This is a genomic window from Azospira sp. MPR-E4, from assembly GCF_058809645.1.
In genome coordinates, this window is the sequence record NZ_JBXAST010000026.1 from 1 (window position 1) to 47,275 (window position 47,275).

A 47,275-nucleotide genomic window follows, 5' to 3' on the forward strand; every position below is an offset into this window, starting at 1 on the left:
CACCCCGACACCCTGACCCTGCGCGACATGCTGGAACAGCAGAACCGGGCCGAATGCACGCTCTGAGGACGGGACAAAAAGGGGAAGGTGAAAAAGAAAAAGGCCCTCGATCAACGAGGGCCTTTTTGCAGTCATCCGTGACGGATGAGCGGAATTCAAACCAGCAGGGCACTATGGTCTAAACAAAAACGCCCTGTGTTTATGGGCACTGGAATCACAATCCAGTGCCCATCACGAAACTTAAGTGAAACCGCAGCCGAGTTGAGCCACGCCAGCCATATGGCATAGAATCAGACCAAAATGCCATGTGCAAAAAATCGATCGATGTCGCAATCTAGCCGTTAGACAACAGTGGCCATCTTCCTACCCGCTCTAAACTCAAGAAACCTCAAACTGACACCTGGGGAAAGACGCTTTGGTAACTGCCTCATGCGTAAGCTGGAGGACGATTACCACGTCTGGATAAACGTTCCCATCGGCCCCAAGCAATTCCGCCCTGACTTTGTTGTTCTCCATCCGGGCCGCGGCATCCTGGTTCTGGAAGTCAAAGACTGGAAGCTCTCCACCATTCGGCAGATTGATCCTCAAACTGTTGAGCTTCTTACGGACCGTGGGTTGGTAAATACCGTAAATCCGATCGTACAGGCACGTTCCTACGCAACTGCGATAAACGCACTCCTGGAAAAAGACCCGCTACTGATCCAGCAAGAAGAAGGGCGCTATAAAGGACATCTGCTGTTTCCCTGGGGTTATGGCGTCGTTCTGACGAACATTACCCGCAAACAATTTGAAGAATGCGGGATGGCCGAAGCAATCCCGGCTGATCGAGTCATCTGCCAGGACGAAATGACCGAAGCGGTCGAGGCTGAAGAAATCCAGCAACGGCTTTGGAACATGTTTTCCTACTGCTTCGGCGGTGTCCTCACTATGGCCCGCATTGATCGGGTGAGGTGGCACCTCTTCCCCGAAATTCGTATCCATCAAGGAAATCTATTCGAGCACAAGGCCGATCCCAACCAGTCCGTGATGAAGACCCTGCCAGATGTAGTCAAGATCATGGACCTCACCCAAGAAAAGATTGCCCGCAATCTCGGTGAGGGTCACCGTATCGTTCATGGCGTTGCAGGCTCGGGGAAAACACTGCTGCTGGCCTATCGTTGTCTGCATCTCAGCAAACAACCATTGAAAAAGCCCATCCTGGTTCTTTGCTTCAACCGCACCTTGGCCAGCAAGCTACGGGAAATGCTATTTGAAAAAGGTGCAGGAGATAGCATCCATGTCCGCCATTTTCATGGCTGGTGCAAAGACATGTGCGATCTCTATCAACTCGATCTCGCTAAAGATGAACGCCCTGCCTATGAAAAACATGTCGAGGCCGTCATCAAAGGAGCCGACCAGGGCAGAGTGCCCCGCGCACAATACGCCGCACTCCTCATCGACGAAGGCCATGACTTTGAGCCTGAATGGTTCAAACTCCTGGTACAGATGATCGACCCGGAAACGAATTCCCTTCTCCTGCTCTACGACGACGCCCAGAACATCTACGGCAAGCACAAACGCCGTGCCACATCCTGGGCCAGCCTTGGCATCGAAGCACAGGGCCGGCGTACGACCATTCTCAAGGTCAACTATCGCAATACCGTTGAAGCCCTGGATTTTTCCTACCGTTTCCTGTCTGCCTATGTGGACGAAACCAAGGGCACCGAAGAGTTTCCCATGGTCCACCCCGAATTTGGCGGCCGCACAGGACCAACTCCAGAAGTCATGCGGCTCGCCAATCTCGGCATTGAAATGGACCACATCGCAACCTGGCTCAAAAGAAGAGCCACTGATGGGATTCCCTATCGCGATATGGCCATTCTCTGCCGCTTCAATAAGCAGATAGAGCAATACGGCCTGGAACTGGCGAAACGAGACATTCCCGTGGAACAGGTATCAAAACCAGGCCAACAGCAGGATGCGATTCGTTTCCTCACCATCCATTCCAGCAAAGGTTTGGAATTCCACTGCGTGGTCATCCCAGATTTGGGAGCCATGCCTTATCAACGGGCAGGGCAGGACGAAGAAGCACGGCTGCTCTACGTCGGCATGACGCGATCAACACATCATTTACTACTAACCCACCATACTGACAGCATCTTCACCAGACACTGCAGTAAGCTTCAGGCTGCGGCTAGGCCAGCCATTCCCAGCTAAACAACTCGCTTTGAATTTTCAATCAAAGACGACAAAAAGAAAAAGGCCCTCGATCAACGAGTGTCGCGGAAATCAAAACCCTGCCAAGGGTCAGTACCATATCCTAGCCATTTTATGCCGCACTACCCCCTTGGGGGAGATAAGGAGATGGTCGTATTTGACCCATAACTCTGCCCCAGCCTTCAATCGGAAGGATAATACTGCCAGGCAACAAAAGGGCTTGTAATGGAATGGCGAAAACTAAACCAATTACAATCGATGTAAGTCGGCGCTGTGAGTATTGAATCAACGTGACTTGAAGATCAAGTTCGCCAGATATGCAAATCCACAACCCATCAGGCGGCGATAGGAGCCGTTTTTGCCAACCCCTCAGGGGCTTGCAGCCGCGGAGAAAGCACCATTAGCTCATTAGCCCGTCGCTTGACCTGAGCATAGTAAACGAGACTTTTTCTATAGATTGGGAGTCCGGCGTACAGCTCTTCAATCTGCGGTACATCGTCGTAAGTTAACATCCACGGACACTGCAACTGACGAATAGCATTCGCGAGACTGGCATGGTCTTCTGGAGAGTAGAAGTTGATATACAACTCCTGACCTTTGACGAAATATGGTGGGTCAATATTCATCAGGGACCTAGGAGGAAGCTCCCTCGACCATTGCGCGATGCACTCTGCGGCATCGAGCTGAGTCAACCGAACCACATCGCGGTGACGAGCAATCCGCTGAATTTTCCGGACTAACTCATTCCGATTAAACCGGCAATTTAGCTTGTACGTTCCTTCTTGAGACTTCCCACCAATCATCCCACCAAGCAGAATGCCCGAGCGATTAGTTCTGTTCATGAAAAGCGTAGCAAAAGCACGATCCAGCGCAGGAGCATGGCCATCCAAGAGTATGCCACGCTGGTAATGCCACTCGTCTATCGTAATCGGAGTTTCGACTATCCGTTCACACAGTTGTTCTGTTTGGTTAAGTACTGCATCCCAAAGAGCATATATGCACGGATCAATATCGTTAAGCCATACCTCTCCAACATGACCAGATAATAGCAATCGCCAAGCAAGTCCGGCGCCGCCGGCAAAAGGCTCAGCGTACACCCCCTTCTTAAGATTGTTTACATGCAGCAAATCACAAACAAACGGCGAGAGCTGTGTCTTGCCACCAGGATATCTCAATGGGGATTCAGTTGTAGGCATGACGGTAAGATAACGAAAACCGTCATGTTTGGCCAGCGCTTTCTAGATCCGTCCAAGCATTAATTTGAGCGAATCTTCCCAATTATCCCATGCAGCAATAAGACTCTTTCGAGTAGGTACATGGCCCGTATGAACGGCTGCTCCAAGGGTATGCAGGCTATATGCGGCATGTTCATTAGACATTGCAACGCGCATCGACTTTAAGCTGCTAGCAGGCACTCCCTCTTTACCAAGTTCTTCGACACAAACTTGCATCAGTTTCTGGTCTGACATTTGGGGCTGATGAACCTTGCGTTGTTTGGCATATAGCACCATGACTCGCTCTACAAAGGCACGCAACAAATAGTTCACCGCAAACTCGTGGTCATCAATAGGTGTACAACGGAACTCCTGCCTCAGACGAATGAGAGACTTATCCCCATGATTGAAGACAAAGTCTGTCGGCACAAGATATTTACGGTTGTCAGGATGCTGCTTTCCACGCGGTTTTTTTGCCTGAGGAGTTTTACTAGGCTTTGGAGGTTTAGTTGGCGATGGCAACAGTGTACGTGGCGCAACCCCCCGAACACTCAGTTCTCTAGCATAGCTTTCTCTATCTAACTTATTGGAACGAGAATGGACCAGCGGTGTGCTGCCATCAGCAAGAGGGAACGCGTCTTCTAGAAACTGGCGCAGTGCTGCATCTACTTCGGATGCGTCATGTGTGTATTGCAACTCCCGATTATTGCCGAGTCCTAGGGCCGCACGTACGAGAGGATTAGATAGATATCTGGTAAGTGTCGTGATTGCCAGCTGTTGCCGCTGTCCAGCATCTATCCAGCCTGATTCCTCTGCTCGATCTAGCACAGCCAGTGCTAACTGATTAGGAGACTCCACCTCAGCATAACGAGATTTCTGAGGAGAATCCCATGAACGCGTTCCTGCGCCATCTTGGGCACCAAGATGGCGTAGTCCAATCCAAGGACGAGCCGCATGACGATCTGAAAACAAAACAACGGAGAGCGTAGCAGGCACCTCGAAACGCTTTGCCAATGCTTCAAATGCCGTACGAGCCTCAACATTCGGTGCCTTATGAGGATCGTGCAACAATTTCAGCGCACATGCTCGGCGGTTGCCCTCCACCACAATGTAGTGTCCAGGATTGCCATTCATCTCAATGACCCCCGTACGGTCAAGCGGACTCAACGAACCTTTGGTAACGATATCTTTGGCGAGGTTATAGACTTGCTCATCCTTGTAAAGCTGCGCAATGATCTCATCCTCATCCTCAAGTGGATCATGCCTGGGATTTTGCGAATCAAGGTGCAGCCTGTTTAGAGAAACGCCGTCCAAGTTCCTAAATGTTGTGTGCGAATTCGCCATACTGAACCCCAGTAATTACTCAAACATCATCTTTTCATTCTATCTCACCTGATATCCAAAAACAGCTACTCGATTGATGGAGTCTCAGATTTCTGGGTCTTATTGATATCCGAGACCTATCCCCATACAACTCAAACGTCGCCTATTGGCCGGAAGCCGAGGAAGCCCTACCTCAGATAGCTTCGGAGGAATAAGGTGGCAGCCTAGTGCGCCACTAGGTGGCAACTTTGCGATGTCACTGGGTAGCCGTTTTGATGAGAATACTCAATATCATTAGAAATCCAGATTTATCACCGCTGGAAAAAAGTGTTCGGGGGCGGCCTTCTACCAAAGAGAAATCCAACATCCGATATGCCGAGAGATATCGCTTCTTTTGCCCGCTCGACTATACGTTTACGTCGCTCGTATTCTTGCAACAGTTTTTTCGGTATGTCTTGACTATCTGGATTAGGGCCATACTCAATATCCAAGCCAAACATCACTGCCCAGTTTCCTCTGGTAGAAGAAAGACGTCGCATACAGCGGACACGTGTTTCCCACGAAAGAGACTTACCCTTGTGAGCTGGATGATAGAACGGCGATAGATTCAAGAAGCAAGAGGCCCCTACATAGTCTGTTCTCTCAGGAAAGAAGCATTGCTCATCCCATGCAAGCATCGGAAAGATGCGGTCACAGTAGAGCTTGATGAGTTCCTTCCCAACTCCGTTTCGCTGAAATTCAATCCCCAAGAAAAGCAGCATCCAGTGAATTTCTCGACCCAAGAGAAATGCATCGTGGAAGCGCTCTAGCTCTACCGCCTCACGAAATAGAATTGTTAGGCAGGCTAGAGCATCCATGCTGGCCCGATCCGAGAGCTTACCGAGTAGACGTAGTCCTATCTTCTCCCGTTTATAGATTACGTCGAATTCCCTGTGCTCGATGTGGAACACGACCATTTGTATGTCGGGATTAAGCTCTCTGAGCCAAACTTCAACATGTGGACAAACAGGTTGCTCTAGTCTCAATGCCTCCCACAGCACATGGTTTAGTTTTCTAGCAGAGCCTTTGCATTCCTTTTCAACGTTGACGACCAGAGATGGGATTGGGACACGCTCTCCATGTGAGTATTTCTGCCATCTATGGGGATAGATCAATTTCCCATCTGCATTGCGTTTGAACGAGCCCTTCTCATCAAACCTTTTCTCTAAGGCATAGCTGGATTTTTCGCCCAGTTGGTGCCGAACTGTGTGGTACCAAAACACAGCACGCAACCCGTCCGCCACATCCTTTCTGGAACGTTTTTTGAACGGCTTCAGGTTTAGCGGGGTCCTGCTAAAGTCGTCTGCAATTTTTTGAATGTCTTTTAAATCAGTCACTTGGCCATACCTCCCACACCAACATAGAGTACAAAATTTAATAGTACTGTCTGGGATGGCTGAAATATAGGTGCATTTGTAGAGTATCGAATATGACTGGTTGTGACGGGAGCTGTGATGGCAGAGCTAGAAGATGCGAATTCCCTGGCTAGAGAGTTGGAAGATGACTTGACCGCTCGCTATGGGCCTGTGGTTTCCAACGAAACGCTACGGATTGCGCTTGGGTATCCATCTATGGAGGCACTTCGACAGGCCTTAGTTAGGAAGACCGTGCCAATCCCAATCTTCACGATGCCAAATCGAAGAGGGAAATATGCGCTAGTGAAGGATCTAGCTGCGTGGCTTGCAGCCAGTAGAGACGCCGCTGTTCGGGCAGGGGAAGGAAAAAGAGAAACCTAGGACTACTAGGGCAGGTAGCCGGCACTGTTCTCCATGACTTGCATGGGTATGCCTCTTCTACTCTGCAGGAAAAACCAGAAGGAGGTGTATTGATGATCAGCCAATAACCAAGTAGATGGTGAGGCCTTAAAAGCGCAAAAGGCTTGGGGCGGCAACCCCAAGCCTTTCACAGAACCCATCAGACTTTGAGACCTGATGGGCAAATTCTCCGCGCCACCTGGGCAGTTGTCAAGGTATTGACGACCGCCAGGCCTCCTTACGTCGTTCAGGCAGCTAGCACCCCAAAAATGCTTGATGGGGAAGTGCTTTCTCCTTGGGTGGCATCACCTCTTGTACAGCTTCCCGCTGATGAAGAGTGTGACTCCTTCCTAAGTGACGTCCGGAATCTAAAGATCTATCGGATAAGCACCCCCGAGATTGATTCAGGAGATTTGTCATGTTGTCAGAGGAACAGTTGCAGGAGCGCTTTATCCTGCAAAACATCCCATTGAATGGTCGAAAGATTGTTCAAGCAATCCGGCGCGGTGATCCTTCTCGCCGTGTTGGAGGCGGTAAGTTCAACGTCGCCTGTCGCTATTCCAGCCAGAAAATGGGTTGCGTCATCCAGGCGGAGAGTCATAAAAATGAACTCCCCTATCTCTATATCTGGGACCACGATGTAGAGACGGAGGAATTCTACGACCAGCCATCCCAGATCAAATTGCGGTACAAGGGTGCGGGTGGAAGACACTGCAGCCACCTAAGTACCCCGGACTATTTTCTGATCCAAAAGGGATGGATGGGATGGGTTGAATGTAAAACAGAAGAAGAGCTCCTAAAGCGCGAGGCGTCGGGTAGTGAGCTATTTCTCCGGAGCCCCGATGGCAAATGGCGTTGCCCTGCTGGAGAAAACTTCGCCAACCAGTATGGGCTTGGATTCCAGGTACTCTCATCCAAGGAAATCGACTGGATTCTCGTCCGCAATATTGGCTTCCTGTCTGACTATCTTGATACGGCCTGCCCAGCACCTGATCCACTTCAAGTTACATTGATCAAAAATCGGCTCAGGGGTGTCCATTGGATTCTGTTGGAGGCTCTCCTGAGCCAGGCTGACATTGGGGCAGACACCGTTTATAAAATGGTGGCGGATGGAATTCTCCATGTCGATCTAACGCAAGAGCTCTTGACTGAGCCCCAATACACGACAGTTTGTACCGATGTCATGAGTTTGGCTGCTTACCAAGGCCAGAGGAGGCTACAGACAGCGATAACCATGCCGGACATTGGAGCCATCGAATTGAAAGCTGGTGAAAGCTTTCTGTGGGATGGACAGCCTTGGAAAATCCTGAATGTTGGCGTTACTGAGATTTTTGTCGTCGACGAGCAGAAGACATGCTCCACTTTGTCACGAGAAGTCTTCGACGGCTTGGTCACCCAAGGAATCATCACCGGCATAGAGCGATCCATCGCCGATTGTCACCAGCGTGCAGCAGAACAGGTCCGCCATGCGGCGCCTATCGATCTGGAGGAAGCCAATCGTCGATATCAAGTTCTTGAGCATCCCGAATCATCCGTAATCCCAGCTCGGACCCTTCGGTCATGGCGTGCCAAGCAACGCGAAGGAGAGTTGGTCTACGGGAACGGGTATGTCGGACTACTTCCACGCATTAGCGCCCGAGGCAACCGAAATCGGAAAATTCCGGCATTGGTTATTGAGCTGATGCACGAAGTTATCAATGAGCTGGTGTTGAGCTCGGAGAGGATTTCAATCTCCATCGCTTACGGCGAACTCGTCAATCGTTGCGAGGACAAGGGTGTCCAGGCGCCTTCAGAAAAGACCTTTTCTCGCGAGATCAAGCGGCTCTCGGAAGAAGTAGTCAAGCGAGCCCGTGAAGGTGACAAGGCTGCGTACTCCATTTCAGAGTTCCACTGGGTAATTGACCAATCGACCCCACGACATGGTGAGCGACCTTTTGAGATCGGCCACATCGACCATACCGAACTGGACGAGCAACTGGTTGATAGTAGGACCGGGGAAAACCTGGGTAAGGCTTGGCTTACGATTCTAATCGATGCATATACTCGGATGATTCTTGGGTTTTTCCTAACCTTTGATCCTCCCAGCTATCGTAGTTGCATGGCCGTAATCCGGCATGCCCTGAAACAACATGGCCGTATTCCCAAGACCATTGTGGTGGATCAGGGAAAGGACTTCGAATCTGCCTATTTTGAATCCCTCTTAGCCCGTCTCGAGTGTCACAAGAAGTCCCGGCCAGCCTCGAAATCCCGCTTCGGCTCTGTCATTGAGCGCTTCTTCGGAGTGGCAAATCAGCGATTGATCCATAACCTAGTTGGCAACAACCAAGCGCTGCAGAAACCACGAAGCATGTCCCCGAGTCACGATCCGCGGAAACTGGCGGTCTGGACACTCCCTGAATTTACGAACCTATTTGAGCGATTCATTGACGACGCTTACGCCAATCTTATTCATCCCACGCTCGGAATTTCTCCGCGGGAAATGATGGCTCGTGGTCTCGCCCTATATGGCAATCGTCCTCACCTATTGATTCCTTACACCCCAGATCTCATTCTTCAGTGCCTGCCGTCGACACGGAGTGGCAACGCCATGGTTCGCCAGGGACGGGGTATCAAGATTCGCGGGATTCTCTATTGGCACGCGGCCTTACGCGATTCAGAAATTACCGGCACTCAGGTTCCAGTCCGCTACGACCCCTTCGACATTTCCAGGGCATACGCCTATGTCAAAGGTGAGTGGCATCTCTGCCGCTCGGAACACGCGTCTGTATTTGAGCGTCGGACCGAAGCTGAAATACAGGTCATTACTCAGGAAATACGAGCCCATCACGCTAACTATGGCATTCGTCGCCAAATCAACGGTGCGGACATGGCTGCTTTCGTGATCAAAGAGAAGAAAAACGAGGCCCTCTTGCGGCAGCAGCGCCGCGATGCAGAGCGCCGTGAGGAGGAATCTGATGTAGCACCTCCCCTTCCCGAACTGCTGGCACCATCAGACCCCCACTCACCACTTACGTTTGAGGACCAGTGGGCCAGCGTGGAGTTCTCCTTTGAAAACTTCGGAGAACTCAAATGAACATGAACGACCTGCAGCAAGATCCGATTACTTCTGCTATCGCCGGGTTCAGCGGACATATCTTTGCTCATCCCCATGCAGCAGCGACCTTCCGGGATTTGATGGATGCCATTTCCGCAGACTCTCTGCCCCAAATCGTCATCATTACCGGCCCTACCGGAGTTGGGAAAACCACGCTGATCCAGGCACTTGTCGACAAGATGGTAGAACGCTACCTACCCCGGATTGCCGCTGAGACAGACTTTGTACCGATCGTTTCGGTAGATGCCATCCCACCGTGCGCTACCAACTTCAGCTGGAAAGACTTCTATATCCGCCTTTTGACCGGGCAGAACGAGCCATTAGTCAATCGCAAGCTCCTAATCAGTCGGCAACTCACGCTCTTTCCAGAGCATCCTGCTGCCAACCCTCTGGAACAGTCAGTCACGGATGCCCTACGCCGGTCAGCTGAGGAATACCTCAAACGTCGTCGTACCAAGCTACTTATCATTGACGAGGCCCATCACCTCTTGTTGGTCACGAATCGTCAGCGCTTAGAGAACCAATTTGAGTCTCTGAAGATTTTGGCCATGAAGACCGGAACTACCATCGTTCTGGTCGGCACCTATCGACTCCTAGATATCCTTGACCAGAGCGGCCAACTCTCTCGTCGTAGCCAGATCATAAACTTTCCGCGTTACGACACGCGAAAGAAGTCGGATCAGGGAGAGTTCAGGAAAGCGCTCGCCTTCTTCGAATTGCTACTCTCAAAGCATATTCCTACGTCCCTCAATCAGGAGGCGGCCTACTTCTACATGAAGTCGGCAGGTTGCATCGGAATCCTGAAGGACTGGCTGACTCGCTGTCTTGAGCATGCATTGCGCGAGGAGGCTCAGAGGATTGATGCTGCGTTCGCTGAGCGGTATGCCCTCAAGAACCGGGCGCTGGTCACTATCGTCGAGGAGGCTTGCTGGGGTGAACAGAAGCTCTCGGATGTCGACGACCTTAAGCTCAGGGACCTCCTGGAAAATGGAGTGCTATTAAGCTCCAAAGAACCTTTCGGCCAGGGAACGCCTCGTCGAATTGGTAAACGCAAGCCGGTTCGCGACCCAGTGGGAGGAATTCGGCCATGACTCTGAATACGTTCGACAATGAACTGGTGACCGGCTACCGTTCTGATCGCCCTATTCCTGAACGTAGCCGGCTGTTTTCCCTAGCTCCGGTAGAGTTTCCGGTAGAGCAGCGGGAAAGCCTAATTTCTCTGCTAGTCAGAACTTGTGCTGCCCATTCGCTCAATCCTCGCCGAGTAGTCGCCGAAGTACTAGGGAAAGCAAAACCTGAATTAGAGCCCCTTGCCTACCCGAAATTCTTCAATCGGATGGCAGGCACTATAAACGGCCATGGCAAGTACGCTTCCTTATTTGTATCAGTCCTTGAAGCATCAACCGGACAACGGGGTTTATCCCGGCTGACGTTACTTCCCTGGCAGGACTTCTTTCCCCACAAGGGACAAGGAATGCTGTCTCCGACCCCTCGATGGTGTTCGGCCTGTCTCTTGGAGCAGCGTCGAAGTCGAGACGATGTTTACTTTCCGCTGCTGTGGTCACTGCAAGCCTACCGGGAATGCACAGTACATAACCGCCCATTGCAGGATCACTGCCCCCATTGTGGGAAGCTACAACCCTTCTTATCTCGGTATCCGGACCAGGCCATTTGCCACCATTGTTTGCGTTCGCTAATCCACCCCGACTACGCGATTTGCAATGAAGAACCTACTGCAACTCAGTTTGAGATTTGGGTCGCAAAGGCATTAGGTGACATGGTTGTAAGGCAAAGTACCTCTGATTTTGAGCCGTCGGTAGAAAAATTCCACGAAGTCATGAAGTCCATCGTCGAAACCACGAGCGATGGGAATCGAGCAGCGTTCTGCCAGGCCATCGGCTTCAACCGATATGCACTTAAGAATTGGCTGACCAAGGGAGAACGACCGTCCCTGCCCCAATTCTTGGCTTTCGGATATGCAGTTCAGGCATTGCCCATTGATCTAGCACGGGGGAATAGCGGCTTCCAGCCCTCACTTTCGGCACCAATGGTGCCCGGAAAATTGAAGGTCAGAGAACGTGGCCAGGATACTGATGAAACTAACCGAGCTGAACTCAGAAGACGGATTCAGAAGGATATACAGACCGAGCCACCACAGCCGGTATCGGCGATCGGAAAGCGCTACGGAGTTACTGCATCGTATCTTCGATACTGGTTTCCAGACATCTGCCTGAATATCAGTACCCGTTACAAAGAATTCCTCAGACTGCGTGGAAAAAAACGCTTGAACGACCAAATCCAACGTGTCCAAGACATCGTTCAGGCATTCCATGACCAGAAAAGCTATCCGTCACGACGCAAAGTAGATTTGATTCTTCGGAAGGAGAAGGCTTCGCTTAGGGAACGCGCGGTCCGTGATGCCTATCGGGCAGTACTAGTCGTTAGAATCGACCCAGCTTAAAAAAATACCGCTTTTCGACCTAACCGGCAGGTGCCCAATGTGGAAGTGCATCCGCAAGGTGCCAGTTACTTTCCGTTCAACCGCCATGCAACGGTGAACAACAGTTTCTCCATCCTGCGAACTGTAACTCCCGCCCCCAATTAGCCTTTGCGCTAATTTCCCTCCTGAAGACGTCGGCCCCCCTTCCGTGAGCGCCTTAAGCAGACCCACAATAGGGGCGCTCAGATTCCCTGCGGCAGCGTCGCGTCGACGAAAAGTACGAGATTCTCGCCAGCAAGATCCTTCAGTTCCTGCTTGTATATGAATATCTCTTGCTCAGAGCGACAGCCTACATACACCTTCCGGCCCTCCTCAACGAGCGGGCGCAAAGCTGCTGCAAGCTCGAAATGGCGGGAGGTCATCCGTATCCTAGTGCCATCGAGGTAAACGGTCCTACACCGAGAGTCGAAGGAAAACACCTCCGGCCGGCCATACAGCATCCCAATGCTCGATTCCCTTACACGCAGCAAGCACTTTTCGCGGGCTTCTCGCAGAGCGCTGGACGCCTTCACGAGATTGAAGGTGTACTTGTTTCCCTTGAGCCGCTTGCTCTTTCCTACAGTTAGCTCCATCGCCCCGGTTTCTTCCCCCAGTTTGAGTAGGGCCTGCACAGCCATGGCCCCTCCGCGCCCATCGGTCAAGCACCTGATGTCATAGAGTTGTCCGTCGTCCTCAATCACGACTTTGGTCGCGTAGAAGCTCACGAACGACCTGTTCGCCTTTCCGTGTCGCACTGCATTCTGGACGACCTCCAGGATCGCGGCAAGAAGGTGCCGCACAAAGTCGGCGCTGCATTCCCGGTCGGACACATACTGGCGAAGCTTGTACTCGGCGCGCAGGCCGATGCCGAATTCGAGATGATCCGTAAGGGCTTCCTTGCCAATCTCGCGGACGTCGAACTCGATCGTGTCGCCCGATAGTAGATCGTACAGGTGTGCTGTCTCGATCGAGGCACGCGGATGGTCGACGACCTCATGCCTCTGCAGGGTAACCAAGAGCGGCTCGATGACCACTGACGCCCTCCGCGCCGCCTCACCCTGCTTCTCGCGCGAAAAGTCATCCCCGCCGGCATCAGACACCGCCTTGACGACGAGCCAACGGGAGCCACTCTCGAGGAACCCAAAGGCTTCCATTTCCCCTCCTAGCAGCTCGGGGTACCGCTCAACTAGCCGCTCGCGCAAGCGGTCGCTCTTGTAGAGGGTCTCCAGGCTGGCCAGGGAACCAATCCGCACCCTTAGGTGGTCCTCAAGTTCTCGGACAACTGGCTCCTCGAGGGTCACAATGCTCACCAGCCTCTGGGCTTGGGGTACTTCTGCATCTCCCTCTGCATGTCGGATATTTAAGGCGACGACCTCTGTGGCGACAATACAGACCTCGGCACCGACATTCTTAGGATTGCCCCAGCAGAAGCCTGCTAGAACAGTCAGGACTGGCTTGGGGAAGTTGTTGTTTTTAAGCAGCGCGCTTGCTATGCGAGCAACAGACAGAGCCTTAGACACCCCACTCTCACCTGTCACGTGGAGCACAAATCGCCCACCCAGAGTACCCAACGAACACCCTGTGGTCTCGATCCCAATATCAGCCGTGCGCCGATCTCGCAGGACTGCGTTTATGGCTTTTTTTCCTCGCTGTTGGAAGTGAGGAGGAGGACGTAGTTCTCATCAAGTGCTGGTGTCTGATGAGCAATTTTAATGACGTTGTCCATTTCTCGATGGCTTGTCATAGAAGTGAATCGCCCCTCATGATCGCCCTGCTGCCATAACCACTCGCTCGACTGAACTGATTTTTCCCCGTCGTCAAGCTCAGAGCACCGACACACTGGCCACTAGCGAGGTGCTATGGACTCTGCAAAAGTAGTACGGGAGAACAACGCTCCCTCGGCTTCCCAGCTGCTGTACCAAAGCTGACGCGCTGTCCGACCTGCGGTTTGACTCCAATGCTGAAGAATTCGCTGAGATGAAAGAAGACGGGGTCGCCACCATCAACAGATATGAAACCGGCATTTGCCTTCCGGCCGCTTGTATACGTGTGGGGGTAGGTCGTTATCACCCCCACCTTTCTGGGTGTTGCCGAATAGCAGAGAGCCTCACATCGTTGTACGACCTCATCTGCTGTTGGACGAAGCTTGGGATCAATCTGCAAACAACCGTGTACGAGAGCCCACAATTCCTGCTCAAGTTTCGCGGTTTCCAGATGCTGTCCAAACCATTCAGGGGGAGGCAACTCGACCTTTCCAGCCACTTCCGCCTGCGCCATTTTCATGATGGCGCCTTTGCCCACACCAAATGGCGGCTTTCCGAGTAACAAATGGCATGTAATTGCCCCGAAAGCCCAAATATCGGCTGGTTGCTCGGCACTAGCCCAGTCGTTCCAGCATTCCGGTGCCAAATATGGGACCGCCCCTAGAAGGGTACTCGATGAAGTTAAGGTGTTCTCATCTAGCTCAAATTTCTCAATCTCGGCTTCCAATTCCTTCTCGGCGAGCTTAGCAATTCCAAAATCAGTCAATTTAACGACGTCCATACGACCATCGGCAGACGTCATTATGTTGCTAGGCTTGAGATCGCGGTGACAGATACCAACCCTGTGCGCTGCCTGAAGCCCCTTCGCGATGTTATGAACCACCCAAGCGGTGAGTGACGGATCAAGAAAGATGAAGTCGCTCGCGAGTCGTCTTCCCAGGTCCACCCCTTCAATGAACTCCTCCACCAAACAACGGTTGGAACCTTCCTCGACGTAGTCAAGCGTGGCTGCTACATTCGGATGAACTACGCGGGCACCCATCTGTGCGCCCCTGCTAAAGCGCTTGTCGACAATTCCTTCACGTGGTGTTTTAAGTGCCACTACTCGCCCTAGAGCAAGATCGAAGCATCGATAGACCTCTTGCATACCGCCTTCAAGGTGGAAAGATTCAATTCTGTATCGCCCTGCGACAACGTTGTCAGCCTTAAACTTCATAGGACAACCTCCGGGTGCGATGAGAAGAATGTCACCCACTCTCTAGCCGGTCCAAGGTCGGGCGCACCAAATCCAATGACACACGCCTCGTGGAGGACGTGGCCCGGTTCGGTTGGTATGTTATTAATGCTGACCGAACCCTCTACCTCAGTGATCAAGAATCGAAGACCGTCGTAGTTCACTCTCAATCGGCCCAATGCGCCGATCTTCAACGTAACCGTTGGCTCTTTCACGGACAGCTCAAAAACTTCTTCAACGCCTTGCACAAAAAGACCGCGGTGCTTGTTTCGGCTGAGGTGCTTAGCTAGTACGGAACTGACCTCGTCCGCCGAGGGCCGGTTCTTTGGACACGGGTCAATACACGCATCGAGAATGTCGACAACTTCCTTGTGAAGACCGTCCGGCTGTTTGTCGGCAGTTGGCATCACGGTACCAACGGATGGGGCTCGCGCAGATTTTTGCGGGGGCTTTTCCATTAACTCTGGAGGAAAAATGGGATAGGCAAGTGCCCACGCACATATTCCTAAAGCGTATATATCCATCTCAGGGGTAATCGTAGCCCCTGCTACATACAGCTCTGGTGCGGCGTAAGTTAGAGTGCCCTTGTTCTGCTTTGTCTGGTACCCACCATCCGGTGACGATATGCCGAAGTCGAACAGTTTGATGACTCCAGCAGCAGATTCTTTAAAGTTATCGAGTTTAAGGTCGCGGTGAATAATTCCCACAGCATGAAGATCGCGAAGAGCGCATGCGAGCTGATAGAGTATCTTGAGATAACCCAGCGGATTGATCGCTGCCTCTTTATGAAACGCTGAAAAGTCCCGCCCACGGAGACGCTCTATAATAACGCCCGCAATTTCACCCTTTTCATTTGTAATGACGTCATATACCTCGACGACATGGCGAGACCGCGCTTTGCAAAGGCCTTTAATTTCGTTCTGAAGCTGAACGTTGTTTGCGGTGTCCTGCATAACCTTCATCAGAACGACTCGTCGGAGAAACGTATCCTCAAGTGGGATAACGGTTCCGAATCCCCCAGCCAGTACGCTCTTCGTCAGAGTCTTGTATCGCTGCGGCAGCGCCACCCCTTGGTCCCCTTCCTCTATTTCTTGGCTTACTCGCTTTTATTACGATCTTCGCTGGTCGTCACTTCGATTTTTGGCCTCCCCATTTTTGGATCGGCCGGCTCCAATCTTAGCTGTAATTCGTCTTGAGTCTTCCGGGATTCCTTCTTTACTACTTTCCTTTTTGGCTTTTCTGCCTTCCCACGCGCCTCAAGCGGCTTGGCTTCGCCTATCCAGGCGCTCGTCAAGAGCTTGATCTTGGCTAACGACGACCACAAGGTAATTTCCGGTTGTTGTCTACCGGTTGACGCCTGTATCGGTCCGCCATACAGCCTCTCTATATTGCCAATCGCAATCAGCGAAGCGTTGTCTACGCCACCTACCCAATTTGCAAGAGCAATGGCCCGCCGAATAGCATCGTTCGGAGTGGCAGAATTCGCGACTGTAGCCTCGAAGTCCCTTGCTGCACGCCACAAGCCATCTGAGCCCAGCACGGCACCGAGACGGAAGCGCTCACTGGTATATGTTTGGACGCGCAAGTCGTCGGCCGTTCTTCCGCCCTCGCCAATTGCTTGTGAAAGTCGGCCTTGCAGTCCGCGCGCCCGGATTAGAGCTGCAGGGTTGCCCGGTAAATCCTTCAGCTCATTCTCGATCGTGTCGTCGACCGTAACCTGATCAAGCTTGCTCGAATTCGTATCCCAGCTGTACGCGCGGCTATCGCCTACGTTGGCGCAGATGAGCTGCCCGCTGGTAGTGGCGAGGAGCATTACGAGAGTAGTCGCTCCCCGACCCTGAAGCTCTTTTCGGACTAGATCGTCGGCTCGCCTAACAAGAGCAACGGCAAGTTCCTTCAAGGAAGGGCGCACCCGCTGCTGGGCAAGGTCCGCAATGATGCTGGAAATGGTAAGAGCCGCTGCTTGGTCACCGGACTCAGAGCCACCGACGCCATCGCAAACCAAAGCAACTGTGTACGTTTCTGCGCAGGGGGTCGTGATTCTTGCGACTGCGATACGGTCTTCATTCCGGTCTCGCCTTAAACCGGGGTGTGTCGCCATTGCGATACCCAGTTCCTCTATGACCAATTGCGCGGCATGCGACCCGGCGATCTCATCCAGGATCGCGGTGTGGAGTGACGAAGCTCCGGCTGGGCATTTGTTCGAGGCTTGGATCATCATGCCCATATGTTACCTTGAATAGTTGGCTCCACATAAGGCCTTCGGGTAGCCGATGCTACGGGCAGGTCAATTGCGGTCGGAGACGTTACTCCAATGTGTGCCTATACCAATCAAGCGGTGTTCAAAGCAGTCGGAGAAGAGTTCACAGCAAGCAGATAGCTGTTGTTTGGCCGCGTTGTATCAAACGATTGCATTGGCCGATAAGAATACAAAAAGGCCACTCACAAGGAGTGGCCTTTTCATTTCTTTGGGCCCAAATGAAAAAAGCCAGATCATTTCTGATCTGGCTTCAATTCCCCTTTGCCAGGAAGCATATCTTTGCCACCAGGTTTCTGAAGCATAACCCTGCCTTCCGGCAAACTTATGGGCCAAGCGACAACGAGGGCCTTTTTGCAGTAATCCGTGGCGGAGAGGGGGGGATTCGAACCCCCGTCAGGGTATTACCCTGAACACGCTTTCCAGGCGTGCGACTTAAACCACTCATCCACCTCTCCGCGGAAGCCGCGCATTATAGCGAAGCTTTTGAATAACGCAAAACATTTTCGCCGGATCGCTCAATTTGCTTCCAGGGCGATGAGCTGGCGCAAATAGGCGAGGATGATCCACAGCCAGAAGAGGACGAAAAAAGTCAGCAGGGGCAGGTGCCGGTCCAGAATCACCCGGGGTGCCAGACGGCGCATCAGCAGCAGGGCGGGACGGGTAACGATGCGGAACATCTGGTAGATGGGATTGCCCTCCCGGCGGCTGCCGGCGAGGAGTGCCAGCACGCCCTGGCCGAGCAGGCACAGCCCGGCCACTTCGATCAGGGCGCGCAGGACGCTGACAAGCAGGAGAGCGGCGGATACCATGGGTCCTCACACTGAAGGGGCCACGGCGCCATGCCGTGGGCTGACGGAATTTTATGCCAGGCGCGCCCGCAGCGCTGCACCGGGCACGGGAGATGAAAACGATGCCGCTTGGCCCCTGGTCCTATCGCCTGCACGGCTGGCTGCTGCACTTCCTCGGCCGGGATGGGGCGGCCTACGCCGCCTACCAGGAGGCTTTCCGCCACACCCCCGGGGCTGCCACGGCGGCCTGCCTGGGGTATCTTGCCGCCCGTCTGGAACGCCTTGAGGACGCCGAGACCTGGTACGCCAGCGCCGCCTCCCTGGCGCCGGAGCGTGGTGAGCACCACTTCAATCTGGGTTACGTGCGGGACCGGCTGGGCCGGCCCCGACAGGCCATCGCCGCCTTCGACGTCGCTCTGGACCTCAATCCCCAACTGGACCGGGCCTGGTACGGCAAGGGGCTGGCCCATGCCGCCCTGGGCGAACACGAAGCAGCGGCGACGGCCCTGGAAAAGGCGGTGGAGCTGCAGCCCATGAACGGCATCGCCTACTACCACCTGGGCATGGCCTACCACCATGCCGGCCGGCACCAGGAGAGCGAATGCATCGCCCGGCGCCTGGCGGCCTTCGAGCCCCGACTGGCGCGACAGCTGATGCGGGATGGGGAGCATCCGCAGCTGCTCCCCCTGGTGGCCCACCTGGAGGCCTGAAACGCTCCGCCCGGGCGGAGGCTAGTCGCGCCCCCCTTCATGGACGCCGTACTGGTGGTCCAGCCGGTTCATGTAGCGGGCGTAGAACCAGATGATCAGCACATAGACCACCAGGGAGCCCTGGGCCCCCATGTAGAAGCCCAGGGGAAAGCCCAGCACGGTGAACTCGTTGAGTTCCCGGGCGAAGTAGCTGACCACGTAGGTGACCAGGAACCAGATGGCCAGCAGCAGCGCCGTCATGCGCAGGTTCTTGCGCCAGTATTCCCGATGCCGATCTGTAAGTTGCATGGCTGTACCCTGTGGCGGCGGCGCCCCGGAATGCCCCGGGGCCTTAGCGCAGTTGCGGATAGTGCACCTGCTCGACGAAGTCCTGCACCTCCCGGGAGGGCGGCTTGGTCAGCAGACTGACGACGACGATGGTAAGGAAGCCCGCCGGCACGCCCCAGACGCCGGCCGAGGTGGACTGGATGCCGAACCAGGGCTCCATGCCGATGCCGCGCAGGCCGAGCCAGGGCACGGAATCGAACTGCACCCGCACCATGTAATAGACGGTGATGAGCAGGCCCACCACCATGCCGGAGACGGCGCCGGCCCGGTTGGCCCGCTTCCAGAAGATGCCGATGACCAGGGCCGGGAAAAAAGCGGCGGCGGCGATGGAAAAGGCCCAGGCCACCATGTAGAGGATGGTGGCGGGCCGCTGGGCCGCCACCGTGGCCGCCAGCACCGCCGTCACCAGCAGCAGGGACTTGGAAATGACCAGGCGCCACTGGGTCGATGCCCGGGGCTGGATGATCTTGTAATAGACGTCGTGGGAGAGGGAACCGGCGATGGTCAGCAGCAGGCCGTCGGCCGTGGACAGGGCCGCCGCCAGGCCGCCGGCCGCCACCAGGCCGGAGATGACGTAGGGCAGGCCGGCGATTTCCGGCGTCGCCAGGACGATCACGTCCGGATTGAGGGACAGTTCCGCCAGTTGCAGCAGGCCATCGTGGTTGATGTCCTCGATGGCCACCAGCCCCACCTTGCCCCAGGCCGCCACCCAGGACGGCAGGTGGGCGATGGGGGTGTTGATCAGGGTCGAATAGACCTCGTACTTGGCGAACACGGCGTAGGCCGGGGCGGTGAAGTACAGCAGCAGGATGAAGAAGAGGGACCAGGTCACCGACTCCCGCGCCTCCTTCACCGTGGGCGTGGTGTAGTAGCGCATCAGGACGTGGGGCAAGGCGGCGGTGCCCACCATGAGGCAGAACATGAGGGTGAGGAAGTTGAGCCGGGCGGCCGAGGATTCGGCCTCGCTGCGACCGGGGAAGGCCTCGGCGTGGCGGATGGGCATAGCGCCCCGGTCGGCGGCGGCGTGCATGGCCGCGTCCCAGCGCTCCCGCGCCTCCTCCGCGTTGGCCGGCAGGTCCCGCCGCAGCCGCTCCAAGGCCACCACCTCGCGCATGGGGGCGTTCTCTTCCTTGAGGGCGTTGATGCGCATGGTCAGGCGCTGCCGCTCTTCCGCCAGGGAAACGGGCAGGCGCATGATCTTCTCGTAGTAGGCGTCGGCCCGCTCCCGGTACAGGCCCCGCACCTCCTGCTCGGCCGGAGTCTCGAACAGCTTTTCCTCCAGCTTGCCCACTTCCTGCAGCACTTCCCCGTACACCAGCTGGGGCACCGGCACGCTGGTGATCTGGAAGGACAGCAGGGCCACCGGCGTCACGTAGGCAATGATGAGGATCACGTACTGGGCCACCTGGGTCCAGGTCACGGCCCGCATGCCGCCGAGGAAGGAGCACACCAGGATGCCGGCGAGGCCGACGAAGACGCCGATCTCGAACTGCAGGCTGACGAAGCGGCTGGTGATCAGCCCGACGCCGTAGATCTGGGCCACCACATAGACGAAGGAGGCGATGATGGCCGCCGCCACGCCCACCAGGCGGGGCGCGTTGCCGCCGTAGCGCACGGCGAGGAAGTCGGGGATGGTGTATTGCCCGAACTTGCGCAGATAGGGCGCCAGGAACAGGGCCACCAGCACGTAGCCGCCGGTCCAGCCCATGATGTAGGCCAGGCCCTGGTAGCCCGTCAGGTAGAGGGTGCCGGCCATGCCGATGAAGGAGGCAGCGGACATCCAGTCGGCCCCGGTGGCCATGCCGTTGAACAGGGCCGGTACCCGCCGCCCCGCCACATAATACTCGGAGACATCGGCGGTACGGCTCATGACGCCGATGGTGGCGTAGATGAGGATGGTGAACAGGAGGAAGGCGTAGCCGATCCAGCGGGGCGGCAGCCCCAGGTGCTCGAGGAAGGCGAGGACCGCGACGAAGGCCAGGAAGCCGACCGTATAAAGCAGGTAGTAGCGCTTCAGCTGCTGACGGAACCCCTTGGCGGTCGGCATGGCGCCTGCCTCCTCAGTTGCTGCGCCGCAGCCAGCGGCGGACCCGCTCGATTTCCATCATCCGCTCCGGGCATTCGGCGCCCCGCTCCGCCGCCCGGGCCATGGCCACCTGCAGCAGCTTGGCGGTGGCGTAGCAGTCGGAGACGGCGTTGTGGCGCTGGATGTTCTCGATGCCGAAGAGGTTGAGCCAGGCATCCAGGGCCACGTTGGTGTCGATGCGGTCCTGGAACAGCTCGGGCATGATCCAGGCCAGGTCCAGCCACTGCTGCTCGAACTCGATGCCCAGGTACTTCTCCATGGCCCGGGCGATCATGGAGTGGTCGAACATGGCGTGGTAGGCCACCAGGGGGCACTTGCCGATGTATTCGAGGAACAGCAGCAGGGCATCCGCCGGCTCCATGCCCTCCCGCTGGGCCGAACCGCCGATGCCGTGCAGCAGGATGTTGGCGGTGTCGCTCACCACCTCCTGCTTGAGGATCACCTCGAAGGCGTCCTGGGTGTCGATGAGGCCATTGACCACGGCCACGGCGCCAATGGAAATGAGCCGGTCCTTGACCATGTTGAGGCCGGAGGATTCCACGTCTACCACCACATAGCGGGTCTGGAAATGGGAGTGGTTGAGGTCCGGATCCGGCAGCTGCTGCCAGCGTTCCAGGCGCTCCCGCTGCTCGGGCGAGAGCACCACCTCCGGCTTCTTGCTGCGGAAGAAACGGGCCAGCCAGCTCATACCTGGTAGTCCATCTTGATGCGGCTCTGCAGCTTGCGCACCTGGCGGAAGGATTCCTTGAGGATGCGCCGGTCCAGCTCATTGAGCTTATCCGGATGGATGCGGTTGTCCCCGGCCTGGCCCGCCTCCGTCTCCAGGTGCTGATGCCGCAGGCGCAGCAGCTGGATGAAGTTGAAGGAGTCGATGATGGCGGCCATTTCCTCGCCGCTGATGCCCAGACGCTTGGCGCTGTGGCGCAGGCGCTGCACCGTGTTGCTGTTGTGGATGCCGGCGGCCAGGGCGTAGATGCGGGCGATGTCCACGAACAGGCGGGCGCCGTACTTCTTCAGGTCGATGGTACCCGGATGCTCCGGATCCAGATCGGTGACGAAGTCTCGGATCTTGCCCAGGGGCGGCTCCACGTCCAGGGCGTTGTGGGCCATCATCTTGAGGAAGCCCGGGTTGCTCGTGGTCAGGCTCAGCATCCACTTGCGCAGCCGCTCCCCCAGGCTGGGGTTGCCGTAAAGGGTGCGGAAATCGAAGAAGATGGTGGCGTTGAGCAGGGCCGCCGGATGGGGATGGCGCACCCAGTTGGTGAACTTTTCCTCCCACTCCTCCAGGGTCAGGCACAGGTCCGGGTTGCCGGCCATGATGTTGCCGGAGCAGAGGGGGAAGCCGCACTTGTCCAGGTCGTCGTTCACGTCCCGGGCGAAGTCCAGCAGCCGCATCTTCAGCTGCTCCTTGTCCATGAAGTCCGGGCACAGGTAGATGATGCCGTTGTCCTGGTCGGTGCTGAAGGTCTGCTCCTCCCGGCCTTCGGAGCCGAAGGAGAGCCAGGCCCAGTCCACGCCGTAGAGGTCGTGCTTGTCCAGGTTCAGTTCCAGCACCCGGCGGGTGATGGTGTCGTTGAGGGCGGAGATGAACTGGGTCACCTGTTCCGCGCCGACCCCCTGGGCCAGCATGTTGAGGGCCAGCTGACGCACGTCGTGGCTGGTCTGCAGCAGGGTTTCCAGGTCCGGCGCCGTCTCCACCGACTGGCGGATCTGGCGCAGGCCGACCCGCTGCAGGGTGAACAGGTCCCGCTCGGAAATGACGCCCTTGAGCCGCCCTTCCCCATCCACCACCAGCACGTGGCGGATGCCGTGCATGGCCATGGCCAGGGCCGCATCGTAGGCATAGACCGTGTCCTGCAGGGTATGGGGGTCCTTCGACATGACCTTGCCGATGGGCTCCTCCAGGGCCACGCCGGCCAGCACCACCCGGTGCAGCACGTCGCTCTGGGTGAAGATGCCCACCGGCTTGCCTTCCGCATCGGTGACGATCATGGAGCCCAGGCGCTGCTGGCCCATGGCCTCCAGCACCTGGCGCAGGGGCGTTTCCGGCTGCACCGAGACGGGTTCCCGCTTGGCCAGCAGGGACAGGGGCGTGTTGAGGGACTGCTGCTCCGCCGCCCGCTGGGCGAACTGGACCTGAAGCTGCTGCCGGGACTGGTTGAGCAGGCTGGCGATGTACTGGGTGCAGAACAGGTTGAACACCGAGCTCATGCGCATCAGCTCGAAGAAATCGTCGGCCGCCAGCTGGTAGCAGAAGACATCCTCGATGGCGGTATAGCCGTTGGTGGAGGCCCGCTGGGCGGTGACGGCGCCGATGGGGAAGCATTCCCCCGGGCCCAGGGTCATGGCGTTGTATTCGGTGACATTGACCTCGCCGGCCTGGCGCGCCACCACCTTGCCCCGCTGGATGATATAGAAGGTGCGGGCCGCCCCCATGTCCGGGGTCAGGATGGCCGCATCCTTGTGGTAATAGGCGAGCTTGAGGCGCTCGGCGAGGAAACGCAGGGCATCCCCCTCCATGCGGTCGAAGGGCGAATGGCGCCGCAGGAACTCCATGGTGGCGGACACCAGCATCTGGGTTGCGTTTGTGGACATTTTTTATTCTCTCCCTGCGCAACGTAGCAAATGAAGAGGCCGGCGCGAACAATATCGCGCCGGCCCGAAAGCGGTCTTTATAGTCTGCCGCTTGGTACAGAGTGTCGATGGCCGGTGGATCATGCCGGCTTCACGACTGGGTGGTCTCCTCCACGCCCCTCTGTATTTCAGTTGTTTTACCGCCGGGTCGCCCCGGCGGTTGGTTGCAGGCTCAGGCGCCGGGTTGTTTCAGTTGCTCCAGGATGGCCGGGTTTTCCAGGGTGGAAACGTCCTGGGTGACTTCCTCGCCCTTGGCCAGGGAACGCAGCAGACGACGCATGATCTTGCCGGAGCGGGTCTTGGGCAGGTTCTCGCCGAAGCGGATGTCCTTGGGCTTGGCGATGGGGCCGATTTCCTTGCCCACCCAGTCCTGCAGCTCCTTGATGACGCGCTTGGCATCCTCGCCGGAGGGACGGGAGCCCTTCAGCACCACGAAGGCGCAGATGGCTTCGCCGGTCAGGTCGTCGGGACGGCCCACCACGGCAGCCTCGGCCACCAGGGGGTTGGCCACCAGGGCGGATTCGATTTCCATGGTGCCCATGCGGTGACCGGAGACGTTCAGCACGTCGTCGATACGGCCGGTGATGGTGAAGTTGCCGGTCTTGGCGTTGCGCACGGCACCGTCGCCGGCCAGGTACAGGCGGCCGCCCAGGTCTTCGGGGTAGTAGGACTTCTTGAAACGCTCCGGATCGCCCCAGATGGTGCGGATCATGGAGGGCCAGGGCTTTTTCACCACCAGGAAGCCGCCCTTGCCCCACTCCAGCTCGTGGCCGGTCTCATCGACGATGGCGGCCTGGATGCCGGGGAACGGCAGGGTGCAGGAACCGGGCACCAGGGGGGTGACGCCGGGCAGCGGGGTGATCATGTGGCCGCCGGTTTCGGTCTGCCAGAAGGTATCGACGATGGGGCAGCGGCCGCCGCCGATCTCGTTGTAGTACCACATCCAGGCTTCGGGGTTGATCGGCTCGCCGACGGAACCCAGCAGACGCAGGGAAGTCAGGTCGTACTTCTTCGGCAGGTCGGCGCCGGCCTTGATCAGGGAGCGGATGGCGGTGGGCGCGGTGTAGAAGATGGAGACCTTGTGGTCCTGGATCATCTTCCAGAAGCGGCCGGCGTCCGGGAAGGTGGGCACGCCTTCGAAGACGATCTCGGTGGCGCCGCAGGCCAGGGGGCCGTAGGTGATGTAGGTGTGGCCGGTGACCCAACCGATGTCGGCGGTGCACCAGAAGACATCGTCAGGCTTGATGTCGAAGGTCCACTTCATGGTCAGGGCGGCGTGCAGCAGGTAGCCGCCGGAAGAGTGCTGGACGCCCTTGGGCTTGCCGGTGGAACCGGAGGTGTAGAGCAGGAACAGGGGATGCTCGGCCTCGACCCACTCGGGTTCGCAGACGTCGGACTGACCGGCTTCGGCATCGGTCCACCACACGTCGCGGCCGGCCACCATGTTGCAGGCGCCGCCGGTGCGCTTGGCCACGATCACGGTCTTCACCGGGGAGTTGGCGCCGACCAGGGTAAGGGCTTCATCAACGGCGGGCTTCAGGGGGATGTTCTTGCCGCCACGGGTCTGCTCGTCGGCGGTGATGACGGCCACGGCGCCGGCATCCAGGATGCGCTCTTCCAGGGACTTGGCGGAGAAGCCGCCGAAGACCACGGAATGGATGGCGCCGATACGGGCGCAGGCCTGCATGGCGACGATGCCCTCGATGGACATGGGCAGGTAGATGATGACGCGGTCGCCCTTCTTGATGCCCTTGGCCTTCAGCGCGTTGGCGAACTTGGCGACGCGGGACAGCAGTTCCTTGTAGGTGACCTTGGAGACGGCACCGCCGTCGGCTTCGAAGATGATGGCGACCTTGTCGCCCAGGCCGGCTTCGACGTTCTTGTCCAGGCAGTTGTAGGAAACGTTCAGCTTGCCGTCGGCGAACCACTTGTAGAAGGGAGCGTTGGATTCATCCAGCACGCTGGTGAAAGGCTGCTTCCAGACCACGTGTTCCTTGGCCAGACGGCCCCAGTAACCGGTGTAGTCGGTTTCCGCTTCCTTGCACAGGGCCTCGTAAGCGGCCATGCCGGAAATCGTCGCCCGCTTCACCACTTCTTCGGAAGGGGGGAAGACACGGTTTTCAACGAGAACGGATTCGATCTGGGACATACTCATCTCCTCTGCATTGTCTGCAATAGCAAAAATTGCTGCGTCGAGAGCTAAACGCCCTCCCTTTCGGGGGCGTGAGTCGCATTTTGTTTCTGGATTTTGCGACCCGCTGGTTTTCCGTGACCTGGAGCAAATCAACTGCCCGCAAAGCCCCGTGAATGGCCGCGATTAAACCCCCCCTTTCTTACAGTGCCCTTACACCTCCTCGCTGCGCCGCAGCATAAAAGAGCACCAAAATCAGCCACCTAGGCATGCTAAAATCCGCGCTCCCAACGGTTCCAACAACCTTGCAACGCACAAAGATGAATTCCAAATTCCAAAACAATATGGAGCGCCTGATCTTCTCCAGCCGCTGGCTGCAGGCCCCCCTCTACCTCGGACTCATCGTCGCCCAGGGCATCTACGTGGTTCAGTTCATGATGGAACTGTCCCACCTGGTGGCCGACATCGCCCACCTGGACGAAGCCAAGACCATGCTCATCGTCCTCGGCCTGATCGACGTGGTGATGATCGCCAACCTGCTCATCATGGTCATCATCGGCGGCTACGAGACTTTCGTCTCCAAGCTGGACATCGAGGGCCACCCGGATCAGCCGGAATGGCTGTCCCACGTCAATGCCGGCGTCCTCAAGGTAAAGCTGGCCACGGCCCTCATCGGCATTTCCTCCATTCACCTGCTGAAGAGCTTCATCAATGCCGCCCAGCTGGACGACCGGGTCCTCGGCTGGCAGGTGGGCATCCACGCTGTATTCGTCGTTTCCGCGTTCATGATGGCCGTTACGGACAAAGTCATGAATCAGACCCTCAACCTCCAATCCAAGCACTGAGGAAACCCAGCATGAGTTCCATTCGCCAGGAAGACCTGATCCAGTCCATCGCGGACGCTTTCCAGTACATCAGCTACTACCACCCCCTGGACTACATCAAGGCCCTGGGCGAAGCCTACGAGCGTGAGGAATCCCCCGCCGCCAAGGACGCCATTGCCCAGATCCTGACCAACTCCCGCATGGCCGCCGAAGGCCACCGCCCCATCTGCCAGGACACCGGTATCGGCATGGTCTTCCTCAAGGTCGGCATGAACGTCCGCTGGGACGACGCCACCATGAGCCTGCAGGAAATGGTCAATGAAGGCGTACGCCGCGCCTACGCCAACCCGGACAACCCCCTGCGCGCCTCCGTGCTGGCCGACCCGGCCGGCGCCCGCAAGAACACCAAGGACAACACCCCTGCCGTGGTGCACTTCGAGATCGTTCCCGGCGACCACGTGGAAGTGATCTGCGCCGCCAAGGGCGGCGGCTCCGAAGCCAAGTCCAAGTTCGCCATGCTCAATCCCTCGGACGACCTGGTGGACTGGGTCCTCAAGAAGATCCCCGAGATGGGCGCCGGCTGGTGTCCTCCCGGCATCATCGGCATCGGCATCGGCGGCACTCCCGAGAAGGCCATGCTGCTGGCCAAGGAATCCATCATGGCCCCGGTGGACATCCATGATCTGCAGGACAAGGCCAAGAGCGGCGCCAAGCTGACCCGGGCCGAAGAACTGCGCCTGGAGCTGTACGAGAAGGTAAACGCCCTGGGCGTCGGCGCCCAAGGCCTGGGCGGCCTCACCACCGTGCTCGACGTCAAGGTGCTGGACTACCCCTGCCACGCCGCCAACCTGCCCGTGGCCCTGGTGCCCAACTGCGCCGCCACCCGCCACTGCCACTTCCACCTGGATGGTTCCGGCCCCGCCAAGATCGAGCCGCCCAAGCTGGAAGACTGGCCCGCCGTGACCTGGACCCCGGACCTGAAGGCCGCCACCCAGGTCAATCTGGACACCCTGACCAAGGAAGAAGTGGCGTCCTGGAAGCCGGGCCAGAAGCTGCTCCTCAACGGCAAGATGCTGACCGGCCGCGATGCCGCCCACAAGCGCATCGCCGACATGCTGGCCAAGGGCGAGAAGCTGCCGGTGGACTTCACCAACCGCGTCATCTACTACGTCGGCCCCGTGGATCCGGTGCGTGACGAAGTGGTCGGCCCCGCCGGCCCCACCACCGCCACCCGCATGGACAAGTTCACCCGCATGATGCTGGAGAAGACCGGCCTCATCTCCATGATCGGCAAGTCCGAGCGCGGCCCCGTCGCCATCGAGGCCATCAAGGACAACAAGTCCGCCTACCTGATGGCCGTGGGTGGTGCCGCCTACCTGGTGGCCAAGGCCATCAAGAGCGCCAAGGTGGTGGGCTTTGCCGACCTGGGCATGGAAGCCATCTACGAGTTCGAGGTGCAGAACATGCCCGTCACCGTGGCCGTGGATTCCTCCGGCACCAGCGTGCATGAGACCGGCCCCAAGGAATGGCAGGTCAAGATCGGCAAGATCCCGGTCAAAGCCTAAGCTCTCCGCTCAAGACCACCGACCGCCATGTGGCGTCGTCTACGCATCGCCGTACTGCTGCTGGTACTGGCGTCGGTGGCCTTTTCCGCCTGGCATGCCAAGGCCAACGCCACGGCATGGAAAGGCACCCTGCGCGTCGCCGTCTATCCCCTGGCTGCCGACGACAGTGCCGCCACCCGGCGCTATCTCCAGCGCCTCGGTGAGGACAGTTTCCAGCCCATCAGCGATTACCTGAACAGCGAAGCGGCGCGCCACGGCGTCACCACCCTGCGCCCGGTGGACATCACCCTGGGCGGGGAAATCCGCCAGCTGCCGCCGCCCCGCCCCCAGGGCGGCAGCGTGCTCGACAGCATCCTGTGGAGCCTGCAGCTGCGCTACTGGGCCTGGAAACAGTCGCCGCCCACCAGCCCCAAGCCCCAGGTGCGCCTCTACCTGCTCTATCACGATCCGGCCCTGAACCCCCGGGTGCCCCATTCCAGCGGCCTGGAGAAGGGCATGCTGGGCGTCGTGCATCTCTTCGCCGACCCGCGCCAGACGGCGCAGAACCACGTCGTCGCCGCCCACGAGCTGCTGCATACCCTGGGCGCCAGCGACAAGTACGACATGGCCACCGGCCTGCCCCTGCATCCCGACGGCTATGCCGCGCCGTTCCAGGAGCCGCGCTATCCCCAGAGCGAAGCCGAACTGATGGCCGGCCGCCTCCCCCTCGGCCCCGACCGGGCCCGCATTCCCGACTCCCTGGACGAAACCCTGGTCGGTCCCGCCAGCGCCCGGGAAATCGGCTGGCGCCGATAGCCCCCCCCTTTTTCGGAAACATCCCATGCCCATCGAACGCTTCGGCACCACGCCCCGCTACTCCGACGTGGTGATCCACAACGACACCATCTACCTGGTGGAAGTGGCCCAGACCCTGGAGGCCGATGCCGCCACCCAGACCCGGGAGATCCTGGCCAGCATCGACCAGTTGCTGGCCAGGGCCGGCAGCGACAAGAGCCGCCTGCTGCAGGTCACCATCTATCTGGCCGACATGGCCGACTACGACGCCATGAACGAAGTATGGGATGCCTGGCTGCCCGCCGGCAGCGCCCCTTCCCGGGCCTGCGTCCAGGCCCGCCTGGCCAAGCCCGGCTATAAAGTGGAACTGGTGGTGGTCGCGGCGCGGTAAAATCCCCCGCCATGATCGGCATCTTCGACAGCGGCATCGGCGGCCTCTCGGTCCTGGCCGCCATCGCCCGCAGCCTGCCCACGGCAGACCTCACCTACCTGGCGGATACCGCCCACGTGCCCTACGGGCCGCGCAGCGACGCCTTCATCCAGGGCCGCGTGCTGGCCATCGGCCACCATCTGGCGGAACAGGACTGCGGCCTCATCGTCGTCGCCTGCAACACCGCCACCGCCGCTGCCGTGCAGATGCTGCGCGCCGCCCTGCCCCACATCCCGGTGGTCGGCGTCGAGCCCGGGGTCAAGCCGGCGGCCAAGGCCAGCCGCAGCCGCCGCATCGCCGTCCTCGCCACCGAATCCACCGCCCGCAGCGAACGCCTGGCCCGCCTCATCCGGGACCATGCCGACGGCGTCGACGTGCTGGTGGAGCCCTGCCCCGGCTGGGCCACCCGGGTCGAGAGCCGGGACCTGCAGACCCCCGAATTCGTCGCCGAAGTCCGCCTCAAGATGCAGCGGCTGCTGGATGCCGGCGCCGATCAGCTGGTCCTGGGCTGTACCCACTATTCCTTCCTTACCCCCCTGCTGGCGCCCCTGGTGGCCGGCCGCGCCCAGCTGGTGGACGTGGCCGAGGCGGTGGCCCGCCAGGCTCAGCGCCTGGCCGGCGCTTCGGCCCAGGGCCAGGGCCGGCTGCTGTTGCAGGCCACGGCCCGGCCGGAACAGCTGCACGCCAGTCTGGCCGGACTGGGCCTGGGGTGGCTGGCCGAACGCTGCCGCGGCGAGGAGCTGCTGGCCCGGGTCTGAGCCCCGTCGGCCCCTGGCGGCCTTGACCCGCTCCCGGGTTTGCTCCAACAATGGACAAAAAACCACGGAGCTCCAATATGGCCGATACCCCCCTCTCCCCCGACAGCAGCGTTCCCGACTTCTCCCTGCCGGCCACCGGCACCAGCCCCTTCACCCTCTCCGCCCACGCCGGCAAGACCGTCGTCCTCTACTTCTACCCAAAGGACAGCACCCCCGGCTGTACCACCGAAGCCCAGCAGTTCCGCGACCTGCACCCGCAATTCGTCGCCGCCGGCGCCCTGGTCCTCGGGGTATCCCGGGATTCCCTCAAGTCCCACGAAAATTTCCGTACCAAGCAGAACCTGCCCTTCGACCTGATCTCCGATCCGGACGAAACCCTGTGTTCCATGTTCGGTGTCATGAAATTGAAAAACATGTATGGGAAACAGGTAAGGGGCATCGAGCGCAGCACTTTCGTCATCGACGGCAAAGGCAAGCTGCGCAAGGAATGGCGCGGGGTGAAGGTGCCCGGCCACGCCCAGGAAGTACTCGATTTCGTCACATCCCTCTGACCCTCGACCGACAGGACGCCCCATGGCCCGCAAACCCGCCGCGAGCAGCAAAACGGTAGCCTCCTCTTCCTCCACCGCCTCTTCCCGCTGCAAGATCTTCGTCCTCGACACCAACGTGCTGATGCACGATCCCACCAGCCTCTTCCGCTTCGAGGAACACGACGTGTTCCTGCCGATGATGGTGCTGGAGGAACTGGACAACAACAAGAAGGGCATGTCGGAAATCTCCCGCAATGCCCGCCAGGCCAGCCGTACCCTGGACGACATCCTGGCCCACGCCGGCGACGAGATCGAGGGCGGCATTTCCCTGGAAACCCCGTCCAGCAAGCTGGCCACCGGCCACCTGTTCCTGCAGACCGAGGCCATCAGTTCCGAACTGCCCCAGGCCCTGCCCACCTCCAAGTACGACAACCAGATCCTGGCCGTCGTCTTCCACCTGCAGCGCCGTTACCCCAAGCGTTCGGTGATCCTGGTGTCGAAAGACATCAACATGCGCATCAAGGCCCGCACCCTGGGCCTGGCCGCCGAGGACTACTTCAACGACAAGGTCCTGGAAGACACTGACCTGCTGTACACCGGCGTGCGGGAACTGCCTGCGGACTTCTGGGACAAGCACGGCCAGGGCATGGAGTCGGGCAAGCGGGAAGGCCGCACCTACTACCGCATCAAGGGGCCCCTCTGCTCCCACCTGCTGGTCAACGAATTCGTCTACCAGGAAGGTCCCCAGCCCCTCTACGCCCTGGTGCGCAACGTTTCCGGCAAGAGCGCCGAGCTGGAAACCCTGATCGACTTCACCCACCCCAAGAACAACGTCTGGGGCATCACCGCCCGCAATCGGGAACAGAATTTCGCCCTCAACCTGCTGATGGACCCGGAGGTGGATTTCATCACCCTGCTGGGCCAGGCCGGCACCGGCAAGACCCTGCTGACCCTGGCCGCGGGCCTGACCCAGGTGCTGGAGACCAAGCAGTACTCGGAGATCATCATGACCCGGGTGACGGTGCCGGTAGGCGAGGACATCGGCTTTCTGCCCGGCACCGAAGAGGAGAAGATGGCCCCCTGGATGGGCGCCCTGGAGGACAACCTGGACGTGCTCAACAAGACCGACGACGAGGCCGGGGACTGGGGCCGGGCCGCCACCCGGGACCTGATCCGCAGCCGCATCAAGGTCAAGTCCCTCAACTTCATGCGGGGCCGCACCTTCATCAACAAGTACCTGATCATCGACGAGGCCCAGAACCTGACGCCGAAGCAGATGAAGACCCTCATCACCCGGGCCGGCCCGGGCACCAAGGTGGTCTGCCTGGGCAACATCGCCCAGATCGACACGCCCTACCTGACCGAGGGTTCCTCCGGTCTCACCTACGTGGTGGACCGCTTCAAGGGCTGGACCCACTCCGGCCACATCACCCTGCAGCGGGGCGAGCGTTCCCGTTTGGCTGACCACGCGGCCGAAGTGCTATAATTTTTCCACGTTTTCATCCCCCTAAAGCCGCACCTGGTGCGGCTTTAGTTTTTCCGGAGGACTGAGCATGAAGCGCCGTGCCTTTCTCGCGCTTGCCGGCGGCCTTGCCGTCGCTCCCGGCAGCGTCCTCGCTGCCAAGAAAACCAATACCAATACAAGTTCCAAGCCCGCCGCCAAGGCGACGGCCAAGAAGCCGGCCGGCAAGGCCGGCGCCAAGACGGCTCCGGCCAAAAGCAACGCCCGGGGCAATTCCGCCAACCTGCGTCCCTCCGCCCCCAACCAGCCGCCCGCCGGCCACGTCACCGGCATGCGCCCGGCCCCCCTGCCCCGCCCGCGCCAGCAATCCTGGCGCCATTACGACCTGGTGGTCAAGGTCGCCGCGCCGGACAGCGGCCAGCCCCTGCGGGCCTGGATTCCCGTACCTTCGGAAAACGACTGGCAGCGGGTGGAAGACCTGGACTGGCAGGGCAACTACGGCAAGGCCGGCCTGCGCCGGGACGGGGACAGCGGCCTGCTGACCTTCTTCGCCGAATGGCCCGCCGGCACCCGGGCTCCGACCCTGGAACTGAAGCTGCGCCTGGGCACCCGCCAGCGCCTGTTCGACATCACCCGCCGCGGCGCCACGCCGGAGACGGAGGAAGTGCTCAACCAGAACCTGCAGAGCCTGGGCCCCTGGCCCCAGGACGTGCTGGCCGAGCTGGCCGAACGCATCACCGGCCGCATCCGGGAACCCATGCCCCAGGCCCTGGCCATCTACGATTGGGTGGTGGATCACGGCATCAGCTGCAGCGGCGCCCCCGAGTCCATCCAGGCCGCCCTCTGCGCCCGCAACGACGGCGGCGCCGGCCTGGCCGGCATCTTCGTCGCCCTGTGCCGGGCCTGCGGCATTCCCGCCCGCCGGGTCAGCGGCCAGCGCCTCGGCCCTTCCCGCCAGTCTCCCAGCCTGGGCGCCAGCGGCGACGTTTCCACCGCCCAGCACTGGCGCGCCGAATTCCACGCCCCCTTCTACGGCTGGGTGCCGGTGGACCCGGCCGATGCGGCCCTGGCCCAGCGCCAGGACGGCGACAGCGGCGCCCTGCGCAAGCGTCTCTTCGGCTTCTGGGAAATGAACTGGGCCGCCTACAGCAGTGCCGACGGGGTGCATCTGCCCCAGGGCCCCGGCGAATCCCTGCCGGTGGTGGACCGGCCCCTGCTGGCCCAGGTGGAGCGGGACGGCAGCGTGCGCCTGCTGGGCCGCCAGGGCAGCATCAACCTGGAAGCCCGTCCCAGCGAGGGCTAGTCCCGGTAGACGCTTCCCTCCCACCAGGGGAAGCCATGGAAGGCAATAAAGACGCCATTCTCCAGGCACATGCGGCGGAGAATGGCGTCTTTTCTATATCTACGGGAACATGGCCGGAACAGCGCCGCCCCATTGCTCACAGGGAGGCAGCGGAGCGGGCCCGCCGCTCCGGTACGGCCTTCAGTAGATACCGAGGGCCAGGCCTGCCGCCAGGGCGGCGCCCACTTCGGCGCAGCGGTCCAGATCATCCGCCGCCAGAATCTTGGGAGCCAGGATGGCCTCCGGCGTCTGGGCCCGGGTGCACACGATGAGGGGCTCGGCCACCGCCTTGAGGCGCCAGCCGGTGGCGATGCGCATCACCTGCCGGGCCGCCCCCTGGCCGTCGCTGCCGGCGCACACCAGGACGGCGTAGGGACGGCCGTTGAGACGATCCAGGACGGGGTAGTAGCTGCGGTCGAAGAAATCCTTGAGTCGGCCGGCCATGGCCCCCAGGTATTCCGGCGTGACGAAGAGATAGGCATCGGCCGCCAGCAGGTCCGCCGGGCCGACGCTGTCGGCATGGCACAGGCGCACCGTCACCAGCGGCTCGTCGCCGGCGCCCCGGGCGGCGGCTTCGGCCATGGCGGCGGCGCCGCCGGTCTGGGAGTGGAAGACGACGAGCAGGGTCTTCACGCCGAGAGCCCCGCCAGGATCAGTACTCGGGACCCCGGCTGCCCTGGAAGGCGCAGTTCTCGAAGCGGGTGTATTCGCCGAGGAAGGTGAGGTGCACCGTGCCGGTGGGGCCGTTACGCTGCTTGCCGATGATGACTTCGGCCTGGCCCGGATACTGGCTCTTTTCCTTGTTGTAGTAGTCGTCCCGGTACATCATCATGATCACGTCCGCATCCTGTTCGATGGCGCCGGATTCGCGCAAGTCGGACATCATGGGGCGCTTGTCGGTCCGCTCTTCCACCTTCCGCGACAACTGGGAGAGGGCGATCACCGGCACCGACAGTTCCTTGGCCAGGGACTTCAGGGCCCGGGAGATTTCCGACACTTCCGTGGCCCGGTTCTCGCCGCCGCCGGCCTTGGCGGAGACCATCAGCTGCAGGTAGTCGATCACGATCAGGCCCAGCTTGCCGCCGTACTGGCGCGCCAGGCGCCGGGCCCGGGCCCGCAGGTCCAAGGGGTTGAGGCCGCCGGTCTCGTCGATGTAGAGGGGCTTCTCGTGCATCTTGCCGAGGGCCATGGAGAGGCGGGACCACTCCTCGTCGTTGAGGCGGCCGGTACGCAGGCGGTGGGAATCCAGGCGCCCGAGGGATGCCACCATCCGCATGGCCAGCTGGGCGCCGCCCATTTCCATGGAGAACACGCCCACCGGCAGGCCCTGCTCCACCGCCACGTATTCGGCGATGTTGAGGGCGAAGGCGGTCTTACCCATGGAGGGGCGGCCGGCGACGATGATGAGGTCACCAGGCTGCAGGCCGGAGGTCTTGGAATCCAGGTCGATGAAGCCGGTGGGCACGCCGGTGACGTCGGAGGGATTGTCCCGGTCGTGCAGTTCCTCGATCTTCTGCACCACCTCGTTGAGCAGGGGGTTGATGTGCACGAAACCCTGCTGGGAATGGGCGCCCTTTTCCGCGATTTCGAAAACCCGGGTCTCGGCTTCGTCGAGCAGGGTCTTGGCATCCCGCCCCAGGGGGTTGAGGGCGCTGGAGGCGATCTCGTCGCCGGCCGTCACCAGCTGGCGCAGGATGGCTCGCTCCCGCACAATTTCGGCGTAGCGGCGGATGTTGGAGGCCGACGGCGTATTGGCCGCCAGTTCGCCCAGATAGGCCAGGCCGCCGGTATGTTCGGTCTCGCCGGCCGCATCCAGGGCCTCGGACACCGTCACCACGTCCGCCGGCTTGCCCAGGGAGAGCAGGCGCTGGATCTGGCGGAAAATGCGCCGGTGTTCGTCCCGGTAGAAGTCGCCCTCGGCGACCATGTCGCCCACCTTGTCCCAGGCCTGGTTGTCCAGCAGCAGGCCGCCCAGCAGGGACTGTTCGGCCTCCAGGGAGTTGGGCGGCACCCGCAACTGGGCCAGGGCCGGATCGATGGGGGAATCGGAAGGGTCGGAGCGGGAGAAACGACGGGGCTTGTTCATGGCGAGGTCAATGTCGAGGAAGGGCAATTCTACTCTGCCGCCGCCCATTGGGGCCCGTTGCAACGACGGCAGAAAAGAAAAAGGCCTTACAGGATCAACCTGCAAGGCCTTTGTGCAAGACGCCCCGCAGGGCGCTTGTGGCTTAGTGCTCGCCGAGGACGGAGACGGTGATCTGGGCGATCACGTCGGTGTGCAGGGCGATATCGATGGGGTAGTCACCGATGGCCTTCAGGTGGCCGTTGGGCATGCGGATGGCAGCCTTCTCGACCTTCTGGCCCTGGGCTTCCAGGGCTTCGGCGATGTCGAAGTTGGACACGGAACCGAACAGACGGCCGTCCATACCGGCCTTGCGGCTGATCTGGACCATCAGGCCGTTCAGTTGACCGGCTTGGGCTTCGGCAGCGGCCAGCTTGTCGGCCTGGGCCTTTTCCAGCTCGGCGCGCTTGACTTCGAACTCAGCCAGGGCGGCGGGGGTGGCACGCTTGGCCTTGCGCTGGGGGATCAGGTAGTTACGGGCGTAGCCGTCCTTGACCTTGACCACGTCGCCCAGGTTACCCAGGTTAACAACCTTTTCCAGAAGAATGATTTGCATGTTTCTCTCTCCCGATTAAACGTGGTTGTCGGTGTAGGGCAGCAGGGCCAGGTAGCGGGCGCGCTTGACGGCGACGCCCAGCTGGCGCTGGTAGTGGGCCTTGGTGCCGGTCAGGCGGGCCGGCATGATCTTGGCGTTTTCAGCGATGAAGTCCTTCAGCAGGTCCACGTCCTTGTAGTCGATCTCGACGATCTTCTCGGCAGTGAAGCGGCAGAACTTGCGGCGCTTGAACATGCCGCCACCGCGGCGCTTTTTCTTGTCATCGTCCTTCTTCTTGAAAAACGGTCGAGCCATTTTCATTTCCTTCCAAAAATTCGATTCGTTCTACGTGCAACATGGGCTGCCGGCTGTTCTTGCTCTTCAGGGCGAGAAACCCTTCGAGTCTTACCGCCTTGCCGGGCCCGGCATCCTGCAGCCATTTGGCTGTGGTTCCCAGGGCAACGACGTTGACTTCACATTCGACCTTGCGGGGGTGGCCGGCTTCGATCATTTCTGATTCGTGGCGCAGGCGCCCTTCGCTCACCGGCACGCCGGCGGGGGTGTAACGCAAGGGTTTGTGTTCGATCAGCGTCCCGGTGATGACAACGCGGTTTTCAGTCAGCTTCGCAGCAGCCAACGATTAATTAGGCAGCCGGGGCCGCTTCGGCGGCAGCGGCTTCAGCCTTGCCTTCGAGCAGGGACTTGGACTTCTCTTCCTTCATCATGGGGGAAGGAGTGGTCACGGCAGCCTTGGTCTTGACGGTGAGGTGACGCAGCACGGCGTCGTTGAACTTGAAGGAGTGCTCCAGTTCGTTCAGGGTCTCGCCGTCGCACTCGATGTTCATCAGCACGTAGTGGGCCTTGTGAACCTTCTGGATCGGGTAGGCCAGCTGACGACGGCCCCAGTCTTCCAGACGGTGGATCACGCCGCTGCGGGTGGTCACGATCGAACGGTAACGTTCGACCATGGCCGGAACCTGCTCGCTCTGGTCCGGATGGACGATAAATACGATTTCGTAATGGCGCATGTATTCTCCTTTTGGCTAACAGCCCTCCGCCATGCGTTCGCAGGTAGGGCAAGGTTGGAAAGCCGGCGAGTATAACGCGGTTTTCCAAGGAAAATCAAGGAAAACCGCGAACCCGGGAGAATCGGCGGCGACAGCTCAGAGCTGGTACTCGTCCTCGCCCCGGCCGGCGCCGCCGGAAAGGGCGCCTTCCATGGACTTTTCCACCGCCTTGCGCGTCAGGTGCGGCGCAAACAGCTCAATGAAATCATATTCATAGCGGCGCAGATAGGTTCCCCGGCGCAGGGCCAGGCGGGTGGTGTTGGATTCGAACAGATGGCCCGCATCCAGGGCCACCAGGCCGTTCTGCCGGCCGTCCCGCTCCGGGTCGAAGGCGATGCGGGCGATGATGCCCAGGCCCAGGCCCAGGGTGACGTAGGTCTTGATCACGTCCGCGTCGATGGCGGAGAGAACCACATTGGGCGTCAGGCCGTGGCGCTCGAAAGCGCTGCTGATGCGGCCGCCGCCGGTGAAGGCCGGATCGTAGGTGATGAGGGGAAAGCGGGCCAGCACCGAGAGGGACAGGGGACCCTGCTCCAGGATGGGGTGGCCGGCCGGGGCGATGACGCAGTGGGACCACTGGTAGCAGGGCATGGTCACCAGGTTGGGCACATGGTCCAGGGCCTCGGTGGCGATGGCGATGTCGGCCTCGCCGTTGGCCGCCCACTCGGCGATCTGGGTCGGGCTGCCCTGATGCAGGTTGAGGCGCACCCGGGGATAGCGCTCGGTGAAGCGCTTCACCACTTGCGGCAGGGCGTAGCGGGCCTGGGTGTGGGTGGTGGCGATGACCAGGCTGCCGGAATCGCCGCCGGCGTATTCCTCGCCCACCCGCTTGAGGTTTTCCGCCTCCCGCAGGATGCGGTTGGATATTTCCAGCACCGCCTTGCCCGGTTCGGTGATGCCGGTGAGGCGCTTGCCGCTGCGCTCGAAAACGATGATGCCCAGTTCGTCCTCCAGCATCTTGATCTGTTTGGAGACTCCGGGCTGGGAGGTGTAGAGTGCTTCCGCCGCCTCGGAAACATTCAGTCCGCGGCGGGAAACCTCGACCAGATAGCGCAGTTGCTGCAGCTTCATAACATAGCCTGCTAATAACTTTAGGTTATATCAATGTAGCACGATATTCTTTTGAGGCCAATAAACGGCTGTTACGATGCGCCCCACTTCACGACAAGGCGCACCATGGACTGGCTGTATACCCTCTCTGGATTCGTAGTCGGCGCCATCGTCGGTTTGACGGGCGTCGGCGGCGGTTCCCTCATGACCCCCCTGCTGGTGCTCCTGTTCGGCATCCACCCGGCCACCGCCGTCGGCACCGACCTGCTCTACGCCGCCGTGACCAAGGCTGGCGGCACCGTGGTGCACTCCCGCAAGGGTCATGTGGAATGGCGCATCGTCGGCCTGCTGGCTGCCGGCAGCATGCCCGCCACCGCCGTCACCCTCTACATCCTGGCCCACCTGCCCAAGCAGGGGCCGGAAACCACCGGCCTGATCTCCCTCTGCCTGGGCATCGCCCTGCTGCTCACCGCCTGTGCCATCATTTTCCGCAAGAAGCTGCAGTCCTACGCCCTGAGCCACGAAACTTCCTTCGTACAACGGCATCAGACGCCTATCACCATCACGGTGGGCGCCACCCTGGGGGTGCTGGTTTCCATTTCCTCCGTCGGCGCCGGCGCCCTGGGCGTGGCCGCCCTGTTCTTCCTCTACCCCAAGCTGCCCGCCGTGCGTATCGTCGGCAGCGACGTGGCCCACGCCGTGCCCCTGACCCTGGTGGCAGGCACCGGCCACTGGCTCATGGGCAGCGTGGACTGGCAGCTGCTGACGGCCCTGCTGATCGGCTCCCTGCCCGGCATCTGGGTCGGCAGCCACATTTCGGCCAAAGTACCGGATAAAATCCTGCGCCCCATCCTGGCCACCATGCTGGTGCTGATCGGCGCCAAACTCATTGCCCACTAAGACTCTTTCGCCCGAGGCCCTACGATGTACCGTTACGACAATTATGACCACGCCCTCGTCCAGGAACGGGTAGCCCAATTCCGGGACCAGGTGCGCCGCTGGAAGGCCGGTGAACTCTCGGACGAGGAGTTCCGCCCCCTGCGCCTGCAGAACGGCCTCTACATCCAGCGCCATGCGCCCATGTTCCGCGTCGCCGTGCCCTACGGCATGCTGTCGAGCGCCCAGCTGCGCCGCCTGGCAAAAATCGCCCGGAACTACGACAAGGGCTACGGCCACTTCACCACCCGCCACAACCTGCAGTTCAACTGGATTCCCCTGGAGCGGGTGCCCGACGCCCTGGCGGAACTGGCGGAGGTGGAAATGCACGCCATCCAGACCTCCGGCAACTGCATCCGCAACGTCACCACGGACCAGTTCGCCGGCGTCGCCGCCGATGAAATCCTGGACCCCCGCCCCTTGTGCGAACTGCTGCGCCAGTGGAGCACCTTCCACCCGGAATTTGCCTTCCTGCCGCGCAAGTTCAAGATCGCCGTGAATGGCGCCCTGGAAGACCGGGCCCTGACCTGGTTCCACGACATCGGCCTGCACATCCGCAAGAACGAGGCGGGTGAAGTGGGCTTCCGCGTCATCGTCGGCGGCGGCCTGGGGCGCACCCCCATCCGCGGTCAGGTGGTGCGCGAGTTCCTGCCCTGGCAGGACATCCTCACCTACAACGAAGCCATCCTGCGGGTCTACAACCGCTACGGCCGCCGCGACAACGCCTACAAGGCCCGCATCAAGATCCTGGTGCAGGCCCTGGGCGTGGAAAAATTCGCCGAGCAGGTGGAAGCCGAATGGGCCCACCTCAAGGGCGGCCCGGCCACCATCACCCAGGCCGAATACGACCGGGTGGCGGCCTTCTTCAATCCTCCTGCCTACGCGCAGCTGCCGGCCATCGACGACGGTTTCGTCCAGGCCCAGGCCGAGCAGCCCGCCTTCGCCCGCTGGGTGGAGCGCAATGTGCGGCCCCACCGGGTGCCGGGCTACGCCGCCGTCACCCTTTCCCTGAAAAAGCCGGGCACCGCCCCGGGCGACGTCAGCGATGTGCAGATGGACCGGGTGGCCGACCTGGCCGACCGCTACAGCTTCGGCGAGGTGCGCGTCACCCACGAGCAGAACCTGGTGCTGGCCGACGTGCGCCAGGACGAGCTGCAGGCCCTGTGGCAGGACGCCAAGGCCGCCGCCCTGGCCACGCCCAACATCGGCCTCATCACGGACATGATCTGCTGCCCCGGCGGCGATTTCTGCGACCTGGCCAACGCCAAGTCCATCCCCATCGCCAACGCCATCCAGGCCAAGTTCGAAGACCTGGACTACCTCTACGACATCGGCGACATCGAGCTCAACATCTCCGGCTGCATGAACTCCTGCGGCCACCATCACGTGGGCCACATCGGCGTGCTGGGCGTGGATAAGGGCAACGAGGAGTGGTACCAGATCACCCTGGGCGGCCGTCAGGGCAACAACGCCCACCTGGGCAAGGTCATCGGCCCCTCCTTCCCCGCCGACGAAGTGGCCGGCGTGGTGGAAAAGCTGATCCGGGTCTACCTGGACAACCGCCACGAGGACGAGCTGTTCATCGACACCCTGGACCGCCTGGGCGTGGAGCCCTTCAAGGACAAGGTGTACGGCGACCGCCTCAAGGGCAAGAAAGCCGCCTGACCCATCGACACGGAATAAAGGAACGACCATGACCCGCATCATCAAGAACCGCGCCGTCGTCGAAGACAGCTGGAGCGTGCTGCGCCTGGCCGAAGGCGAGACGGCCGACACCATTGACCTGCCCCAGGGCCCGGTACTGGTGCCCCTCTCCGTCTGGCATGCCCGGAAATCCGCGCTGCTGGCCGCTTCCAGCCCTGCCGCCCCGGTGGGCGTGTGGCTGGCCGCCGGCGAAGGCCCCGAAAGCCTGGCCGACGACCTGGCCCAGCTGTCCGTGATCGCCGTGGATTTCCCCAAATTCACCGACGGCCGCGGCTACTCCGCCGCCCGCCTGCTGCGGGAGCGCTACGGCTACCAGGGCGAGATCCGCGCCATCGGCGACGTGCTGCCGGACCAGCTGTTCCTCATGGCCCGCTGCGGCATCGACGCCTTCGCCCTGCGCGCCGACAAGGACGCGGACAAGGCCCTGGCCCTCTTCGACACCTTCAAGACCCCCTACCAGGCCGCAGTGGACCAGCCCCAACCCCTCTTCCGCCGGAGGGCCGCATGAGCGTCATTCCCGCCCAGTTCCGCGTCTCCGACGAGCTGCGAGCCGCCACCGCAGCCAAGGCGGAAGCCGCCAAGACCCTGCTGGCCCAGATCGCCCGGGACTTCTCCCCGGCCACCTTCGCCAACAGCCTGGGGGCCGAGGACATGGTGCTGACCGACCTCATCGTCAAGACGGGCCTGCCCATCGAAATCTTCTCCCTGGACACGGGCCGCCTGCCCCTGGAAACCTACGACCTGATGGCCGCCGTGCAACAGCACTACGGCTTGAAGCTGAAGGTGTTCTACCCCCGCCACGATCTCACCGAGGAATACGTGCGGGCCAACGGCATCAACGCCTTTTACGCATCCATCGAGCTGCGCAAGGGCTGTTGCTACGTGCGCAAGGTGGAGCCCCTGCAGCGGGCCCTGGCCGGCAAGCAGGCCTGGATCACCGGCATGCGCGCCCAGCAGGCCGCCACCCGGGACGGCCTGGCGGTGCGCCTGTTCGACGAAGCCAACGGCCTGGAGAAGTTCAACCCCCTGGCCGACTGGAGCGAGAAGGAAGTGTGGGCCTATCTGCTGGATAATGGCGTGCCCTACAACAAGCTGCACGACCAGTTCTACCCCAGCATCGGCTGCGCCCCCTGTACCCGCTCCGTCACCCCCGGCGAGGACATCCGCTCCGGCCGCTGGTGGTGGGAAAATCCTGAAACGAAGGAGTGTGGCTTGCACAAGAAGTAAGTTGAAGGATTTCGTCGTAGGCTAACTTTGCAAAAGTTAAGGTGCGCTAGCACCGGCCGAAGACACAATCCCGAGACCAAGGAATGCGGCCTGCACAAGAAATAAGCCCGACCGCCCCACCCTGCCGATCTTAGAAAACGTTGCGACCCGGTACTGAAAAATGACCACTCTGAACAAGCAAACCCTCTCCCACCTCGACTGGCTCGAGGCGGAGGCCATTCACATCATGCGTGAAGTGGCCGGCCAGTGCGCCAATCCGGTGCTGCTCTTCTCCGGCGGCAAGGACTCCATCTGCATGCTGCGCATCGCCGAAAAGGCCTTCCGCCCCGGCCGTTTCCCCTTCCCCCTGATGCACATCGACACCGGCCACAACTACAAGGAAGTGGTGGAATTCCGTGACAAGCGGGCCGCCGAGCTGGGCGAGCGCCTCATCGTGCGCTCCGTGGAAGATTCCATGAAGCGCGGCACCGTGGTGCTCAAGCACGAGGGCGAATCCCGCAACAAGCACCAGTCCGTGACCCTGCTCGAAGCCATCGAGGAATTCGGTTTCGACTGCTGCATCGGCGGCGCCCGCCGGGACGAGGAAAAGGCCCGGGCCAAGGAGCGCATCATGAGCTTCCGTGACGAGTTCGGCCAATGGGACCCGAAGAACCAGCGCCCCGAGCTGTGGAACCTCTACAACGCCCGGGCCCACAAGGGCGAGAACATCCGCGCCTTCCCCATCTCCAACTGGACGGAAATGGACGTCTGGCAGTACATCGAGCGGGAAGGCCTGGAGCTGCCCTCCATCTACTTCGCCCACACCCGCCCGGTGGTGATGCGCCAGGGCGCCATCGTCCCGGTCAATGTGCCCCTGGTTTCCGGCGAGCTGACCAACCTGCCCAAGGCCGGTGAGGAAATCATCGACCTGCAGGTGCGCTTCCGCACCGTGGGCGACATCTCCTGCACCGCCCCGGTGGAATCCGACGCCGACACGGTGGAGAAGATCGTTCTCGAAACCGCCACCACCACCATCACCGAACGGGGCGCCACCCGTCTGGACGACCAGACCAGCGAGGCCTCCATGGAACAGCGTAAGAAGGAAGGGTATTTCTGATGTCCGCCCCCGAAAAAATTGAAGATCACGGCCTGCTGCGCTTCCTCACCTGCGGCAGCGTGGACGACGGCAAGAGCACCCTGATCGGGCGCCTGCTGTTCGACACCAAGACCATCCTGGCCGACACCCTCTCCGCCATCGAGCGCACTTCCCAGAAGCGCGGCATGGAAGCGGTGGACCTCTCCCTGCTCACCGACGGCCTGCAGGCCGAGCGGGAACAGGGCATCACCATCGACGTGGCCTACCGCTACTTCAGCACCGGTACCCGCAAGTACATCATCGCCGACGCCCCGGGCCACGAGCAGTACACCCGCAACATGGTGACCGCCGCCTCCACCGCCAACCTGGCCATCATCCTGGTGGATGCCCGCAAGGGCGTGCTGACCCAGACCCGGCGCCATTCCTACCTGGCCCACCTGGTAAACATTCCCCACCTGCTGGTGGCGGTGAACAAGATGGATCTGGTCAATTACGACCAGGCCGTGTTCGAGAAGATCAAGGCCGACTACCTGGCCTTCGCCGCCCAGCTGGGCATCGAAGACGTGCGCTTCATCCCCCTCTCCGCCCTCAACGGCGACATGGTGGTGGACCGGGGCGAAGCCCTTTCCTGGTACAAGGGCCCGACCCTGCTGGAAATCCTCGAGGCCACCCCCGGCGCCCATAGCGAGCAGGCCGAAGCCTTCCGCTTCCCGGTGCAGTTCGTCTGCCGCCCCCAGGACTCCGCCAATCCGGAACTGCACGACTACCGGGGCTTCATGGGCCGGGTCGAATCCGGCGAGCTGGCTGTCGGTGAAGCGGTCACCGTGCTGCCTTCCGGTCGGGAAACCAGGGTCAAGGACATCCAGATCGGCGGCCAGAGCATTCCCGCGGCCGTCTCCGAGCAATCCGTCACCCTGCTGCTGGAAGACGAGATCGACATCTCCCGGGGCGACATGATCGTGCGCAGCGCCGCCCAGCCCCAGGTGGTGAAGCAGATCGACACCACCGTCTGCTGGCTGGCGGAAACGCCCCTGGACCGGGCCCGCACCTACCTGATCCGCCACACCACCCGGGAAGTGAAGGCCAAGGTGGCCAGCATCGATTACCGGGTGGACGTGAACACCCTGGAACAGCAGGCCACGGACAAGCTGCAGATGAACGACATCGCCCGTGTCAGCTTCAAGCTGGCCCAGCCCCTGTTCATCGACCCCTACAGCCAGAACCGGGCCACCGGCGCCTTCATCGTCATCGATGAAAGCACCAACAACACCATCGGCGCGGGGATGATCGGCTGAGGTGGGTTAAGGGCTTTTTAGCCACAGAGGACACAGAGGGCACCGAGATTGAGGCGCCCATGGGTCTGAAGTAGTAGGTGCCATGAAAGACAAGAGGGACGCCATTCTCCAGAGCATCAAGCTGGAGAATGGCGTCCCTTCTGCTTTCCGGGGCACCTGCTTTTTGGCGGCTACGCCTTCTCGAACAGGGCGATGGATTCCACGTGGGAAGTGTGGGGGAACATGTTCACGATCCCGGCGCCACTGAAGCGGTAGCCCTTCTGATGCACCAGGATGGCCGCGTCCCGGGCCAGGGTGGAGGGGTTGCAGGAAACATAGACGATGCGGCCGGGACTATCCTCCCCCAGGGCCTTCACCACTTCCACCGCCCCTTCCCGGGGCGGGTCGATCAGCATCTTGTCGAAATGGCCCAGGGCCCCGAGGGACTTGGGCGTGCATTCAAAGAGATTGGCGACGCCGAAGGAAACGTTGGCAGCCAGGCCGTTGGCCGCCGCATTCTCCTCGGCCCGCCGGGTCAGTTCCTTGAGGCCTTCCACCCCCACCACCCGGGCGCCGCTGCGGGCGATGGGCAGGGTGAAGTTGCCCAGGCCGCAGAACAGGTCGGCGATGCGCTCCCCGGGCTGGGGGTCGAGCAGACGCATGGCGCGGCGGATGAGCATCTGGTTGATGCCCGGATTGACCTGGGTGAATTCGGTGGGAGAAAAACGCATTTCCAGCCCGAACTCCGGCAGCAGGTAGGAGAGGTCAGGACCATCCACGGGATGGAAGCGGTAGGCCGAAGCCGGTCCCTTGGGCTGCAGGAAGAAAACGATGCCGTGCTCGTCGGCAAAGGCCCGCAACAGCTTCTCGTCGGCCCCGCTGAGGGGCTCCAGGATGCGCAGCACCATCACCGTGCACTTCTCGCCCACGGCGATTTCCACCTGGGGCAGCCGGTCCCGGATCGAGAGGCCCACGAAGAGCTGGCGCAGGGGCACCAGCAGGTCGGAAACGTGGGCCGGCAGGATGGGACAGGTATGCAGGTCGGCCACATAGCTGCTGCGCTTCTCGTGGAAGCCCACCAGCATCCCCTTGGATTCCACCATGCGCACGGTCAGCCGGGCCCGGTGGCGATAGCCCCAGGTAGGGCCGTAGATGGGGTTGTAGACCTGCTCCGGCTTGAGCCGGGCCAGATGCCACAGGTTGTTTTCCAGCAGACGCTGCTTGGCCGCCACCTGGGCGGTGGGCTCCAGGTGCTGCATGCTGCAGCCACCGCAGGTGCCGAAATGGGGGCAGCGGGGAGGAACCCGGGCGCAGGAGGGGCGCAGCACGGCGCTGACCTCCCCCACGGCGTAATTGGGTTTCTCCCGGAACAGGGCGTACTCCACCGTTTCCCCGGGGAGGGCGCCTTCCACGAACACGGTCTTGCCCTCCAGGCGCGTCACGCCCCGGGCGTCGTGGTCCAAGGATTCGATCTTGCCGACAGGCATGGGCCCATCCCCCGAAAAAAGGCGCCATTCTACCAGCGCGCCGGCAAAGGCAAAGCCAGCCGGCGGCGGCGGTTGCGCCGCCCCATGGCGGTTGCTATGGTAGGCACTTCACGGGAGCCCGCCATGCCTGAACGCCTTCTCACCAGCCGCACCGAACTGGATGCGGCCCTGCTCCAGCTGCTGCCCCTGGCGCAGCAGTCCATCCGCATCTTCGACGGAGACCTGTCCAGTTTTCCGCTGGAAAGCCCGGAGCGGATCGCCCTGCTGCAGGAGTTCCTGCGCCGCCCCAATACCCGCCTGACCCTGGTGCTGCAGCACCCCGGCCCCAGCCAGACCGGCTGCCCCCGGCTGGTACAGCTGGCGCGCCAGCACGGCCACGCCTTCACCTGGCTGCAGGCCCCGGAAAGCCTGGCCAACCTGCAGGACGCCATGGTCCTGATCGATGCCGAACACGCCCTGCTGCGCTTCCACCGGGAACAGCCCCGGGGCAAATGCATCGAGGCCGATGCCCGGGCCTGCCACCCCTACGGCAAGCGTTTCGAGTCCATCCTGGCCGAAGGGTGCAGCGCGGTCGCCCATACCCCCCTGGGTCTGTGACAATCTGTTACATGCCAAGCGTATAGAAATGGGCCTTGCAGGCTATTCCCGGCTGAATTTACTGCTATAATGCCGCCCTGATTAGCCCCCCCTGGCTGATCAGCCTCAGGATTGTTTGGATCACACACTAATTGATAGGGAATAAACAATGAAGCACTCTCTCCTCGTTGCTGCTCTGGTTGCCCTGGCCGTTTCCGCTTGCGGCAAGAAAGAAGAACCCGTCGTCGCCGCTCCGGCTCCCGCTGCTGAAGCTCCCGCTGCTCCGGCCGCTCCCGCTGCTGCCCCCGCTGAAGCTGCGGCTCCCGCTGCTGACGCTGCCAAGCCCGCCGAAGGCGCTGCTGCTGCCCCCGCTGAAGCTGCTGCCGCTCCCGCCGAGAAGAAGTAATCTCGCTGTTGCGCAGTAGAAAAAAGCCGACCTCCGGGTCGGCTTTTTTATTGCCTGTTATTCCCCGGGCGAGAAGCAATTCCCCCAGGCCCCATCAGC

Annotated in this window: 42 protein-coding genes and 1 tRNA gene; 21 read left to right on the plus strand and 22 right to left on the minus strand. The window is 60.5% G+C overall.

Annotation, left to right across the window (positions count from 1 at the left end; genetic code table 11):
• Positions 1-351: 351 nt before the first annotated feature.
• On the plus strand, positions 352-2,196 hold the full coding sequence (locus AC1RTA_RS09475) for a DEAD/DEAH box helicase (RefSeq protein ID WP_492784590.1): 1,845 nt from the start codon (positions 352-354) through the stop codon (positions 2,194-2,196).
• A 335-nt stretch (positions 2,197-2,531) separates the two neighbouring features.
• Here AC1RTA_RS09475 and AC1RTA_RS09480 read toward each other — a convergent pair whose 3' ends face one another.
• From AC1RTA_RS09480 to AC1RTA_RS09490, 3 genes are all read right to left on the minus strand, one after another.
• The gene (locus AC1RTA_RS09480) at positions 2,532-3,392 is read right to left on the minus strand and encodes a DNA adenine methylase (protein ID WP_416242801.1); all 861 of its coding nucleotides are present in this window, start codon (positions 3,390-3,392) and stop codon (positions 2,532-2,534) included.
• Positions 3,393-3,434: 42 nt separating this feature from the next.
• Positions 3,435-4,754, minus strand: coding sequence for a hypothetical protein (locus tag AC1RTA_RS09485; protein WP_416242802.1), 1,320 nt, complete (start codon positions 4,752-4,754; stop codon positions 3,435-3,437).
• A gap of 290 nt (positions 4,755-5,044) precedes the next feature.
• Positions 5,045-6,109 (minus strand): hypothetical protein, encoded by a 1,065-nt coding sequence (locus AC1RTA_RS09490; protein ID WP_492784591.1) that lies wholly within the window; start codon positions 6,107-6,109, stop codon positions 5,045-5,047.
• Between the two features lie 835 nt (positions 6,110-6,944).
• Between AC1RTA_RS09490 and AC1RTA_RS09495 the strand changes: the two genes are divergently transcribed.
• Genes AC1RTA_RS09495 through AC1RTA_RS09505 form a run of 3 tightly spaced genes read left to right on the plus strand, consistent with a single transcriptional unit; the run spans position 6,945 to position 12,081 of the window.
• Positions 6,945-9,599, plus strand: coding sequence for a TnsB C-terminal domain-containing protein (locus tag AC1RTA_RS09495; protein WP_416242804.1), 2,655 nt, complete (start codon positions 6,945-6,947; stop codon positions 9,597-9,599).
• Positions 9,596-10,711 carry an AAA family ATPase gene (locus tag AC1RTA_RS09500; protein WP_416242805.1) on the plus strand — a complete coding sequence of 372 codons (1,116 nt, stop codon included), beginning with the start codon at positions 9,596-9,598 and terminating at the stop codon, positions 10,709-10,711. The genes AC1RTA_RS09495 and AC1RTA_RS09500 overlap by 4 nt, the downstream gene beginning before the upstream one ends.
• Positions 10,708-12,081: a TniQ family protein gene (locus AC1RTA_RS09505; protein ID WP_416242806.1), complete on the plus strand. Its 1,374-nt coding sequence runs from the start codon at positions 10,708-10,710 to the stop codon at positions 12,079-12,081. Before AC1RTA_RS09500 ends, AC1RTA_RS09505 begins: the two co-directional genes overlap by 4 nt.
• Before the next feature lie 221 nt (positions 12,082-12,302).
• Here the strand turns inward: AC1RTA_RS09505 and AC1RTA_RS09510 are convergent, their stop codons facing one another.
• The 6 genes from AC1RTA_RS09510 to AC1RTA_RS09535 all read right to left on the minus strand — a co-directional run bounded on the left by AC1RTA_RS09510 (position 12,303) and on the right by AC1RTA_RS09535 (position 18,165).
• Positions 12,303-13,619 carry a hypothetical protein gene (locus AC1RTA_RS09510; protein WP_492784592.1) on the minus strand — a complete coding sequence of 439 codons (1,317 nt, stop codon included), beginning with the start codon at positions 13,617-13,619 and terminating at the stop codon, positions 12,303-12,305.
• Between the two features lie 337 nt (positions 13,620-13,956).
• Positions 13,957-15,078 carry a protein kinase domain-containing protein gene (locus AC1RTA_RS09515; protein WP_416242808.1) on the minus strand — a complete coding sequence of 374 codons (1,122 nt, stop codon included), beginning with the start codon at positions 15,076-15,078 and terminating at the stop codon, positions 13,957-13,959.
• Positions 15,075-16,163, minus strand: coding sequence for a protein kinase domain-containing protein (locus tag AC1RTA_RS09520; RefSeq protein ID WP_492784593.1), 1,089 nt, complete (start codon positions 16,161-16,163; stop codon positions 15,075-15,077). The genes AC1RTA_RS09515 and AC1RTA_RS09520 overlap by 4 nt, the downstream gene beginning before the upstream one ends.
• A gap of 29 nt (positions 16,164-16,192) precedes the next feature.
• Entirely contained in the window at positions 16,193-17,317 is a 1,125-nt protein-coding gene (locus AC1RTA_RS09525) for a PP2C family protein-serine/threonine phosphatase (RefSeq protein WP_416242810.1), read from the minus strand.
• A 403-nt stretch (positions 17,318-17,720) separates the two neighbouring features.
• Positions 17,721-17,811: transfer RNA gene (locus tag AC1RTA_RS09530), tRNA-Ser, on the minus strand.
• Positions 17,812-17,871: 60 nt separating this feature from the next.
• The gene (locus AC1RTA_RS09535; protein ID WP_043798035.1) at positions 17,872-18,165 is read right to left on the minus strand and encodes a hypothetical protein; all 294 of its coding nucleotides are present in this window, start codon (positions 18,163-18,165) and stop codon (positions 17,872-17,874) included.
• A gap of 101 nt (positions 18,166-18,266) precedes the next feature.
• Between AC1RTA_RS09535 and AC1RTA_RS09540 the strand changes: the two genes are divergently transcribed.
• Positions 18,267-18,854, plus strand: a complete 588-nt coding sequence (locus tag AC1RTA_RS09540; protein WP_492784594.1) for a tetratricopeptide repeat protein — start codon at positions 18,267-18,269, stop codon at positions 18,852-18,854.
• 21 nt (positions 18,855-18,875) lie between these two features.
• Here AC1RTA_RS09540 and AC1RTA_RS09545 read toward each other — a convergent pair whose 3' ends face one another.
• The 5 genes from AC1RTA_RS09545 to acs all read right to left on the minus strand — a co-directional run bounded on the left by AC1RTA_RS09545 (position 18,876) and on the right by acs (position 26,050).
• Positions 18,876-19,142 carry a DUF4212 domain-containing protein gene (locus AC1RTA_RS09545; protein WP_014237077.1) on the minus strand — a complete coding sequence of 89 codons (267 nt, stop codon included), beginning with the start codon at positions 19,140-19,142 and terminating at the stop codon, positions 18,876-18,878.
• Between the two features lie 43 nt (positions 19,143-19,185).
• Positions 19,186-21,228, minus strand: a complete 2,043-nt coding sequence (locus AC1RTA_RS09550) for a sodium:solute symporter family protein (protein WP_014237076.1) — start codon at positions 21,226-21,228, stop codon at positions 19,186-19,188.
• A gap of 13 nt (positions 21,229-21,241) precedes the next feature.
• Positions 21,242-21,955: a 3'-5' exonuclease gene (locus tag AC1RTA_RS09555; protein ID WP_014237075.1), complete on the minus strand. Its 714-nt coding sequence runs from the start codon at positions 21,953-21,955 to the stop codon at positions 21,242-21,244.
• Positions 21,952-23,862, minus strand: a complete 1,911-nt coding sequence (locus AC1RTA_RS09560) for a DUF294 nucleotidyltransferase-like domain-containing protein (RefSeq protein WP_152089498.1) — start codon at positions 23,860-23,862, stop codon at positions 21,952-21,954. Before AC1RTA_RS09560 ends, AC1RTA_RS09555 begins: the two co-directional genes overlap by 4 nt.
• A gap of 211 nt (positions 23,863-24,073) precedes the next feature.
• Complete coding sequence (acs, locus tag AC1RTA_RS09565) at positions 24,074-26,050, minus strand: acetate--CoA ligase (protein ID WP_492784595.1); 1,977 nt, start codon at positions 26,048-26,050, stop codon at positions 24,074-24,076.
• A gap of 302 nt (positions 26,051-26,352) precedes the next feature.
• On the opposite strand from acs, the gene AC1RTA_RS09570 reads away from it, so the two are divergent.
• From AC1RTA_RS09570 to AC1RTA_RS09605, 8 genes are all read left to right on the plus strand, one after another.
• On the plus strand, positions 26,353-26,877 hold the full coding sequence (locus tag AC1RTA_RS09570; RefSeq protein WP_014237072.1) for a TIGR00645 family protein: 525 nt from the start codon (positions 26,353-26,355) through the stop codon (positions 26,875-26,877).
• 11 nt (positions 26,878-26,888) lie between these two features.
• Positions 26,889-28,421 carry a fumarate hydratase gene (locus AC1RTA_RS09575; protein ID WP_014237071.1) on the plus strand — a complete coding sequence of 511 codons (1,533 nt, stop codon included), beginning with the start codon at positions 26,889-26,891 and terminating at the stop codon, positions 28,419-28,421.
• 27 nt (positions 28,422-28,448) lie between these two features.
• Positions 28,449-29,216, plus strand: a complete 768-nt coding sequence (locus tag AC1RTA_RS09580; RefSeq protein ID WP_014237070.1) for a hypothetical protein — start codon at positions 28,449-28,451, stop codon at positions 29,214-29,216.
• Positions 29,217-29,241: 25 nt separating this feature from the next.
• Entirely contained in the window at positions 29,242-29,586 is a 345-nt protein-coding gene (locus AC1RTA_RS09585) for a RidA family protein (RefSeq protein ID WP_492784596.1), read from the plus strand.
• Positions 29,587-29,597: 11 nt separating this feature from the next.
• Positions 29,598-30,383 (plus strand): glutamate racemase, encoded by a 786-nt coding sequence (gene murI, locus AC1RTA_RS09590; RefSeq protein WP_014237068.1) that lies wholly within the window; start codon positions 29,598-29,600, stop codon positions 30,381-30,383.
• 77 nt (positions 30,384-30,460) lie between these two features.
• Positions 30,461-30,934, plus strand: coding sequence for a peroxiredoxin (locus AC1RTA_RS09595; RefSeq protein ID WP_492784597.1), 474 nt, complete (start codon positions 30,461-30,463; stop codon positions 30,932-30,934).
• A 22-nt stretch (positions 30,935-30,956) separates the two neighbouring features.
• Complete coding sequence (locus AC1RTA_RS09600; RefSeq protein WP_014237066.1) at positions 30,957-32,399, plus strand: PhoH family protein; 1,443 nt, start codon at positions 30,957-30,959, stop codon at positions 32,397-32,399.
• Positions 32,400-32,466: 67 nt separating this feature from the next.
• Complete coding sequence (locus AC1RTA_RS09605) at positions 32,467-33,678, plus strand: transglutaminase-like domain-containing protein (RefSeq protein ID WP_492784598.1); 1,212 nt, start codon at positions 32,467-32,469, stop codon at positions 33,676-33,678.
• A gap of 180 nt (positions 33,679-33,858) precedes the next feature.
• On the opposite strand, the gene AC1RTA_RS09610 is transcribed toward AC1RTA_RS09605, so the two are convergent.
• From AC1RTA_RS09610 to cysB, 7 genes are all read right to left on the minus strand, one after another.
• Positions 33,859-34,350: a flavodoxin family protein gene (locus AC1RTA_RS09610; RefSeq protein ID WP_197739066.1), complete on the minus strand. Its 492-nt coding sequence runs from the start codon at positions 34,348-34,350 to the stop codon at positions 33,859-33,861.
• Between the two features lie 19 nt (positions 34,351-34,369).
• The gene (gene dnaB, locus AC1RTA_RS09615; RefSeq protein WP_043799125.1) at positions 34,370-35,803 is read right to left on the minus strand and encodes a replicative DNA helicase; all 1,434 of its coding nucleotides are present in this window, start codon (positions 35,801-35,803) and stop codon (positions 34,370-34,372) included.
• A gap of 142 nt (positions 35,804-35,945) precedes the next feature.
• Positions 35,946-36,395, minus strand: coding sequence for a 50S ribosomal protein L9 (rplI, locus tag AC1RTA_RS09620; protein ID WP_014237062.1), 450 nt, complete (start codon positions 36,393-36,395; stop codon positions 35,946-35,948).
• A 15-nt stretch (positions 36,396-36,410) separates the two neighbouring features.
• The gene (gene rpsR / locus AC1RTA_RS09625; RefSeq protein ID WP_014237061.1) at positions 36,411-36,689 is read right to left on the minus strand and encodes a 30S ribosomal protein S18; all 279 of its coding nucleotides are present in this window, start codon (positions 36,687-36,689) and stop codon (positions 36,411-36,413) included.
• Positions 36,655-37,011: a primosomal replication protein N gene (gene priB, locus AC1RTA_RS09630; protein WP_232058863.1), complete on the minus strand. Its 357-nt coding sequence runs from the start codon at positions 37,009-37,011 to the stop codon at positions 36,655-36,657. Before priB ends, rpsR begins: the two co-directional genes overlap by 35 nt.
• 7 nt (positions 37,012-37,018) lie before the next feature.
• Positions 37,019-37,402, minus strand: a complete 384-nt coding sequence (gene rpsF / locus AC1RTA_RS09635; protein ID WP_014237059.1) for a 30S ribosomal protein S6 — start codon at positions 37,400-37,402, stop codon at positions 37,019-37,021.
• 135 nt (positions 37,403-37,537) lie between these two features.
• Entirely contained in the window at positions 37,538-38,512 is a 975-nt protein-coding gene (gene cysB, locus AC1RTA_RS09640) for an HTH-type transcriptional regulator CysB (RefSeq protein ID WP_014237058.1), read from the minus strand.
• 105 nt (positions 38,513-38,617) lie between these two features.
• On the opposite strand from cysB, the gene AC1RTA_RS09645 reads away from it, so the two are divergent.
• From AC1RTA_RS09645 to cysN, 6 genes are all read left to right on the plus strand, one after another.
• Positions 38,618-39,391, plus strand: coding sequence for a sulfite exporter TauE/SafE family protein (locus AC1RTA_RS09645; RefSeq protein ID WP_416242825.1), 774 nt, complete (start codon positions 38,618-38,620; stop codon positions 39,389-39,391).
• 24 nt (positions 39,392-39,415) lie between these two features.
• Entirely contained in the window at positions 39,416-41,092 is a 1,677-nt protein-coding gene (locus AC1RTA_RS09650; RefSeq protein WP_492784599.1) for a nitrite/sulfite reductase, read from the plus strand.
• A gap of 28 nt (positions 41,093-41,120) precedes the next feature.
• Positions 41,121-41,639 carry a DUF934 domain-containing protein gene (locus AC1RTA_RS09655; RefSeq protein ID WP_014237055.1) on the plus strand — a complete coding sequence of 173 codons (519 nt, stop codon included), beginning with the start codon at positions 41,121-41,123 and terminating at the stop codon, positions 41,637-41,639.
• The gene (locus tag AC1RTA_RS09660; protein WP_492784600.1) at positions 41,636-42,358 is read left to right on the plus strand and encodes a phosphoadenylyl-sulfate reductase; all 723 of its coding nucleotides are present in this window, start codon (positions 41,636-41,638) and stop codon (positions 42,356-42,358) included. Before AC1RTA_RS09655 ends, AC1RTA_RS09660 begins: the two co-directional genes overlap by 4 nt.
• Positions 42,359-42,518: 160 nt before the next feature.
• Positions 42,519-43,454, plus strand: a complete 936-nt coding sequence (gene cysD / locus AC1RTA_RS09665) for a sulfate adenylyltransferase subunit CysD (protein WP_492784601.1) — start codon at positions 42,519-42,521, stop codon at positions 43,452-43,454.
• Complete coding sequence (gene cysN / locus AC1RTA_RS09670; protein ID WP_492784602.1) at positions 43,454-44,728, plus strand: sulfate adenylyltransferase subunit CysN; 1,275 nt, start codon at positions 43,454-43,456, stop codon at positions 44,726-44,728. The genes cysD and cysN overlap by 1 nt, the downstream gene beginning before the upstream one ends.
• A gap of 170 nt (positions 44,729-44,898) precedes the next feature.
• Here cysN and rlmD read toward each other — a convergent pair whose 3' ends face one another.
• The gene (rlmD, locus tag AC1RTA_RS09675) at positions 44,899-46,194 is read right to left on the minus strand and encodes a 23S rRNA (uracil(1939)-C(5))-methyltransferase RlmD (protein ID WP_130458170.1); all 1,296 of its coding nucleotides are present in this window, start codon (positions 46,192-46,194) and stop codon (positions 44,899-44,901) included.
• A gap of 123 nt (positions 46,195-46,317) precedes the next feature.
• On the opposite strand from rlmD, the gene AC1RTA_RS09680 reads away from it, so the two are divergent.
• Both AC1RTA_RS09680 and AC1RTA_RS09685 read left to right on the plus strand, forming a co-directional pair.
• A complete protein-coding gene (locus AC1RTA_RS09680) occupies positions 46,318-46,791 on the plus strand; it encodes a DUF7931 domain-containing protein (protein WP_492784603.1) in 474 nt (157 codons plus the stop codon).
• Between the two features lie 148 nt (positions 46,792-46,939).
• A complete protein-coding gene (locus tag AC1RTA_RS09685; protein WP_492784604.1) occupies positions 46,940-47,176 on the plus strand; it encodes a hypothetical protein in 237 nt (78 codons plus the stop codon).
• The last annotated feature ends 99 nt before the right edge of the window (positions 47,177-47,275 follow it).

Bases quoted from the DNA above. Each gene is read 5' to 3' on its own strand.
- rplI (WP_014237062.1), bottom strand. From the start codon at position 36,395: ATGCAAATCATTCTTCTGGAAAAGGTTGTTAACCTGGGTAACCTGGGC.
- cysD (WP_492784601.1), top strand. From the start codon at position 42,519: ATGACCACTCTGAACAAGCAAACCCTCTCCCACCTCGACTGGCTCGAG.
- AC1RTA_RS09495 (WP_416242804.1), top strand. From the start codon at position 6,945: ATGTTGTCAGAGGAACAGTTGCAGGAGCGCTTTATCCTGCAAAACATC.
- AC1RTA_RS09585 (WP_492784596.1), top strand. From the start codon at position 29,242: ATGCCCATCGAACGCTTCGGCACCACGCCCCGCTACTCCGACGTGGTG.
- AC1RTA_RS09595 (WP_492784597.1), top strand. From the start codon at position 30,461: ATGGCCGATACCCCCCTCTCCCCCGACAGCAGCGTTCCCGACTTCTCC.
- AC1RTA_RS09545 (WP_014237077.1), bottom strand. From the start codon at position 19,142: ATGCAACTTACAGATCGGCATCGGGAATACTGGCGCAAGAACCTGCGC.
- AC1RTA_RS09555 (WP_014237075.1), bottom strand. From the start codon at position 21,955: ATGAGCTGGCTGGCCCGTTTCTTCCGCAGCAAGAAGCCGGAGGTGGTG.
- AC1RTA_RS09580 (WP_014237070.1), top strand. From the start codon at position 28,449: ATGTGGCGTCGTCTACGCATCGCCGTACTGCTGCTGGTACTGGCGTCG.
- AC1RTA_RS09650 (WP_492784599.1), top strand. From the start codon at position 39,416: ATGTACCGTTACGACAATTATGACCACGCCCTCGTCCAGGAACGGGTA.
- AC1RTA_RS09605 (WP_492784598.1), top strand. From the start codon at position 32,467: ATGAAGCGCCGTGCCTTTCTCGCGCTTGCCGGCGGCCTTGCCGTCGCT.
- AC1RTA_RS09550 (WP_014237076.1), bottom strand. From the start codon at position 21,228: ATGCCGACCGCCAAGGGGTTCCGTCAGCAGCTGAAGCGCTACTACCTG.
- AC1RTA_RS09540 (WP_492784594.1), top strand. From the start codon at position 18,267: ATGCCGCTTGGCCCCTGGTCCTATCGCCTGCACGGCTGGCTGCTGCAC.
- AC1RTA_RS09480 (WP_416242801.1), bottom strand. From the start codon at position 3,392: ATGCCTACAACTGAATCCCCATTGAGATATCCTGGTGGCAAGACACAG.
- murI (WP_014237068.1), top strand. From the start codon at position 29,598: ATGATCGGCATCTTCGACAGCGGCATCGGCGGCCTCTCGGTCCTGGCC.
- AC1RTA_RS09560 (WP_152089498.1), bottom strand. From the start codon at position 23,862: ATGTCCACAAACGCAACCCAGATGCTGGTGTCCGCCACCATGGAGTTC.
- AC1RTA_RS09685 (WP_492784604.1), top strand. From the start codon at position 46,940: ATGAAGCACTCTCTCCTCGTTGCTGCTCTGGTTGCCCTGGCCGTTTCC.
- AC1RTA_RS09600 (WP_014237066.1), top strand. From the start codon at position 30,957: ATGGCCCGCAAACCCGCCGCGAGCAGCAAAACGGTAGCCTCCTCTTCC.
- AC1RTA_RS09515 (WP_416242808.1), bottom strand. From the start codon at position 15,078: ATGAAGTTTAAGGCTGACAACGTTGTCGCAGGGCGATACAGAATTGAA.
- rpsF (WP_014237059.1), bottom strand. From the start codon at position 37,402: ATGCGCCATTACGAAATCGTATTTATCGTCCATCCGGACCAGAGCGAG.
- AC1RTA_RS09570 (WP_014237072.1), top strand. From the start codon at position 26,353: ATGAATTCCAAATTCCAAAACAATATGGAGCGCCTGATCTTCTCCAGC.
- AC1RTA_RS09575 (WP_014237071.1), top strand. From the start codon at position 26,889: ATGAGTTCCATTCGCCAGGAAGACCTGATCCAGTCCATCGCGGACGCT.
- cysN (WP_492784602.1), top strand. From the start codon at position 43,454: ATGTCCGCCCCCGAAAAAATTGAAGATCACGGCCTGCTGCGCTTCCTC.
- AC1RTA_RS09645 (WP_416242825.1), top strand. From the start codon at position 38,618: ATGGACTGGCTGTATACCCTCTCTGGATTCGTAGTCGGCGCCATCGTC.
- AC1RTA_RS09660 (WP_492784600.1), top strand. From the start codon at position 41,636: ATGAGCGTCATTCCCGCCCAGTTCCGCGTCTCCGACGAGCTGCGAGCC.
- AC1RTA_RS09655 (WP_014237055.1), top strand. From the start codon at position 41,121: ATGACCCGCATCATCAAGAACCGCGCCGTCGTCGAAGACAGCTGGAGC.
- rpsR (WP_014237061.1), bottom strand. From the start codon at position 36,689: ATGGCTCGACCGTTTTTCAAGAAGAAGGACGATGACAAGAAAAAGCGC.
- AC1RTA_RS09680 (WP_492784603.1), top strand. From the start codon at position 46,318: ATGCCTGAACGCCTTCTCACCAGCCGCACCGAACTGGATGCGGCCCTG.
- AC1RTA_RS09485 (WP_416242802.1), bottom strand. From the start codon at position 4,754: ATGGCGAATTCGCACACAACATTTAGGAACTTGGACGGCGTTTCTCTA.
- cysB (WP_014237058.1), bottom strand. From the start codon at position 38,512: ATGAAGCTGCAGCAACTGCGCTATCTGGTCGAGGTTTCCCGCCGCGGA.
- AC1RTA_RS09500 (WP_416242805.1), top strand. From the start codon at position 9,596: ATGAACATGAACGACCTGCAGCAAGATCCGATTACTTCTGCTATCGCC.
- acs (WP_492784595.1), bottom strand. From the start codon at position 26,050: ATGTCCCAGATCGAATCCGTTCTCGTTGAAAACCGTGTCTTCCCCCCT.
- AC1RTA_RS09535 (WP_043798035.1), bottom strand. From the start codon at position 18,165: ATGGTATCCGCCGCTCTCCTGCTTGTCAGCGTCCTGCGCGCCCTGATC.
- dnaB (WP_043799125.1), bottom strand. From the start codon at position 35,803: ATGAACAAGCCCCGTCGTTTCTCCCGCTCCGACCCTTCCGATTCCCCC.
- rlmD (WP_130458170.1), bottom strand. From the start codon at position 46,194: ATGCCTGTCGGCAAGATCGAATCCTTGGACCACGACGCCCGGGGCGTG.
- AC1RTA_RS09525 (WP_416242810.1), bottom strand. From the start codon at position 17,317: ATGATGATCCAAGCCTCGAACAAATGCCCAGCCGGAGCTTCGTCACTC.
- AC1RTA_RS09505 (WP_416242806.1), top strand. From the start codon at position 10,708: ATGACTCTGAATACGTTCGACAATGAACTGGTGACCGGCTACCGTTCT.